Annotated in this window: 49 protein-coding genes (2 of these 49 running past the window's edge); 39 read left to right on the forward strand and 10 right to left on the reverse strand. The window is 75.6% G+C overall.

All coding sequences use genetic code 11. The features are described from left to right. A protein-coding gene (locus WAA21_RS02720) for a PAC2 family protein (protein WP_336921199.1) crosses the window boundary here: on the reverse strand, positions 1-678 show its 5' portion. 159 nt of this gene lie to the left of the window's left edge; 678 of the gene's 837 nt are visible here — the first part of the coding sequence; it begins with the start codon at positions 676-678; its stop codon lies off the left edge, out of view. Between the two features lie 57 nt (positions 679-735). Between WAA21_RS02720 and metH the strand changes: the two genes are divergently transcribed. The 8 genes from metH (at position 736) to WAA21_RS02760 (ending at position 11713) form a co-directional block, all read left to right on the forward strand. Next, a complete protein-coding gene (gene metH / locus WAA21_RS02725) occupies positions 736-4242 on the forward strand; it encodes a methionine synthase (protein WP_336921200.1) in 3507 nt (1168 codons plus the stop codon). A 14-nt stretch (positions 4243-4256) separates the two neighbouring features. Then, complete coding sequence (locus WAA21_RS02730) at positions 4257-4964, forward strand: HAD family hydrolase (protein WP_336921201.1); 708 nt, start codon at positions 4257-4259, stop codon at positions 4962-4964. Between the two features lie 102 nt (positions 4965-5066). Next, the gene (locus WAA21_RS02735; protein ID WP_336921202.1) at positions 5067-6785 is read left to right on the forward strand and encodes an ABC transporter substrate-binding protein; all 1719 of its coding nucleotides are present in this window, start codon (positions 5067-5069) and stop codon (positions 6783-6785) included. Positions 6786-6870: 85 nt separating this feature from the next. After that, positions 6871-7902: an ABC transporter permease gene (locus tag WAA21_RS02740; RefSeq protein WP_336921203.1), complete on the forward strand. Its 1032-nt coding sequence runs from the start codon at positions 6871-6873 to the stop codon at positions 7900-7902. Continuing rightward, positions 7902-8870: an ABC transporter permease gene (locus tag WAA21_RS02745; RefSeq protein WP_336921204.1), complete on the forward strand. Its 969-nt coding sequence runs from the start codon at positions 7902-7904 to the stop codon at positions 8868-8870. The genes WAA21_RS02740 and WAA21_RS02745 overlap by 1 nt, the downstream gene beginning before the upstream one ends. A 3-nt stretch (positions 8871-8873) precedes the next feature. Next, the gene (locus WAA21_RS02750) at positions 8874-9932 is read left to right on the forward strand and encodes an ABC transporter ATP-binding protein (protein ID WP_336921205.1); all 1059 of its coding nucleotides are present in this window, start codon (positions 8874-8876) and stop codon (positions 9930-9932) included. Continuing rightward, the gene (locus tag WAA21_RS02755; RefSeq protein WP_336921206.1) at positions 9929-10960 is read left to right on the forward strand and encodes an ABC transporter ATP-binding protein; all 1032 of its coding nucleotides are present in this window, start codon (positions 9929-9931) and stop codon (positions 10958-10960) included. The genes WAA21_RS02750 and WAA21_RS02755 overlap by 4 nt, the downstream gene beginning before the upstream one ends. Before the next feature lie 42 nt (positions 10961-11002). Continuing rightward, positions 11003-11713 carry an LmeA family phospholipid-binding protein gene (locus WAA21_RS02760; RefSeq protein ID WP_336921207.1) on the forward strand — a complete coding sequence of 237 codons (711 nt, stop codon included), beginning with the start codon at positions 11003-11005 and terminating at the stop codon, positions 11711-11713. A 31-nt stretch (positions 11714-11744) separates the two neighbouring features. Here WAA21_RS02760 and WAA21_RS02765 read toward each other — a convergent pair whose 3' ends face one another. Beyond that, positions 11745-12143 carry a YchJ family protein gene (locus WAA21_RS02765; RefSeq protein WP_336921208.1) on the reverse strand — a complete coding sequence of 133 codons (399 nt, stop codon included), beginning with the start codon at positions 12141-12143 and terminating at the stop codon, positions 11745-11747. Further along, positions 12140-12682, reverse strand: coding sequence for a DinB family protein (locus WAA21_RS02770; RefSeq protein WP_336921209.1), 543 nt, complete (start codon positions 12680-12682; stop codon positions 12140-12142). Before WAA21_RS02770 ends, WAA21_RS02765 begins: the two co-directional genes overlap by 4 nt. A gap of 140 nt (positions 12683-12822) precedes the next feature. Between WAA21_RS02770 and ppc the strand changes: the two genes are divergently transcribed. Further along, entirely contained in the window at positions 12823-15663 is a 2841-nt protein-coding gene (gene ppc, locus WAA21_RS02775) for a phosphoenolpyruvate carboxylase (protein ID WP_336921210.1), read from the forward strand. A 61-nt stretch (positions 15664-15724) separates the two neighbouring features. Here the strand turns inward: ppc and WAA21_RS02780 are convergent, their stop codons facing one another. The 3 genes from WAA21_RS02780 to WAA21_RS02790 form a co-directional block, all read right to left on the reverse strand. Further along, the gene (locus WAA21_RS02780) at positions 15725-18313 is read right to left on the reverse strand and encodes an ABC transporter permease (RefSeq protein WP_336921211.1); all 2589 of its coding nucleotides are present in this window, start codon (positions 18311-18313) and stop codon (positions 15725-15727) included. An 8-nt stretch (positions 18314-18321) separates the two neighbouring features. Continuing rightward, positions 18322-19215: an ABC transporter ATP-binding protein gene (locus tag WAA21_RS02785; RefSeq protein ID WP_336921212.1), complete on the reverse strand. Its 894-nt coding sequence runs from the start codon at positions 19213-19215 to the stop codon at positions 18322-18324. A 61-nt stretch (positions 19216-19276) separates the two neighbouring features. Next, on the reverse strand, positions 19277-20263 hold the full coding sequence (locus tag WAA21_RS02790) for a RecB family exonuclease (RefSeq protein ID WP_336921213.1): 987 nt from the start codon (positions 20261-20263) through the stop codon (positions 19277-19279). Between the two features lie 64 nt (positions 20264-20327). Between WAA21_RS02790 and WAA21_RS02795 the strand changes: the two genes are divergently transcribed. The 19 genes from WAA21_RS02795 (at position 20328) to WAA21_RS02885 (ending at position 40219) form a co-directional block, all read left to right on the forward strand. Next, positions 20328-21476: a site-2 protease family protein gene (locus tag WAA21_RS02795; RefSeq protein WP_336921214.1), complete on the forward strand. Its 1149-nt coding sequence runs from the start codon at positions 20328-20330 to the stop codon at positions 21474-21476. Continuing rightward, positions 21473-22375: a tRNA (adenine-N1)-methyltransferase gene (locus WAA21_RS02800; protein ID WP_336921215.1), complete on the forward strand. Its 903-nt coding sequence runs from the start codon at positions 21473-21475 to the stop codon at positions 22373-22375. Before WAA21_RS02795 ends, WAA21_RS02800 begins: the two co-directional genes overlap by 4 nt. A 5-nt stretch (positions 22376-22380) precedes the next feature. Next, positions 22381-24183: a proteasome ATPase gene (gene arc, locus WAA21_RS02805; protein WP_442893216.1), complete on the forward strand. Its 1803-nt coding sequence runs from the start codon at positions 22381-22383 to the stop codon at positions 24181-24183. A 168-nt stretch (positions 24184-24351) separates the two neighbouring features. Then, positions 24352-24534: a hypothetical protein gene (locus WAA21_RS02810; protein WP_336921216.1), complete on the forward strand. Its 183-nt coding sequence runs from the start codon at positions 24352-24354 to the stop codon at positions 24532-24534. A 16-nt stretch (positions 24535-24550) separates the two neighbouring features. Next, the gene (locus WAA21_RS02815; RefSeq protein WP_336921217.1) at positions 24551-25141 is read left to right on the forward strand and encodes a DUF6226 family protein; all 591 of its coding nucleotides are present in this window, start codon (positions 24551-24553) and stop codon (positions 25139-25141) included. Beyond that, positions 25138-26703, forward strand: coding sequence for a depupylase/deamidase Dop (dop, locus tag WAA21_RS02820; RefSeq protein WP_336921218.1), 1566 nt, complete (start codon positions 25138-25140; stop codon positions 26701-26703). Before WAA21_RS02815 ends, dop begins: the two co-directional genes overlap by 4 nt. Positions 26704-27066: 363 nt before the next feature. Further along, positions 27067-27261, forward strand: a complete 195-nt coding sequence (locus WAA21_RS02825; protein WP_336921219.1) for a ubiquitin-like protein Pup — start codon at positions 27067-27069, stop codon at positions 27259-27261. After that, positions 27258-28130 (forward strand): proteasome subunit beta, encoded by an 873-nt coding sequence (prcB, locus tag WAA21_RS02830; RefSeq protein WP_336921220.1) that lies wholly within the window; start codon positions 27258-27260, stop codon positions 28128-28130. The genes WAA21_RS02825 and prcB overlap by 4 nt, the downstream gene beginning before the upstream one ends. Then, positions 28127-28828: a proteasome subunit alpha gene (prcA, locus tag WAA21_RS02835; protein WP_336921221.1), complete on the forward strand. Its 702-nt coding sequence runs from the start codon at positions 28127-28129 to the stop codon at positions 28826-28828. Before prcB ends, prcA begins: the two co-directional genes overlap by 4 nt. Positions 28829-28849: 21 nt before the next feature. Continuing rightward, entirely contained in the window at positions 28850-30229 is a 1380-nt protein-coding gene (pafA, locus tag WAA21_RS02840) for a Pup--protein ligase (RefSeq protein WP_336921222.1), read from the forward strand. A gap of 50 nt (positions 30230-30279) precedes the next feature. After that, positions 30280-31290, forward strand: a complete 1011-nt coding sequence (locus WAA21_RS02845) for an FKBP-type peptidyl-prolyl cis-trans isomerase (protein WP_336921223.1) — start codon at positions 30280-30282, stop codon at positions 31288-31290. Between the two features lie 87 nt (positions 31291-31377). Further along, on the forward strand, positions 31378-33600 hold the full coding sequence (locus WAA21_RS02850) for a WYL domain-containing protein (RefSeq protein ID WP_336921224.1): 2223 nt from the start codon (positions 31378-31380) through the stop codon (positions 33598-33600). Between the two features lie 134 nt (positions 33601-33734). Beyond that, positions 33735-34091 (forward strand): hypothetical protein, encoded by a 357-nt coding sequence (locus tag WAA21_RS02855; protein ID WP_336921225.1) that lies wholly within the window; start codon positions 33735-33737, stop codon positions 34089-34091. A 27-nt stretch (positions 34092-34118) separates the two neighbouring features. Beyond that, on the forward strand, positions 34119-34295 hold the full coding sequence (locus tag WAA21_RS02860) for a hypothetical protein (RefSeq protein ID WP_336921226.1): 177 nt from the start codon (positions 34119-34121) through the stop codon (positions 34293-34295). Positions 34296-34325: 30 nt separating this feature from the next. Beyond that, entirely contained in the window at positions 34326-34616 is a 291-nt protein-coding gene (tatA, locus tag WAA21_RS02865) for a Sec-independent protein translocase subunit TatA (protein ID WP_336921227.1), read from the forward strand. A gap of 38 nt (positions 34617-34654) precedes the next feature. Continuing rightward, on the forward strand, positions 34655-35548 hold the full coding sequence (tatC, locus tag WAA21_RS02870) for a twin-arginine translocase subunit TatC (protein ID WP_336921228.1): 894 nt from the start codon (positions 34655-34657) through the stop codon (positions 35546-35548). Positions 35549-35562: 14 nt separating this feature from the next. After that, entirely contained in the window at positions 35563-36546 is a 984-nt protein-coding gene (locus WAA21_RS02875) for a diacylglycerol kinase family protein (protein WP_336921229.1), read from the forward strand. 9 nt (positions 36547-36555) lie between these two features. Continuing rightward, on the forward strand, positions 36556-39372 hold the full coding sequence (locus WAA21_RS02880) for a DEAD/DEAH box helicase (protein WP_336921230.1): 2817 nt from the start codon (positions 36556-36558) through the stop codon (positions 39370-39372). A gap of 148 nt (positions 39373-39520) precedes the next feature. Further along, entirely contained in the window at positions 39521-40219 is a 699-nt protein-coding gene (locus WAA21_RS02885; protein ID WP_336921231.1) for a hypothetical protein, read from the forward strand. A gap of 9 nt (positions 40220-40228) precedes the next feature. Here the strand turns inward: WAA21_RS02885 and WAA21_RS02890 are convergent, their stop codons facing one another. Beyond that, complete coding sequence (locus tag WAA21_RS02890; protein ID WP_336921232.1) at positions 40229-41176, reverse strand: 5'-3' exonuclease; 948 nt, start codon at positions 41174-41176, stop codon at positions 40229-40231. Between the two features lie 124 nt (positions 41177-41300). On the opposite strand from WAA21_RS02890, the gene WAA21_RS02895 reads away from it, so the two are divergent. From WAA21_RS02895 to WAA21_RS02905, 3 genes are all read left to right on the forward strand, one after another. Beyond that, positions 41301-42512, forward strand: a complete 1212-nt coding sequence (locus tag WAA21_RS02895; RefSeq protein ID WP_336921233.1) for an acyl-CoA dehydrogenase family protein — start codon at positions 41301-41303, stop codon at positions 42510-42512. A 123-nt stretch (positions 42513-42635) separates the two neighbouring features. Further along, positions 42636-44816: a peptidoglycan recognition protein family protein gene (locus WAA21_RS02900; RefSeq protein WP_336921234.1), complete on the forward strand. Its 2181-nt coding sequence runs from the start codon at positions 42636-42638 to the stop codon at positions 44814-44816. Between the two features lie 67 nt (positions 44817-44883). Then, positions 44884-45351, forward strand: a complete 468-nt coding sequence (locus tag WAA21_RS02905) for an Lrp/AsnC family transcriptional regulator (RefSeq protein ID WP_336921235.1) — start codon at positions 44884-44886, stop codon at positions 45349-45351. Here WAA21_RS02905 and WAA21_RS02910 read toward each other — a convergent pair. Both WAA21_RS02910 and WAA21_RS02915 read right to left on the reverse strand, forming a co-directional pair. Next, positions 45314-46921, reverse strand: coding sequence for a phenylacetate--CoA ligase family protein (locus WAA21_RS02910; protein WP_336921236.1), 1608 nt, complete (start codon positions 46919-46921; stop codon positions 45314-45316). The genes WAA21_RS02905 and WAA21_RS02910 overlap by 38 nt on opposite strands. Next, positions 46918-47964 (reverse strand): hypothetical protein, encoded by a 1047-nt coding sequence (locus WAA21_RS02915; protein WP_336921237.1) that lies wholly within the window; start codon positions 47962-47964, stop codon positions 46918-46920. The genes WAA21_RS02910 and WAA21_RS02915 overlap by 4 nt, the downstream gene beginning before the upstream one ends. 124 nt (positions 47965-48088) lie before the next feature. Here WAA21_RS02915 and WAA21_RS02920 point away from each other — a divergent pair, with 124 nt between their 5' ends. Both WAA21_RS02920 and WAA21_RS02925 read left to right on the forward strand, forming a co-directional pair. Beyond that, the gene (locus WAA21_RS02920; RefSeq protein ID WP_336921238.1) at positions 48089-49300 is read left to right on the forward strand and encodes a sensor histidine kinase; all 1212 of its coding nucleotides are present in this window, start codon (positions 48089-48091) and stop codon (positions 49298-49300) included. After that, entirely contained in the window at positions 49293-49979 is a 687-nt protein-coding gene (locus WAA21_RS02925; protein WP_336921239.1) for a response regulator transcription factor, read from the forward strand. The genes WAA21_RS02920 and WAA21_RS02925 overlap by 8 nt, the downstream gene beginning before the upstream one ends. 11 nt (positions 49980-49990) lie before the next feature. Here the strand turns inward: WAA21_RS02925 and WAA21_RS02930 are convergent, their stop codons facing one another. Further along, on the reverse strand, positions 49991-51394 hold the full coding sequence (locus tag WAA21_RS02930; protein ID WP_442893218.1) for a KamA family radical SAM protein: 1404 nt from the start codon (positions 51392-51394) through the stop codon (positions 49991-49993). An 82-nt stretch (positions 51395-51476) separates the two neighbouring features. On the opposite strand from WAA21_RS02930, the gene WAA21_RS02935 reads away from it, so the two are divergent. The 6 genes in view from WAA21_RS02935 to WAA21_RS02960 are tightly spaced (at most 10 nt apart) and all read left to right on the forward strand, a layout consistent with a single transcriptional unit that may run on beyond the window. Continuing rightward, positions 51477-52523, forward strand: a complete 1047-nt coding sequence (locus tag WAA21_RS02935; RefSeq protein WP_336921280.1) for an L-erythro-3,5-diaminohexanoate dehydrogenase — start codon at positions 51477-51479, stop codon at positions 52521-52523. 10 nt (positions 52524-52533) lie between these two features. Then, complete coding sequence (locus tag WAA21_RS02940) at positions 52534-54210, forward strand: amidohydrolase (protein WP_336921240.1); 1677 nt, start codon at positions 52534-52536, stop codon at positions 54208-54210. Beyond that, positions 54207-55823, forward strand: a complete 1617-nt coding sequence (locus WAA21_RS02945) for a lysine 5,6-aminomutase subunit alpha TIM-barrel domain-containing protein (RefSeq protein ID WP_336921241.1) — start codon at positions 54207-54209, stop codon at positions 55821-55823. The genes WAA21_RS02940 and WAA21_RS02945 overlap by 4 nt, the downstream gene beginning before the upstream one ends. Next, positions 55820-56599 carry an OAM dimerization domain-containing protein gene (locus WAA21_RS02950; protein ID WP_336921242.1) on the forward strand — a complete coding sequence of 260 codons (780 nt, stop codon included), beginning with the start codon at positions 55820-55822 and terminating at the stop codon, positions 56597-56599. Before WAA21_RS02945 ends, WAA21_RS02950 begins: the two co-directional genes overlap by 4 nt. Beyond that, a complete protein-coding gene (locus WAA21_RS02955; RefSeq protein ID WP_336921243.1) occupies positions 56596-56985 on the forward strand; it encodes a hotdog domain-containing protein in 390 nt (129 codons plus the stop codon). The genes WAA21_RS02950 and WAA21_RS02955 overlap by 4 nt, the downstream gene beginning before the upstream one ends. Next, on the forward strand, positions 56982-57671 hold the 5' portion of the coding sequence (locus WAA21_RS02960) for an ATP-grasp domain-containing protein (RefSeq protein ID WP_336921244.1). It continues 207 nt past the right edge of the window; the window shows 690 of its 897 coding nt (coding positions 1-690); its start codon is at positions 56982-56984; the stop codon falls past the right edge of the window. The genes WAA21_RS02955 and WAA21_RS02960 overlap by 4 nt, the downstream gene beginning before the upstream one ends.

Raw genomic sequence — 57671 nt, forward strand, 5'->3', positions numbered from 1 at the left:
CGCCTCCGCCTCCTCGCGCAGCTCGGCGACGGGGCTCGACAGCCCGGTGAGGTCCTCCAGGCGCCCGAGGAGCGCGAGCGTCGACTTCGGGTTCGGCGGTTGGGCGACGTAGTGCGGGACCGCCGCCCACAGCGACACGCCGAGCAGCCCCGACGCCGACGCCTCGTGCTGCAGCACCCCGACGATGCCCGTCGGCCCCTCGTACGTCGACAGGTCCAGCCCCCACGCCTCGGCCCGCGCCGGGTCCTGCACGGTCGCCGAGACCGGGATCGGCCGGGTGTGCGGCACGTCGGTGAGGAGGGCGGCGAGCGTGAACAGCCGTCCCACGTGGTGGGCGCGCGCGACGTCGAGCAGCTCGGCGCAGAACGCGCGCCAGCGGGTCGACGGCTCCGTCCCGTCGACCAGCAGCACGCTGCGGCCGTGGACCCGGGCGCGCAGCACGCGCGTGCCGGGCCACTCCAGGCCGCGCGAGCCGTCCTCGTTGACGACCGCCTCGGGACGATTCACCTGGAAGTCGTAGTACGGCTCCGGGTCGATCTCGGCGACGACCTCGGCGTCCCACGCCTCGACGAGGTGCGAGACGGCGTCGCTCGCGCTGTCCGCGGCGTCGTTCCAGCCGCGGAACGCTGCCACCAGCAGCGGCGTGTCGTCGGCGCCGCCCGGGCCGTCGTCCGTCATGGCACCTCCAGCTCGCGGGGACGGGCGGCCAAGCGTACGCACCTACACTCGGCAGGCATGACGCCCGGCGCGACGAGCCTCCTGGCCGCGCTCGCGCAGCGGGTCGTGGTCGCCGACGGCGCCATGGGCACGATGCTGCAGGCGGCCGGGCCCTCCCTGGAGGACATGCAGGGCCACGACGGGTGCAACGAGGTCCTCAACGCCACCCGCCCCGACATCGTCCGCGCGGTGCACGACGCCTACCTCGAGGCCGGCGCGGACTGCGTGGAGACGAACACCTTCGGGGCCAACCTCGGCAACCTCGGCGAGTACGGCATCGAGGACCGGGTGCACGAGCTGTCGCTCGCGGGGGCGAGGGTCGCCCGCGAGGCCGCCGACGCGTGGTCGGCGCCGGACCGCCCGCGCTGGGTGATCGGCTCCGTCGGGCCGGGCACCCGGCTGCCGAGCCTCGGGCACACGACCTTCGCGGCGCTGCGCGACGGCTACGAGCAGCAGGTGCGCGGGCTGCTCGCGGGCGGGGTCGACCTCGTGCTCGTCGAGACCGTCCAGGACCTGCTGCAGGCCAAGGCCGCGGTCGTCGCCGCCCGGCGCGCCATGGCCGCCACCGGCCTGCACGTGCCGGTGTTCGTGCAGGTGACGGTCGAGACGACCGGCACGATGCTGCTCGGCAGCGAGACGCCCGCCGCGCTCACCGTGCTGCGCGGCCTGCGCGTGGACGGCGTCGGCCTCAACTGCGCGACCGGCCCGGCGGAGATGGGTGAGCACGTGCGCCACCTGTCCCGCCACGCCGACGTGCCGCTGTCGGTCATGCCGAACGCGGGGCTGCCCGTCCTCACCTCCGACGGGGCGCACTACCCGCTGCAGCCCGCGGAGCTCGCCGACGCCCACGAGCTGTTCACCGCCGAGCTCGGCGTCGGCCTGGTCGGCGGCTGCTGCGGCACCACGCCGGAGCACGTCGCGGCGGTCGTCGACCGGGTGGGCGGGCGCCGCCCGGCGCGTCGCCGGCCCCGCCCGGAGCCCGGCGTCGCGAGCCTGTACGCGCACGTGCCGTTCCGGCAGGACGTGTCGTACCTGTCCGTGGGGGAGCGGACCAACGCCAACGGCTCGAAGGCGTTCCGCGAGGCGATGCTCGCGGGACGCTGGGACGACGTCGTCGACATCGCGCGCGGGCAGACCCGCGACGGCGCGCACCTGCTCGACGTGTGCGTCGACTACGTCGGCCGCGACGGTGTCGCCGACGCGACCGAGGTCGTCGGCCGGCTCGCCACGGCGAGCACGCTGCCGCTCGTCGTGGACTCCACCGAGCCCGCCGTGCTGGAGCGCGCGCTGGAGCTGACCGGCGGGCGCAGCATCGTCAACAGCGTCAACTACGAGGACGGCGCCGGCGAGGGCAGCCGCTTCGAGCGCACCATGCGCGTGGTGCTGGAGCACGGAGCCGCCGTCGTCGCCCTCACGATCGACGAGACCGGCCAGGCGCGCACCGCCGAGCACAAGGTCGCGATCGCCGAGCGCCTGCTCGCCGACCTCACCGGCACGTGGGGGATGCGCGAGGAGGACGTCGTCGTCGACACCCTCACCTTCCCCATCGCCACGGGGCAGGAGGAGACCCGCCGGGACGCGGTCGAGACCCTCGAGGCGATCCGGACCCTCACGCAGCGCCACCCGTCGGTGCAGACGACGCTCGGGGTGTCGAACGTGTCGTTCGGCCTCAACCCCGCCGCGCGCGCGGTGCTCAACTCGGTGTTCCTCCACGAGGCGGTCAAGGCCGGGCTGACCTCGGCGATCGTCCACCCGTCGCGCATCCTGCCGCTCAGCCGGATCCCGGCCGAGCAGCTCGACGTCGCCCTCGACCTCGTCCACGACCGGCGCCGGCCGGGCTACGACCCGCTCGAGCGCTTCCTCGAGCTGTTCGAGGGCGTGAGCGCCGCCGACCAGCGCGCCGAGCGCGCCGCGGCCCTGCTGCAGCTGCCGCTGGGGGAGCGGCTGGCCGCCCGCATCGTCGAGGGCGAGCGCAACGGGCTGGAGGCCGACCTCGACGAGGCCGTCGCGAACGGGCGGCCCGCCCTCGACATCATCAACGACCACCTGCTCGCCGGCATGAAGGTCGTCGGCGAGCTGTTCGGCAGGGGCGAGATGCAGCTGCCGTTCGTGCTCACGAGCGCCGAGGTCATGAAGGCGGCGGTCGCGCACCTCGAGCCCCACATCGAGCGCACCGACGACTCCGGGCGCGGCACGATCGTGCTCGCCACGGTCAAGGGCGACGTCCACGACATCGGCAAGAACCTCGTCGACATCATCCTCACGAACAACGGCTACACGGTCGTCAACCTCGGCATCAAGCAGCCCGTGTCGGAGATGATCCGCGCCGCGCAGGACCACCGCGCCGACGTGCTCGGCATGTCGGGGCTGCTCGTCAAGAGCACCGTCGTCATGAAGGAGAACCTCGAGGAGATCAACTCCCGCGGGCTGGCGGCGGACCTGCCGGTGCTGCTCGGTGGTGCCGCCCTCACCCGCGCCTACGTCGAGCAGGACCTCGCCGACGTGTACGAGGGCGAGGTCCGCTACGCCCGCGACGCGTTCGAGGGGCTGCGGCTCATGGACGCCGTCATGCAGGTGAAGCGCGGGGAGCGCGAGCAGCTGCCCGCGCCCCGCCCGCGCCGCGTGCGGCCCCGGCCCGCGCCGGTCGAGCAGGCGCCCGACGCGACCGGTCCGGTCCGCTCCGACGTCTCCCGCGACGTCGACGTGCCCGTACCCCCGTTCTGGGGCACCCGCGTGGTCAAGGGCGTCCCGCTCGCGGACTACGTCGGCTACCTCGACGAGCGCGCGACCTTCCTCGGCCAGTGGGGCCTGCGCGGCACGCGGGGCGAGGACGGTCCCACGTACGCCGACCTCGTGGAGTCCGAGGGCCGGCCGCGCCTGCGGGCCTGGCTCGACCGCATCCACACCGAGGGCCTGCTCGAGGCGGGCGTCGTGTACGGCTACCTGCCGGTCGCCGCCGACGGCGACGACCTGTGCGTGCTCGCCGCCCCGGAGGGCGACGGGCTGGAGGAGGTCGTCGTCCGCTGGCGCTTCCCGCGGCAGCGGCGTGACCGCCGGCTGTGCCTCGCCGACTTCCACAAGGACCGCGACTGGGTGCGCGAGCACGGCCGGGCCGACGTGCTCGGGGTGCAGCTGGTGACGATGGGCGGGCGCGTCGCGACCGCGACCGCCGAGCTGTTCGCGAAGGACGCCTACCGCGACTACCTCGAGCTGCACGGGCTGTCGGTGCAGCTCGCGGAGGCCCTCGCCGAGCGCTGGCACGCCCGCGTCCGCGAGGAGCTCGGCCTCGCCGGCGACGACGCGCCCGACCTCGCCGGTATCCTCGACCAGGGCTACCGGGGCTCGCGCTACTCCTTCGGCTACCCGGCGTGCCCGGACCTCGAGCACCGCCGCGACCTCGTGCGCCTGCTGCGCCCCGAGCGCATCGGGGTGGAGCTGTCGGAGGAGCTGCAGCTGCACCCGGAGCAGTCGACGGACGCGATCGTCGTGCACCACCCCGAGGCCTCCTACTTCAACGCGACCTGACAGGCTCGACGCCCGTGACCCCGCCCCCCGCGCTGCCGGCCGCCGTCCTGTGGGACATGGACGGCACCCTCGTCGACAGCGAGCCGTACTGGATCGAGGCGGAGACCGACCTCGTCCGCGACCACGGCGGGCGCTGGACCCACGAGGACGGCCTCGCGCTCGTCGGCAACCCGCTGCTCGTGAGCGGGCGCATGCTCGTGGAGCGCAGCGGCATCGACCTCGCCCCCGAGCAGGTGGTCGAGGCGCTCGTCGCGCGGATGGCCGAGCGCCTGCGCACCGACGCGCCGTTCCGGCCCGGGGCGCGGGAGCTGCTGCTCGCGTGCGCCGCGGCGGGCGTCCCCAACGCGCTCGTCACCATGTCGTACGCGGTCCTCGCCGACGCGGTCGTCGAGACGCTGCCCGCGGGCACCTTCGCGACCGTCGTGACCGGAGACGCCGTCACCCACGGCAAGCCGCACCCGGAGCCGTACCTGCTCGCCGCGCGACGGCTGGGGGTGGAGCCCGCCGCGTGCGTGGCCGTCGAGGACTCGGTGCCCGGCGTCGCGTCCGCGACGGCGGCCGGGTGCCGCGTGGTCGCGGTGCCCGTGCACGTGCCGGTGCCGGCCGCGCCCGGCCTCAGCCGGGTGACCGACCTGCGGACGCTGAGCGTCGATGCTCTCGCCGACGTGCTCGCCGGCCGCACGATCGACGACGTGGACGACGCGGTACCCACGCATTCGTGACGCAACTGTGACGCCGCGGTGACGAGGTCCGCCCGCGCGCGGGGCTAGGTTCACCTGGTCCGAGTCCCGGGGCGCCCGTCCCGGTCGAACCAGGGGAGTCCTATGCGGTCCACATCTCCGGGCGTCGCGCGCGCCCTGCGTCTCGGGGCCGTCGGCCTCGCGTCCGTGCTCGCCCTCGCCGCGTGCGGCGGCGACGACGCCGACGAGGGCGGCAGCGGCGACGCGGCCACCGGTGCGGCCGGCGGCGAGGACGCCGGCAGCAGCGACGCGACCCTCGTCTTCGGTGCCTCCGCCGACCCCGTCGTCATCGACGGCGCGTACGTGAGCGACGGCGAGTCGCTGCGCGTCGTGCGGTCCATCTTCGAGGGCCTCGTCACCACCGAGGCCGGCGGCACCGAGATCGAGCCGGCGCTCGCCACCGAGTGGGAGCCGAGCGAGGACGGCCTCGAGTGGACGTTCCAGCTCCGCGAGGGCGTCACGTTCCACGACGGCGAGCCGTTCGACGCCGAGGCGGTGTGCGCCAACTTCGACCGCTGGTACAACTTCTCCGGCATCCAGCAGTCCGGCAACGTGTCGTACTACTGGCAGACGGTCATGGGCGGCTACGCCGAGAACGAGGACGAGTCGCTGCCGGAGAGCCTGTACGCCTCCTGCGAGGCGACGGACGACCTCGAGGCGACCATCACGCTGACCCGGCCGTCGTCGACGTTCCTGTCGGCGCTGTCGCTGCCGGCGTTCAGCATCGCCAGCCCCGCGGCGCTCGAGGAGTACGGCGCCGACGAGATCGGCGGCTCCGCGGAGGAGCCGCAGTTCACCGGCACGTACGGCACCGAGCACCCGACCGGCACCGGCCCGTTCCGGTTCGTGTCGTGGGAGCGCGGCAACCAGCTCGTCCTCGAGCGCAACGAGGACTACTGGGGTGACGTCGCGCAGATCCAGACCCTCGTCTTCCGTCCGATCGCCGACGGCCCCGCCCGGCGCCAGGCGCTGGAGTCCGGCGGCATCGACGGCTACGACCTCGTCGACCCTGCCGACGTCGACGCCCTCGAGGAGGCCGGTTACCAGATCCTGCGCCGCCCGGCCTTCAACGTCGGCTACATCGGCCTGCAGCAGACGACCCCGCCGCTGGACAACCTGCAGATCCGGCAGGCCATCGCCCACGCGATCGACCGCGAGAACATCATCACGACCAACTACCCCGAGGGCTCGACGGTCGCGACGCAGTTCATGCCGGAGTCGGTGTTCGGCTACGCCGAGGACGTCACCACCTACGACTACGACCCCGACCGGGCCCGCGAGCTCATCGAGGAGTCCGGCGTCACCGACCTCACGATCGACTTCTGGTACCCGACCGAGGTGTCCCGGCCGTACATGCCGGACCCCACGGCCAACTTCCAGCTGATCGCCGAGGACCTCGAGGCCGTCGGCTTCACCGTCAACCCGATCGGCGCGCCGTGGAACCCCGACTTCCTCGACGCGGCCCTGTCCGGCGGTGCGCCCATGTACCTGCTCGGCTGGACCGGCGACTTCGGCGACCCCGACAACTTCGTCGGCACCTTCTTCCAGGCGGAGAGCCCGGAGTGGGGCTACGACAACCCGGAGCTGCGGGACCTGCTCGACCAGGCCGAGGCGGAGACCGACGAGGACGTGCGGACCGAGCTGTACCAGGAGGCCAACCGAATCATCATGGACGACCTCCCCGGTCTGCCGTACGCGAGCACGGAGCCCGCGCTCGCGTTCCGGCCCGGCGTCGAGGGCTTCGTGCCCAGCCCGGTGCAGAACGAGGACTTCAACGTCGTGACGGTGGAGCCGCCGGAGTGACGCACCCGTCCTGACCCGTGCGCCCGTGCGGGCGGTCGACCCCGGTCGCCGCCCGCACGGGCACGTCCACCACCGGAGGGGACGCGTGCTCCGATTCGTCGTCCGGCGCCTGCTGCTGCTCGTGCCGATCCTGCTCGGCCTCAGCCTGCTGCTGTTCGCGTGGCTGCGGGCCCTGCCGGGCGGGCCCGCCCAGGCGCTGCTCGGCGAGCGCGCCACCCCCGAGGCCGTCGCCCAGCTGGAGAGCCTGTACGGCTTCGACCGGCCGCTGCTCGAGCAGTACCTCGCGTGGCTCGGCCGCTCGGTGACGGGCGACTTCGGCGTCTCCACGACCACGCGCCGCCCCGTCACCGAGGAGCTGGCGCGGCTGTTCCCCGCCACGATCGAGCTGAGCCTCTTCGCCCTGCTCATCGCGGTGGTGCTCGGCGTCGGCCTCGGCTACCTCGCGGCCCGCCGCCACCTCACGTGGGTGGACAGCAGCGCGGTGCTCGCCTCGCTCGTCGGGGTCACCATCCCGGTGTTCGTGCTCGGCTACGTGCTCAAGTACGTGTTCAGCGTCCGGCTCGGCTGGTTCCCGGACTCCGGGCGGCAGGACCCGCGGCTGTTCACCGAGCACCCCACCGGCTTCTACGTGCTCGACGGGTTCCTCGTCGGCCGCCCCGACGTCGCGTGGGACGCGTTCCTCCACCTCGTGCTGCCGGCGGTCGCCCTCGCGACCATCCCGCTCGCGATCATCGCCCGCATCACGCGGGCGAGCGTGCTCGACGTCGTCAACGAGGACTACGTGCGCACCGCCGACGCCAAGGGCCTCGCCCGCTCGACGATCAACCGCCGCCACGTGCTGCGCAACGCGCTGCTGCCGGTCGTCACCGTCATCGGCCTGCAGGTCGGTCTGCTGCTGGCGGGCGCGGTGCTCACCGAGACGGTGTTCGCCTTCCCGGGCGTCGGCTCGTTCCTCGTCGACGCCATCACCAACCGCGACTACGCGGTCGTGCAGGGCTTCATCCTCGTCATCGCCGTCGTCATCGTCGTCGTCAACCTGCTCGTCGACATCGCGTACGGCCTCATCGACCCGCGCATCCGCGCCGCCACCATGGCCTCGGCCGGGGGAGGTTCCTGATGTCCGACAGCCCCGGGTACCCGGAGGGCAGCGGCCGCGTCGACGCGACGGTCGCCGAGCGCCGCGAGGCGAGCAGCGCCCAGTCCGCCGCGGTCCTGTCCGGCGCGGACCAGGGCACGTCGCTCGGCCGGGAGGCGCTGCGCCGCGTGCTGCGCGACCCCCTCGCGATGGTCGGCGCGCTCCTCGTGCTCGGCTTCGTGACCGTCGCCGTGCTCGCGCCGTGGCTCGCGCCGTACGACCCGGGCGAGCGCGTCGGCGCCGTCACGCCCACGAGCATCCCCGGGCCCTCGGCCGAGCACTGGATGGGCCTGGACAGCCTCGGGCGCGACGAGCTGAGCCGCGTCATCTACGGCGCCCGGCAGTCCCTGCTCGTCGGCGTCGTCGCGACGCTGCTCGGCGCCGCGGTCGGCATCGCCGTCGGCATGCTCGCGGGCGCCTTCGGCGGCTGGGTGGACACCGTCGTCATGCGGGTCGTCGACATCATGCTGTCGCTGCCGTCCCTGTTCCTCGCCATCGCGATCGCCGCGGTCCTCGGCCGCTCGCTCACGTCGGTGATGATCGCCATCGCGGTCGTCAACGTGCCGATCTTCATCCGGCTGCTGCGGGGGGCGATGCTCGCGCAGCGCAACGCCGACTACGTGGTGGCGGTCCGCAGCCTCGGGGTGCGCGACCGCCACGTCGTGGTGCGGCACGTGCTGCCGAACTCACTGTCGCCCGTCATCGTCCAGGGCACGCTCACCCTCGCCACGGCCATCATCGACGCCGCGGCGCTGGCCTTCCTCGGCCTGTCGGGGGAGGACCCACGCCTGCCGGAGTGGGGCCGCATGCTCGCCGAGACGCAGCGCTTCCTCGCCTCCGCGCCCCACCTCGCGTTCTTCCCCGGCCTCGCCATCGTGCTCGCCGCGCTCGGCTTCACGCTGCTCGGCGAGTCGATGCGCGAGGCCCTCGACCCCAAGTACCGGAGGTAGCCCGTGAGCACGACGACCGCCGGGTCCGTCGACCGCCGCGGCACCCGCCCCGACGGGCCGCTGCTGCAGGTGCGCGACCTCGAGGTGCACTTCACCCGCCGCGGCCGGGCACCGGTGGTGGCCGTGGACCAGGTGGGCTTCGACGTGCCCGCCGGGCGCAGCGTCGGCCTCGTGGGGGAGTCCGGGTCCGGCAAGTCCGTCACGAGCCTGGCCATCATGGGCCTGCTGCCGCGGCGCGGCGTGGAGGTGCGCGGCAGCGTGCGCTTCGACGGCGAGGAGCTCCTCGACATGCCCGACGACCGGCGCCGGTCGCTGCGCGGCGCGGACATGGCGATGGTCTTCCAGGACCCGATGTCCTCCCTCAACCCGGTCGTGCCCGTCGGCGTGCAGGTGACGGAGGTGCTGCGCCGCCACCGCGACATGACGCGCTCCGAGGCCCGCGACGAGGCCGTCGACCTGCTGCGTCGCGTGGGCATCCCGGAGGCGCAGCGCCGGCTGCGGGACTACCCGCACCAGCTGTCCGGTGGCATGCGGCAGCGCGCCCTCATCGCGATCGCGCTCGCGTGCGAGCCCCGGCTGCTCGTGGCCGACGAGCCCACGACGGCGCTCGACGTCACAATCCAGGCGCAGATCCTCGACCTGCTGCGCGGCCTCGTCGCCGAGAGCGGCACGGCGCTGGTCCTCATCACCCACGACCTCGGGGTCGTCGCCGGCATGTGCGACGACGTCCACGTCATGTACGCGGGCCGGCTCGTGGAGTCCGCGGCCCGGCGGGAGCTGTTCGCGCGCCCCGAGCACCCCTACACCGACGGGCTGCTGCGCTCGGTGCCTCGGCTGGACGCGCCGCGCGGGGAGCCGCTGCAGCCGATCCCCGGCTCACCGACCCTCACCCGCGCGTGGTCGACCGGCTGCGCGTTCGAGCCGCGCTGCACCCGCTCGGACTCCGCGTGCCTCGGCGAGCCGCCCGCCATGGAGACGGTGCGCGGGCACGGCGTGCGCTGCGTGCACCCCGTCGGTGCCGCCGGCGCCTCCGGCACCGCCGGGAACGAGGCCCGCCCGTGAGCGACGACGTCCTGCTGCAGGTGCGCGACGTGGCCGTGCACTTCCCCATCACGCGCGGCATCGTCCGCGACACGGTCGTCGGCCACGTCAAGGCCGTCGACGGGGTCAGCCTCGACGTGCGCCGGGGCAGCACGTACGGGCTCGTGGGGGAGTCCGGCTGCGGCAAGAGCACCCTCGGCCGCGCCGTCCTGCGCCTGGTCCGCCCGACGCGCGGCTCGGTCGTGTTCGACGGCGAGGACGTCGCCGCCCTCGGCGGCGAGCGGCTGCGCCGCGCGCGCCGCCGCATGCAGATGGTCTTCCAGGACCCGATGTCGAGCCTCGACCCCCGCCAGTCCGTCGAGGCCGCCCTCAGCGAGCCGCTGCGCGCCCACGGGGCCCCGGCGGGTCCCGGCGGCTACGCGGCGCGTGTGCGGGAGCTGCTGGACCAGGTGGGGCTGCCCGCCTCGGCCGCCGGCCGCTTCCCGCACGAGTTCTCCGGCGGGCAGCGGCAGCGCATCGGCATCGCCCGGGCCGTCGCGCTGCGCCCGGAGCTCGTCGTGGCCGACGAGCCCGTCTCGGCCCTCGACGTGTCCGTGCAGGCGCAGGTGGTCAACCTGCTCGAGGAGCTGCAGGACTCCCTCGGCCTCACCTACCTCGTCATCGCCCACGACCTCGCCGTCGTGCGCCACGTGAGCGACGTCGTGGGAGTCATGTACCTCGGTGCGCTCGTGGAGGAGGCGGACGCGGACACGCTGTACGCCTCACCGCGGCACCCCTACACGCTCGCCCTCATGTCGGCGATCCCCGTGCCCGACCCGGAGGTCGAGGACCGCCGGGAGCGGATCCTCCTCACCGGCGACCTGCCCTCGCCCGCGGACCCGCCGACCGGCTGCCGGTTCTCCACGCGCTGCCCGTTCGTGCAGCCCGGCCGTTGCACGACCGAGCGGCCGGCGCTGCGCGAGGTGGAGCCCGGTCACACGGTCGCGTGCCACTACGCGGAGGACATCGCCGCGGGCCGCCTGCAGCCGCACCCGACGCCCGCGGCCTGAGCCCCTGCGTGGCCGCGCGCCCGAACCGGGTATGCCTGGAGCATGGCCTCCCAGCGGACCCGAGACCGGCTGACCGGGGCGCTCCTCGGCGTCCTCGTCACCCTCCTCGTCCTCGCCGTGGCGGGGGCGGCGCTGTTCCTCGTCGTCACCGAGCCCGCCGACGGGCCCGGCACGGCGGCGCCCTCGCCGACGCCGGGCAGCCCGCCGGACGCCGGTGCGCCCGCGCCGGAGCCGCCGGCGGACCTCGGCCCGGAGGAGAGCTGGCTCGGCGACGTCGACCTCGACAGCGGCGCCCTCGTCCTGCCCGGCTCCCGGTTGCGCGACGTCACCGCCACCGGCAGCGGCGTCCGCTCGGGCCCGGAGACGACGACGGCGCAGTCGCTCGCGGTGGTCGCGACGGTGCCGTTCGAGGTCGTGGCGGAGCAGATCGGGCCCGGGGTCGTCGTCTCGGCCGCCGCGGACGGGCAGGCGCAGGTGGAGACGACCGTCGAGGCGCTCGGGCGCGAGCTCGACGTCGTCGCCACGGGCCGCGTCGCGGCGGTCGACGGGCGGCTCGCGGTCACCCCCACCGAGATAGACGTGGGTGGGCCGTCCTTCCTCGACCCGTTCCTCGGCGACGTGGCCGCCGCCCTCACCACGATCGAGCAGGACATCGAGGGGATCCCCGAGGGACTCGTGCTCCGCGAGGTGACCGTCGTCGACGACGGCTTCCGGGCCGAGCTCGACGGGACCGACGTCGTCCTCGTCCCGTGAGCCCGGCACCGGCGGCGACGACGCGTGGCCGTCAGGCGAGGTGGTCGCCGTCGACGTAGCGCCACGCGCCGCCGCTCCGGCGGAAGCGGCTCCGCTCGTGCAGCCGGCCGCCGGCGCCCGGACGGCCGTCGCGGAAGCGGGCGGTGAACTCCACGACGCCGTCGTCGCCGGAGGCCGTGGCCTCGTGCACGTCGAGGCCCACCCACCGGGTCGCCGGGTCGAGCCCGAGCCGGTCCGGGCGGGTCGCGGGGTCCCACGTGCGGCGCAGGTACGCCTCGTCACCGCGGACGAAGGCCGTGTATCGCGACCGCATGAGCGCCTCCGGCTCCGGTGCCTCCCGCGCCCCGGCCAGGTACGGCCCGCAGCACGCGTCCTCGGCGAGCACCTGGCCGAAGGAGCCGGTCCGACCGCACGGGCACGTGCCGCTCACTCGCCGACCAGCCCGTCGACCTCCTCGCGCAGCAGGTCCGCGTGCCCCACGTGGCGGGCGTACTCCTCCACGAGGTGGACGAGCACCCACCGCACGCTCGGGGTGCGCCCGTCGGCGAAGGTGCGCGAGCCCGACCCGTCGAGCCCGCGCTCGTGGAGCACCTGACGGAGCAGCGCGTCCGAGCGCTCCACCGAGCGGCGCCAGAACGCGAGCGCCTCCTCCGGCGCCATGCTCGCGGCCAAGTGCCAGTCGGCGTCCTCGTCCACCGCCCAGTCGACCGAGGCCCACGGCTCGGGCCGGTCCCGGCCGGCGAGACCGCGAGCGGTCCAGTCGTCCTCGACGTAGGCGAGATGGCACAGCAGGCCGCCGAGCGTCATCTCCGAGCGGCCCCAGCGCAGCGCGAGCCCGGCGGCGTCGACGCCGCCGCACTTCCACGCGATGGTCGCCCGGTGGTAGGCGAGGAAGCCGAGCAGCGTCTCGGCCTCGCCGGCGGCGAACGGCGGCTCCGGGCGGCCCTGCTCGTCCGTCTGCTGGGTCACCCGGTGACCGTAGCCGGGCGCCCCGACACCGCGACAGCATCGGCGGGCGGACGGGCTCCCGGGGGCTAGCGGGCGTCGGCTGCCCGAGTGGTGGACAGCCCGGCGCGTGGTCCGCGGGGTGGCTTGGGAGCATGGGGCCCATGCACTCGGCCGAGGACACCGCGACCACCCGCACGGCACCCGAGGGCGACGAGCGGCAGGACGACGTCGCGCGGTTCGCCGCGGGCGTGGCCTCCGACGCCCAGCACGCCGCGCTGCGCGCGTCGGTGCGCCAGCTCGCCACCCTGCTGGGCGAGGCGCTGACCCGCCACGAGGGTGCGGACCTGCTCGCGCTCGTCGAGCGGGTCCGCGGCCTCGCGCGCGAGCCCGACGACGGGGCGCTGCACGAGCTCCTCGGCGGCGTCGACGACGAGACCGCCGTCGTCCTCGCGCGGGCGTTCACCGGGTACTTCCAGCTGGTCAACGTCACCGAGCAGCTGCACCGCTGGCGCGAGGTGACGACCGACGAGGTCGGCCCGCTGCAGGCGACCGCCGAGCGCATCCGCGAGGCGCTCGAGGCCGGAACGGTCGAGCGCGACTTCGTCCGCGACGTCGTCGGCCGGGTCGAGTACCGGCCCGTCTTCACCGCCCACCCCACCGAGGCGAGCCGCCGCACCGTGCTGCGCCTGCTGCAGCGGATCGCCGCGGTCGTCGACGAGGCCGAGGACCCCCGCCGCACGTCCGCCGAGGCCGACCGGCAGGACCGGCGCCTCGCCGAGCTCGTCGACCTGCTGTGGCAGACCGACGAGCTGCGCATCGCGCGGCCCGTGCCGGTCGACGAGGCGCGCACCGCCATGTACTACCTGCAGTCGCTCGCCTCCGACGTGCTGCCGCAGCTGCTGGAGGAGCTCGACCGCCGCCTCGGCGCTCTCGACGTCGTGCTGCCCGCCGACGCGCGCCCCCTGCGCTTCGGCACGTGGGCCGGCGGTGACCGCGACGGCAACCCGAACGTCACCCCCGCGGTCACCCTCGAGGTGCTCGCGCTGCAGCACGAGGCCGGCCTGCGCGAGCTCACCCGCCAGGTGGAGGACGCGCTCACCGAGATGTCGTCGTCGACGCGAGTCGTGCAGGCGAGCCCCGAGCTGCTCGCCTCGCTCGAGGCCGACGGCGAGGCCCTGCCCATCACGTTCTCCCAGCTGCGCCGGCTCAACGCCGAGGAGCCGTACCGGCTCAAGCTCAGCTTCGTGCGGGTGCGCCTGCAGCGGACCCGGGAGCGGCTGGAGACCGGTGCCCCGCACGAGCCGGGACGCGACTACCAGTCCTTCGGCGAGCTGCTGCGCGACCTCGTCCTGGTCCGCGACTCCATGCTGGCCGGCGGGGACCTGCTCACCGGTGACGGCGCCATCCTGCGGCTCGTGCGCACCGCCACCGCGATGGGCATGGGGCTCGCGACCCTCGACGTGCGCGAGCACAGCGGCAAGCACCACGCCGCGCTGGCGGAGCTGTACGGCCGCCTCGACGAGCTCGACACGCCCTACTCCGACCTCGAGCGGCCCGAGCGCATCGCGCTGCTGTCGCGCGAGATGGCCGGGCGGCGCCCGCTCACCGGGCGAAGCAGCATCCCCGCCGACGGGCCCGCCGCGGCCTCCCTCGACCTCATGCTCACGCTGCGGACGGCGCTGGACACCTACGGCCCGGACGTCGTCGAGACGTACATCGTGTCGATGACCCACGACATCGACGACCTCTTCGCGGTCGTCGTGCTCGCGCGCGAGGCGGGCCTCGTCGACCTCGGCGGGCCCGACCGCCCCGCGGTCGCGCGGATAGGGTTCGCGCCGCTGTTCGAGACCGTTGCGGAGCTGGAGATCGCCGGCCCGCTGCTCGACAACCTGCTGTCGGACCCGTCGTACCGGCGCCTCGTCGCCGCGCGCGGCGACCTGCAGGAGATCATGCTCGGCTACTCCGACTCCTCCAAGGACGCCGGCATCGCCGCCTCGCAGTGGCAGATCCAGCGCGCGCAGCGCTCGCTGCGTGACGTGGCCGCGCGCCACGGCGTGCGGCTGCGGCTGTTCCACGGCCGCGGCGGGTCGGTGGGGCGCGGCGGCGGCCCCACGGCCGAGGCGATCCTCGCCCAGCCGTCCGGCAGCCTCGACGGCCCCATCAAGATCACCGAGCAGGGCGAGGTGATCTCCGACAAGTACATCCTCCCCGGCCTGGGGCGCTGGAACCTCGAGAGCGCCCTCGCGGCGGTCGTCGAGGCCTCGGTGCTCCACCGGCGCAGCCGGCAGCCGGCCGAGGTGCTGCAGGCGTGGGACGCGACCATGGACGTCGTCGCCGCGGCCGGCCAGCAGACCTACCGCGGGCTCGTGCGCGACGACGCGCTCGTCGACTTCTTCGTCACCGCCACGCCGGTCGACGAGCTCGGCAAGATGAACATCGGCTCCCGCCCCGCCAAGCGCCCGGGCGGCGCGGGCGGCCTCGACGACCTGCGCGCCATCCCGTGGGTGTTTGGCTGGACCCAGTCACGCATCATCCTGCCCGGCTGGTTCGGCGTCGGCAGCGGCCTGGCCGCCGCCCGCGAGGCGGGCCGCGAGGACGCCCTGCGCGAGATGTACGGCTCGTGGAGCTTCTTCCGCACGTTCCTGTCGAACGTGCAGATGACGCTGGCGAAGACCGACCTCGACATCGCCGCCCGCTACGTGCGGACCCTCGTGCCCGAGGAGGCGGCCGGGCTGTTCGAGCGGATCCGCGCCGAGCACGCCCGCACCGTCGAGCAGGTGCTGTGGGTGACGGGGCAGAGCGAGCTGCTGGAGTCCTCGCCCCTGCTGCGGCAGACGCTGCAGCTGCGCGACGCCTACCTCGCGCCGCTGCACGCCCTGCAGGTGTCGCTGCTCGCCCGGCTGCGCGCGATCCCGGAGGGCCAGGAGGCGCCGCCGGAGCTGCAGCGGGCCCTCCTGCTCACCATCAACGGCATCGCGGCGGGTCTGCGCAACACCGGCTGACCCTGCCGGCGCCTGCCCGCACCTGCCGGCCCGACGGGCCGGCAGGCGTCGGCAGGCGCGCTCAGTCGGTCGTGATCGCCCGCAGGACGTCGATGCGGGTCGCGCGCCACGCGGGCAGCACGGCGGCGACGACCCCGACGACCGCGGAGCCGACGAGCACGACGACGACCGTCAGCCACGGGACGGCGAGCACCTCGAGGCCGTCGTCGGCGATCGCCCGCTGCAGCGCGACCCCGAACGCGAGGCCGAGCACGATGCCGAGCAGGGCGCCGAAGACGGTCGTGGCGACCGACTCGATCGTCACCGTCCGCCGCAGCTGGACGCGGGTCAGGCCGATCGCCCGGAGCAGCCCGATCTCGCGGGTCCGCTCCACGACCGACAGGGCGAGGGTGTTGACGACCCCGAGCGTCGCGATGACGAGGGACAGCCCGAGCAGCGCGTACAGCAGGCCGAGGACCGTGTTGATCTGCGCCGTCTGCTGCGAGGTGAACTCCTCCGCGTCCAGCACCGACAGGGTGAGGAAGCCGGCCGCCACCTCGGTGACGGCGTCGTCGACCGCGGCGGGGTCCGCGTCGTCGGCGACGTCGACGAGGACGTACTGCACGCCGCCCGCCCCGCCGCCCGCGCTCTGCAGGCCCTCCGTGCCGGCGTCGTAGACCTCCTGCGACACGATCGCGCCGGTCGCGACGAGCTGGGAGTCCTCGTAGACGGCGAGCACCTCGCGGTCCACGGCCTCGCCGTTGGCGACCTGCACGGCGACGGTGTCGCCCGCCCCCGCGCCGAGGTCCTCGGCCTCGGACTCGCTGAGCCACACGCCGTCCCCGAGCACCCCGAGGTCGCCCTCGACGGCCGTGAGCTCCACGAGCCCCGGCAGCGTGCCGGGGTCGACGGCCATGACCGTGCCGTCGTCGCCGTCGAGCGTCGCGGGCGTGAAGGGCAGCTCGAGGACCGCCTCGACCCCGTCGACGGCGCGGACCTCGTCGGCGACGGTGAGCGGGATCGAGGGCTGGCCGCCGTCGCTGACGACGAGGTCGCCCGTGAACTCGTCGTCGACGATGTCGGCGACGCTCGCCGACGCGGAGGTCGCGAGCACGGACACCGCCCCGACGAGCGCGAGGCCGATCATGAGCGCGCTGGCGGTCGCGGCGGTGCGACGCGGGTTGCGCAGGCCGTTGCGCTGCGCGAGCCGGCCGACAGCGCCGCCGGCCACCGGGGCCGTGACGAGCCACACGACGGGCTTGGACACGGCCGGGCTGGCGATCGCGACCCCGAGGAAGACCGCGGCGACCCCGGCGCCGAGCACGGCGAGCGGCTGCTCGGTGACGACGTCGCCGAGGACGAGACCGACCGCGACGGCGCCGAGCGCGGCGAGGCCGAGCCCGAGAGCCGCACGCAGCCGCACCTGCGACTTCGGCAGCGCCTGCTCGTCGCGCATGGCGGCCACGGGGGCCGTGCGCGAGGCCCGCCGCGCGGGCAGCACGGCCGCGAGCGCGGTCACGACCACCCCGACGACGAGCGTGGCGACCACGGTGCGCACGCCGACGGGCAGGCCGGCGAGCTCCAGGCCGAACAGCGCCCCGATGAGCCGCTGCAGCGCGGCCGCGAGCCCGATGCCGATGCCGAGGCCGGCGAGGGAGCCGACGAGGCCGACCACGACGGACTCGCCGAGCACCGAGCGGACGACCTGCCCCCGGGAGGCGCCGATGGCGCGCAGCAGCGCGAGCTCGCGCGTCCGCTGCGCGACGAGCATCGAGAAGGTGTTGAAGATGATGAAGGCGCCGACGAACAGTGCGACCCCCGCGAAGACGAGCAGGAAGGTCGTGACGAAGCCGAGCGCGGTGGCGAGGGCCTCCTGCGTCTCGTCGGCGGACTGCTGACCGGTGACGACCTCCGCCCCCTCGGGCACGAGCGGCGCGACGCGGTCCACCACCTCCTCCTGCGTGAGGCCGTCGGTGGCCGTCACGGTGATGCTGGGGACCAGGCCGGTCGGCGCGAACTGCTCGCGCGCGAGCTCCTCCTCCAGCAGCACGATCGTGGCGCCCGCGGTCGGGGTGTCGTTCGTGGCCTCGCCGACGACCGTGACGTCGAGCGGCGTGCCGTTCACCACGACGACCGTCTCGTCGCCGACCGCGAGCCCGGACTGCGCGAGCGTCGCCGTCTCGACGACGACCTCGTCGGGCGCCTGCGCGCCCCGGCCGTCGAGCAGGCGCACCGAGGGGTCGTCGGGGTCGTAGGCGAAGCCGAGCGAGGGGGCGCCCCCGCTGCGCACGGCGGTCCCGTCGGCGCCCTGCAGCACGGCGGTGCCGGTGAGGGACGGGATGGCGCGCTCGACGCCGTCGAGGGCCTCGATGTCGTCGACGAGGGCGACGTCGAGGCCGAGCAGCCCACCGTCGGAGGCCTCCGGGTCGGCCTGCGCCCCGGCGCTGCCGCCCGCGCCCTCCGCGGTGGCCGCGGCGGGCCCGCTCGGGCCCGCGTCGGCCAGGCGGACGACCGCGTCGGTGCTGTCGGACGTGGCGAAGATCGCGGAGAACGTCTCGTCGATGGAGTCGGTGAGCACGAAGGAGCCCGCGACGAACGCCGTGCCGAGGGTGACGGCGAGGCAGGTGAGGAGCAGTCGGACGACGTGCCCGCGCACGTTGGCGAGGGTCACCCGCAGCATCAGAGGTCCCCGAGCGTCTTCATGCGGTCGAGGACCCGCTCGGCGGTCGGACGGCGCATCTCGTCGACGACCTCGCCGTCGGCGAGGAACACGACGCGGTCGGCGTAGCCGGCCGCCGACGGGTCGTGCGTGACCATGACGATCGACTGCCCGAAGTCGTCGACGCTGCGCCGCAGGAAGCCGAGGACCTCCGCGGAGCTGCGGGAGTCGAGGTTGCCGGTCGGCTCGTCGGCGAAGACGATCGCCGGCCGGCCCACGAGGGCGCGGGCCGCCGCCACCCGCTGCTGCTGCCCGCCGGACAGCTCGTTGGGGCGGTGGCGCAGGCGCGGACCGAGCCCGAGGATGCCGACGACCGTGTCGTGCCACTCGCGGTCGACCTTCCGCCCCGCGATGTCGAGCGGGAGGGTGATGTTCTCCGCCGCGGTGAGGGTCGGCACGAGGTTGAACGACTGGAAGACGAAGCCGATCCGGTCGCGCCGCAGCCGCGTGAGGGCCTTGTCCTTGAGGGTCGAGACGTCGACGCCGTCGACCACGACCTGCCCGGACGTGGGGGTGTCGAGCGCGGCCATGCAGTGCATGAGCGTCGACTTGCCGGACCCCGACGGGCCCATGATCGCCGTGAACTCGCCGCGGGTGAAGTCGATGTCTACGCCGTCGAGGGCACGCACCGCCGCCTCCCCGGTGCCGTAGACCTTGGTGAGGGCCCGCGCGGAGGCGACCGGCGTGGCCGCGTGACGGCCGTGCCCCTCCGCCGCGGGGTCGGTGTCGCCGGCGTCGGCGGGCCCGTCGGCAGCGTGGGCGGGCGCGTCGCCGGACGCGCTGCCGGTGGCGTCGGTGGGGGCGTCGCTGTCGGTGGGGGCGGGGGAGGTGCTCGTGCGGGTGCTGTCGCTCACGGCTCGTCCGTCTCGTCAGGGGTGGGCACGGCAGGGGCCTGCGTGCGACCAGCGAAGCACCTCACCCCGGGTGCGGGTCCATCGGGTTCGCCCCCGGATCTGCCCCCGGTGCACCCCAGGGAGCACCCTGAGGTCCGCCCGTGCCGGCGTCGGGGTCGCGCTCGACCGGCACCAGTCGCAGGACCCGGTCCGCCGCGTCGGCCGGCAGCGGGGGAGGGGTGCCACCCCACGCCGGGCAGAGGTCGCGGTGGTCGCACCAGCTGCACACGCGGCCGGGCCTCGCCTGCCAGTCGCCGGTCTCCGCGGCCGTCCGGATCGCCCGCCACAGCACGAGCAGCGTCCGCTCGAACGCCTCCAGCATGTGCTCGTCCACGTCCAGCGGCAGCGTCTCGCCCTGCCCGCCCACGTACACCAGCTGCACCCGGGTGGGCACCCGGCCGCGGGTCCGCCACAGCAGCAGCGCGTAGAACTTCATCTGGAACAGGGCCCGCTGCTCGAACGCCTCGCCGGGCGCACGCCCCGTCTTGTAGTCGACGACGCGCACCCGGCCGTCCGGCGCGACGTCGACCCGGTCGACGACGCCCCGCAGCACGAGGTCGTCGGCGACCCGGTGCTCGACGTACAGCTCGCGCGCCGCGGGCTCCAGGCGGCGGGGGTCCTCCAGCTCGAACCAGCGGTCGACGAGGCGGCCGGCCTCCGCGAGCCACGCCGTGCGGGCGTCGCCCTCGCCGACGAGCGCCGCGACCGCCGGGTCCTCGGCCGCCAGCTCGTCGAGCGCGGGCGCGAGCAGCGACCGGGCGTGGTCGGGGGTCCGGCGCGGGGCCGGCACCTCGAAGAGCAGCTCGAGGGCGCGGTGCACGACCGTGCCACGCAGCGCGGGCCCGGACGGCTGCTGCGGCAGGCGGTCGACCGTGCGGAAGCGGAACAGCAGCGGGCACTGCTTGAAGTCGCCCGCCCGCGACGGCGACAGCGCCCCGAGGCGGTCCGCCGGTGCCCCCGGCGACGGCGCGGCGCCTGCCGGGGGGCTGTCGTGCTCGCTGACCGTCACGCGCCACACGCTAGGTCGGGGGACGGACACAACCGCCGCAGCGACGCACCCGTACGCTTCGACGGTGAGCGACGCGCCCGCGAGGACGTCCCGCCGGCGCCGCCTGAGGATCGCGACCGTCGCGGGCGTCCCGGTGCTGCTGTCCCCGTCGTGGCTCGTCGTGGCCGCGCTCGTCACCTTCTTCTTCGGTCCGCTCGCGTCCCGCTCGACCGGGCTCGGCAGCACGGGCGGGTTCGGCGTCGCGGCGGTGCTCGCGGTGCTCCTCGCCGTGTCCGTCCTCCTGCACGAGGCGGCGCACGCGGTCGCGGCGCGCGCCCGTGGTCTGCACGTGGCGGAGGTCGTCGTCGACCTGTGGGGCGGGCACACCTCGCTCGGCCGCCCGCGCACCCCCGGCGAGAGCGCGCTGGTGTCCGTCGTCGGCCCGCTGGTCAACGTCGTGCTCGGGGGGCTCGCCCTCGCCGCAGGCGCCCTGGTGGACGGTCCGACGGCGGGGAGCCCGGAGGCCGTCGTCGGCTTCCTCCTCGCCGCCTCCGCGGTCGTCAACCTCGTGCTCGGTGTGCTCAACCTCGTGCCGGGCCTCCCGCTGGACGGGGGCCGCGTGCTCGAGGCGCTCGTGTGGCGGCTGACCGGCCAGCAGGACACGGGCACGGTCGTCGCGGCGTGGGTCGGCCGGCTCGCCGCCGTCGGGCTCGTCGTGTGGCTGCTCGGGCGGCCCCTGCTCGCCGGGCGCCTGCCCGGCACCGTCGACGTCGTGTGGGTCCTGCTCGTCGGGCTGTTCCTCTGGCAGGGCGCGAGCGGCTCGCTGCGCGTGGCGCGCTTCCGGCGCCGGGCGGCGCGCGTGGACCTCGCGGCCGTGTCGCGGCCGGCCGTCGCGGTGCCCGCGCGCGCGAGCGTCGCCCGGCTCGAGAGCCTCCTCGCCGCCTCGCCCGCGACCGCGGTCGTGCTGGTCGACGACGAGGGCCGTCCGGTGGCCCTGCTCGACGGCGGTAGCGTCGCCGACGTGCCGACCGACCAGCGGGACACCACGCCCGCCAGCGCCCTCGGGGTCCGGCTGCCGCCGACCGCCGTCGTCCCCGCGCGACTCGGCCCGGTCGCGGCCGTCGAGGCGCTCGCCCGTTCCGGCGGGGCCGGCGTGGTCCTCGTCGACGACACCGGCCGGCCCACCGCGCGCGTGCTCCCGGACGACTTCGCCGACGCGATGGGCCTGGCGTGAGGGAGGGCGGGCGGCGCGGACCGCTGCGCGAGGGCGACCGCGTCCAGCTCACCGACCCCAAGGGCAAGCTGCACACCATCACCCTCGCCCCCGGGAAGGTCTTCCACACGCACCGTGGCGCCATCGCGCACGACGACCTGCTCGGCCGGCCGGAGGGGACGGTCGTGCGGAGCACGGCGGACCTGGAGTACCTCGCGCAGCGGCCGCTGCTCAGCGACTACGTGCTGTCGATGCCGCGCGGTGCCGCGGTCGTCTACCCGAAGGACGCCGGGCAGATCGTCCACATGGGCGACGTGCACCCCGGCGCGCGCGTGCTCGAGGCGGGGGTCGGCTCCGGCGCCCTCACCATGAGCCTGCTGCGCGCCGTCGGTGACGACGGGCTCGTGCACTCCGTCGAGCGGCGGCAGGACTTCGCCGACATCGCCCGCGGCAACGTCGAGCAGTTCTTCGGCGGCCCGCACCCCGCCTGGCGGCTGCAGGTGGGCGACCTCGTCGAGACGCTCGAGGCAGCCGAGCAGGCCGGGGAGCCCGTCCGGGTCGACCGCTGCGTCCTCGACATGCTCGCGCCGTGGGAGTGCCTGCCCGCGGTCGCCCGGGCGCTGGAGCCCGGCGGCGTCCTCGTCGTCTACGTCGCGACCGCGACGCAGCTGTCCCGGACCGCCGAGGCGGCCAAGGAGGCGGGCTGCTGGACGGAGCCGGGCGCGTGGGAGTCGATGGTGCGCGGTTGGCACCTCGAGGGGCTCGCGGTCCGGCCGCAGCACCGCATGGTCGGGCACACCGGATTCCTGCTCACCACGCGGCGGATGGCCGACGGCGTGCAGGCGCCGCGCCGCCGCCGCCGGCCCGCCCCGTCGCAGTTCACCGAGGACGACCCGGGCTGGGGCCGCGGGAGCGGCTGACGGCCATGCGCGTCGGCGCCGTCGCTCGCGTGAGCGACGACACGGCGCGCAGGACCCCCCGTGCCGGGACGCGCGCACCGGCGGAGGGTTACCGTGAGGAGGCACCTCAGGAGATCGGAGGGCCGACGGTGGACCAGCACGACGGACAGGCGGAGCGCCCCGGGCGCAGCCGCGCGGAGCACCTGCAGGACGAGGTCGTCCGGGCGCGGGCCGAGCTCTCCCGGGTCTCGATGCAGAACGAGCGGCTCGCCGAGACCCTGCGGGACGCCCGGGACCAGATCGTCTCGCTGCGCGCGGAGGTCGACCGGCTCGCGCAGCCGCCCGCCTCCTACGGCACGCTCGTGGGCCTGAGCGAGGACGGCAGCGCGGACATCACCGCGGGCGGGCGCAAGCTCCGCGTGGCCGTCACCCCGGCGGTGGCCGCGGAGGAGCTGCTGCCCGGGCGCGAGGTCGTGCTCAACGAGGCGATGAACATCGTCGGTGTCACCGGCTTCGAGCGGGTCGGCGAGCTCGTCACCGTCAAGGAGCTGCTGCCGCCGGACCGCGCGCTCGTCACCGCGCACGCCGACGAGGAGCGCGTCGTGCGCCTCGCCGGCCCGCTGCTGGACGCGCCGCTGCGCATCGGCGACTCCCTCACCGTCGACACCCGGACCGGCTTCGCCTACGAGCGCGTGCCGAAGGCCGAGGTCGAGGACCTCGTGCTGGAGGAGGTGCCGGACATCGACTACTCGGACATCGGCGGCCTCGGATCCCAGATCGAGACCATCCGCGACGCCGTCGAGCTGCCCTTCCTGCACCCGGACCTCTTCGCCGAGCACGGTCTCAAGGCGCCCAAGGGCGTGCTGCTGTACGGCCCGCCCGGCTGCGGCAAGACGCTCATCGCCAAGGCCGTCGCCAACGGCCTCGCCAAGCAGGTCGCGCGCACGCGCGGCGAGGACGGCAACGCCGCCCGCAGCTACTTCCTCAACATCAAGGGCCCGGAGCTGCTCAACAAGTACGTCGGCGAGACCGAGCGCCACATCCGGCTCGTGTTCCAGCGCGCGCGGGAGAAGGCGAGCGAGGGCACGCCGGTCGTCGTGTTCTTCGACGAGATGGACTCGCTGTTCCGCACCCGCGGCTCCGGGGTCTCCAGCGACGTCGAGAACACGATCGTGCCGCAGCTGCTCAGCGAGATCGACGGCGTGGAGCTGCTGGAGAACGTCATCGTGATCGGCGCGTCCAACCGCGAGGACATGATCGACCCGGCGATCCTGCGGCCGGGCCGCCTCGACGTGAAGATCAAGATTGAGCGCCCGGACGCCGAGGGCGCGAAGGACGTCTTCAGCAAGTACCTGCTCGCCGGCCTGCCCCTGCACGCCGACGACCTGGGCGCGCACGGCGGCAACGCCGAGGCGTGCGTCGACGACATGATCCAGCGCATCGTCGAGCGGATGTACGCCGAGACCGAGGAGAACCAGTTCCTCGAGGTGACGTACGCCAACGGCGACAAGGAGGTCCTGTACTTCAAGGACTTCAACTCCGGCGCCATGATCCAGAACATCGTCGACCGGGCGAAGAAGATGGCCATCAAGGACCTGCTGACCACCGGTCAGAAGGGCATCCGGATGGACCACCTGCTCGCGGCCGTCGTCGACGAGTTCAAGGAGAACGAGGACCTGCCCAACACGACCAACCCCGACGACTGGGCGCGCATCTCGGGCAAGAAGGGCGAGCGGATCGTGTTCATCCGCACGCTCATCCAGTCCAAGCAGGGCACCGAGCCGGGGCGGTCGATCGACACGGTGCAGAACACGGGGCAGTACCTGTAGGTGTCACGCGCCGCCGGCGGACGTGTCCGCGACGACACGCCCGCGTGTCGCGCGCAGAGGTGTCCACGGGCGGCCCTTGACCCGATCCCGCGCCCCGGAGGGCGATCGAGGGGCTCGGCTGCGCCCACGACGGGGTGCGGCGCAGCGGCGCGTTCGAAGGAGCCTGCCGTGGCCGCTCGTCGAGGTCTGTGCTGGGTCGGTCTGCACCGCTGGAAGGTCGTGAGGAAGCCGGGTGTGGCGCCGTACACCGCCTGCGCCCGGTGCGAGCGGGAGCAGATGCTCGACCCGCGCCCCGACCGCCTGGGGGGCGCCGCCGCGGGCGGCATGTTCGGGGGCGGCGACCGGCGCTGACGGTTAGCGTGCGGTCGTGGGGGACCGGTGGGGCGCCGACGGGCCACCGCCCGAGGCGTACAGCCGGGTCACACGCGACCTCGACGCCGTGTACGACGGGCTGCACGATGTCGCGCGGCGGCTCGTGGCCGAGGTCTGCCGCACCCACGACGTGCTCCGGGTGCCCCTGCGCGCGTACTGGGTGCGCGGGACGGACGGCCGCGCCCGCCCCGCCGACGACCTCGTCGCCGCGTGGTGGCTGTTGCCGGCCGACCCTCGGTGCCTGCCCGCCACCGTCGCGCTGCTGGGGCAGTGGGACGTGCAGGTCCGCCACGGGTGGTTCGGGGACCGGGCTGCCAGCCCCGTGGTGTGCACGTGCGACGCGTGCGACGAGGACCTCGCGGAGGTTGGCGACGCCCTGGAGGGGATGCTGCAGGACGCCGTTGGGGCGTACGCGGAGGATGTCCGGCCCCACGGCGTCCTGGGACGGTCGCGGTGGTTCTCCAGCGGAGCGGCGACGGGCTCGAGCGGCGGCCTGGTCGAGCCGGGCGAGGCGCTGCACTCGCGGCTGCCGCGGCGGGCCTCGCTGGGGTGGCCCGCCTGGCCGGCACGTAGCCTGCCCACGTGACGACGCGCCGGGTGATGGGGATCGAGACCGAGTACGGCGTCCTCGCACCGGGTCGGCCCGACCAGAACCCGATGATCCTGTCGAGCCAGGTCGTCAACGCCTTCGCCCAGCGGCCCGGCAGCCGCGTCGGACGCGCGCGCTGGGACTACGAGGACGAGGCCCCGCTGCGCGACGCCCGCGGTCACGACGTGCCGCGCGCGGCCGCGCACCCCAGCCAGCTCACCGACGTGAGCGCGGCCGAGGGCGGGGCCGCCCCCGACCTCGAGGACCCGGCGACGGCCAACGTCGTCCTCACCAACGGTGCACGGCTGTACGTCGACCACGCGCACCCGGAGTACTCCTCGCCGGAGGTGACGGGCCCGCGGGCGGCGGTCGTGTGGGACAAGGCGGGGGAACGGGTCATGGCGGAGGCAGCCGAGCGCGTCGGTGCGACGCCCGGGCTCGGTGAGGTGCGCCTGTACAAGAACAACACCGACTCCAAGGGTGCGTCGTACGGCTGCCACGAGAACTACCTCGTCGCGCGGGCCACGCCGTTCGCCGACCTCGTCGCCGGCCTCACGCCCTTCTTCGTCACCCGTCAGGTCGTGACCGGTGCGGGACGGGTGAGCATCGGGCCCGACGGCAGCGTGCCGGGGTTCCAGGTGTCGCAGCGGGCGGACTTCATCGAGGTGGAGGTGGGCCTGGAGACGACGCTCAAGCGGCCCATCGTCAACACGCGCGACGAGCCCCACGCGAGCGCCGACCGGTACCGCCGCCTCCACGTCATCCTCGGCGACGCCAACCTGCTCGAGACCGCGACGTACCTCAAGCTCGGCAGCACCGCCCTCGTGCTCGACATGGTCGAGGCCGGGACGCTGCCGGCCGGGCTCGCGCTGGCCGCGCCGGTGCGGGCGCTGCACGACATCAGCCACGACCCGACGCTGCGCACGACGGTCCGGCTCCAGACGGGGGAGAGCGTGACGGCCCTCGAGGTCCAGTGGCGTTACCTCGAGGCCGCGCGACGTCACGTCGCCGAGCGCGGCGGCGGCCCCGACCCGGTCGCGGTCGCCGAGACCGAGGACGTGCTGCGGCGGTGGGAGGACGTGCTCACCCGTCTCGGCCGCGACGTCGCGTCCTGTCACCGCGACGTGGAGTGGGTCGCCAAGCTCCGCCTGCTCGACGGCTTCGCCGCCCGCGAGGGCCTGGACTGGGGCGCGCCTCGGCTCGCGGCGATCGACCTGCAGTGGTCCGACGTCCGGCCGGAGCGGGGGCTGTACCACCGCCTCGTCGCGCGCGGCGCCGTCGACCGTCTCGTCGGCGACGACGAGGTGGCCGCCGCCGTCGACGGCGCGCCGGAGGACACGCGGGCGTGGTTCCGCGGGCAGTGCCTGGCCCGTTACGGCTCGGCCGTGGCCGCCGCGAGCTGGGACTCCGTCATCTTCGACGTGCCCGGTCGGGGCGCGCTGCAGCGCGTGCCCACGCCGGAGCCGCTGCGCGGCACGCGCGAGCACGTCGGCGCGCTGCTCGACGCGAGCCCCACCGCGCGCGACCTCGTCGAGGCCCTCACCCGCGTCGGCACCTGAGGCGAGGGAGGCCGTACCGGCGCGCCGCGCAGCCACGCACGCGGCGAGGATCATGACGGGACGCCGCGGGCAGGACGCCGTCACCCGCGCACGCCGCAGGGATCATGACGGGAATCGCGACGAGGACCCCTGAACCCGCACGCCCGGCAAGGATCATGGCGGGAGCTGCGTGCGTGCGGCGGGAGTTGCGTGCGTGCGGCGGGAGTTGCGTGCGTGCGGCGGGAGTTGCGTGCGTGTGGCGGGCGGTGCGCACCGGCGCGCGCGTCGCCCGTCACCGCGACCCGTGTCGGGGCCGCACCGTAGGCTGGGCCCGCACCGGCGTGACGGCGCCCGGGGCACCGACGGATGTGGGAGGTGACGCACGTGGCCGGTCAGGAGCAGCAGCGCCAGCAGCGACGCAGCGGCGAGCAGGAGGTCGACGAGGTCGAGGTCCCGACGAGCACCACCGAGGCGCCCGCCACCTCCGACGTCGACTCCCTGCTCGACGAGATCGACGACGTGCTCGAGACCAACTCCGAGGAGTTCGTCCGCGGCTTCGTGCAGAAGGGTGGTCAGTGACCGCCCACCCCGGAGCGGACGTGCCCGGCCGGCTCCCGGCCGCCTTCCTCGCGTCCGACACGTCGTCGTTCACCGAGTTCCTCGGCCGCCACGCGCCCGACGCGCTGCGCTCGCTGGCCCCGCCGCCGGGCACGCCCGTGACGCCCGCGCCGACCGCGCACGCGACGACCATCGTCGCGCTGTCGTGCGCCGACGGCGTCGTCATGGCCGGGGACCGCCGCGCGACGGCCGGCAACGTCATCGCCAGCCGCGACATCGTCAAGGTCCACGCCGCGGACTCCCACTCCGCGATCGGCATCGCCGGGGCGGCCGGCATCGGGCTGGAGCTCATCCGGCTGTTCCAGGTGGAGCTCGAGCACTTCGAGAAGCTCGAGGGCACGAGCCTGAGCCTCGAGGGGAAGGCCACCCGGCTCGCGTCCATGGTGCGCGGCAACCTCGGCATGGCGCTGCAGGGCCTCGCGGCCGTGCCGCTCTTCGCCGGCTGGGACCTCGCCACCGCCCGCGGGCGCATCTTCAGCTTCGACGCGACGGGCGGGCGCTACACGGAGTCCGAGCACCACTCGATCGGCTCGGGGTCGTACTTCGCCCGCGGCTCGCTGAAGAAGCTGTGGCGTCCCGGCATCACGACCGAGGACGCGGCGGGCGTCGCCGTGGAGGCTCTCTTCGACGCGGCCGACGACGACTCGGCGACGGGTGGGCCGGACGTCGTCCGCCGGATCTGGCCGGTCGTCGCCGTCGTGGACGCCGAGGGCTACCGCGAGCTCGACGAGGCGACGCTCGAGCAGCTCGTGGAGCGTCTCGTCGGCAGCCGCCGGCTGGGTGCCACCGCAGGCGGCGCCGAGCCCGAGGTCGGGGGGTCCCCGCTGTGAGCCAGCCGTTCTACGTCTCGCCCGAGCAGCTCATGAAGGACCGGGCGGACTTCGCGCGCAAGGGCGTCGCCCGCGGGCGCGCGGTCGTCGCGGTCGCCCACGCCGACGGCATCAGCTTCGCGGGGGAGAACCCGTCGCGGGCGCTGCACAAGGTGAGCGAGATCTACGACCGCATCGCCTTCGCGGCCGTCGGCAAGTACAACGAGTTCGAGAACCTCCGGGTCGCGGGCGTGCGCTACGCGGACCTGCGCGGGTACTCCTACGACCGCGCCGACGTGACCGCGCGCGGCCTGGCCAACGCGTACGCGCAGACCCTCGGGGCCGTGTTCACGCAGGAGTCGAAGCCGTACGAGGTGGAGATCACCGTGGCCGAGGTCGGCGCGGAGCCCGCCACGGACCAGCTGTACCGGCTCACCTACGACGGCTCGGTGTCGGAGGAGCACGGCTTCGTCGCGATGGGCGCGGGCGCGGAGCAGGTGACCGCCCACCTGCAGGAGCACTGGTCGGCGGACCTCGACACGGCCGGCGCCCTGCGGCTCGCCGTAGCGGCGCTGCAGCAGGCCACCGGACCGGACGGTGCCGCCCGCGAGGTGCCGGCCGACTCCCTCGAGGTCGCCGTCCTGCAGCGGGGCCGGGTCCGGCGGGCGTTCCGCCGCCCGTCGGTGGACGAGGTGCGCGTCGCCCTGTCCGGCGCCTGAGGCGGGGCGTACCGTCGGGTCATGGACCGGCGCATCCTCGGGCTCGAGACGGAGTTCGGGGTCACGTGCGCCTTCGAGGGCACGCGGCGCCTGAGCCCGGACGAGGTCGCCCGCTACCTGTTCCGCAAGGTGGTGTCGTGGGGGCGCTCGAGCAACGTGTTCCTGCGCAACGGCTCGCGGCTGTACCTCGACGTCGGCTCGCACCCGGAGTACGCCACCGCGGAGTGCGACGACGTCCGACAGCTCGTCGTCCACGACCGGGCCGGGGAGCGAATCCTCGAGGGGCTGGCCTCCGACGCCGAGCAGCGCCTGCGCGAGGAGGGCGTCAGCGGCGAGGTCTACCTCTTCAAGAACAACACCGACTCCGCGGGCAACTCCTACGGCTGCCACGAGAACTACCTCGTGAGCCGGCACGGGGAGTTCTCGCGCCTGTCGGACACGCTCATCCCGTTCCTAGTGTCCCGGCAGCTGGTCGCGGGCGCCGGCAAGGTGACGCAGACCCCGCGCGGCGCCGTGTACTCGCTGTCGCAGCGCGCCGACCACATCTGGGAGGGCGTCTCCAGCGCCACCACCCGGAGCCGCCCGATCATCAACACGCGCGACGAGCCGCACGCCGACGCCGAGCACTACCGCCGCCTGCACGTCATCGTCGGGGACTCCTCGATGTCGGAGACGACGACGCTGCTCAAGGTGGGCGCCGCCGACCTCGTCCTGCGCATGGTCGAGGCGGGCCACCCCGTGCGGGACCTCACCCTGGAGAACCCGATCCGGGCCATCCGCGAGATCAGCCACGACCTCACCGGCCGCCGGCCCGTCCGGCTCGCGAGCGGGCGCACGGCCTCCGCGCTCGACATCCAGACCGAGTACCTGCAGCGGGCGAAGGCCTTCGTCGAGGCCGGCGGGACGGCGTCGAGCACCGGTACGTCCGAGGGGACGTTCAAGCAGGTGCTCGGGCTGTGGGAGCGCGCGCTGCGCGCGGTGGAGACCGACGACCTGTCGCTGGTGGAGCGGGAGATCGACTGGGTCGTCAAGTGGCGGCTGCTGCAGCGGTACATGGACAAGCACGACCTGCCGCTGGACTCCCCTCGCGTGGCCCGGCTCGACCTCGCGTACCACGACATCAACCGCTCGCGCGGGCTGTACTACCTGCTCGCGCGCCGTGGCCTCGTCGAGCGCGTGACCCGCGACCTCGAGGTGTTCGAGGCCACCGTGGTGCCGCCGCAGACCACGCGGGCACGGCTGCGCGGCGACTTCGTGCGTGCCGCGCAGGACCGGCACCGCGACTTCACCGTCGACTGGGTCCACCTCAAGCTCAACGACCAGGCGCAGCGCACCGTGCTGTGCAAGGACCCCTTCCGCAGCGTCGACGAGCGCGTCGACCGTCTCATCGCCGGGATGTGACAGGGCCCCGTCCAGGGAGCACCCAGGAACAGGACATAGGCTCACCCGCGATGACTGCGACCCGGCACCCGGTGCCCTCTCCCACGCCCCGCCGGCGCGCCGGCCTCTCGATCGCGGCGGCCGCCGCCAGCCTCGCCCTCGTCGGCACCGCGGCGTGCGGTCAGGGCGACGGCGACGGCGACGGCGCGAGCGCCGAGGTCGGCGGCGTGAACGTCAGCGGCGAGTACGGCGCCGACCCGACCGTCGAGTTCGAGGCGCCCCTGGAGGACGCGGAGGCCGCGAGCGCCGTCGTCGACGAGGGCGACGGCGAGGAGCTCGCCGAGGCCGACGTCGTCAACCTCGACTACTGGGTGTACAGCGGCGAGACCGGTGAGCAGCTGGAGACCAGCCGCGACTCCCAGCCGATCACGCTCGCGCTCTCCGACGGCCAGGCCACCCCCGGCCTGATCGAGGCGCTCGTCGGTGCGCCGCTGGAGTCCCGCGTCGTCGCCGTGGTGCCGCCGCCGCCCGAGGCGGCCGAGGGGGCGCCCGGGGCGCAGACGCTCGTCTTCGTCATGGACCTGCTGGGCACCGTCGCGGCCCGGGCCGAGGGGACCGCGCAGGAGGCGCCCGACGGCGTGCCGGTCGTGCAGACCGACGACGAGGGCGACGTCACCGAGGTCGACGTCTCCGGCGTCGAGCCGCCCGCCGAGCTCGTCACCACCACGCTCATCGAGGGCGACGGCGAGCCCGTGCCCGAGGGCGCGACCGTCACGATCCACTACGAGGGCCTGCTCGCCTCCGACGGCACCGTCTTCGACTCCTCGTGGGACCGTGACGCGCCGGCGACGTTCCCGCTGGCCGGGCTCATCCCCGCGTGGCGTGAGGCGATCCCGGGGCTGCCGGTCGGCAGCCGGGTCGTGCTGCAGGTCCCGCCGGAGCTCGGCTACGGCGCCGACGGCAACCCGCCGACCATCCCGCCGGACGCGGACCTCGTCTTCGTCATCGACGTGCTCGCGGCGACGCCGCCGGCCGAGGAGCCGTCGGCGCCCACGGAGCCGTCCGCCGCGCCGTCGAGCTGACGGCCCGGCCGCGCCGGCCGTCCCGGCCCCGTCGCCGCGCGCTGCGCTAGCCTACGGCGCGCGGCGAGGGCGGGGCAGGAGGCGGCGGTGTCGGCACGACGGACCGAGCGGTTGCTCAACCTCGTCATCGCGCTGCGCGCGACGCGGCGGGGGCTCAGGCGCGAGGAGATCCGCCGCGCCGTCCCGCAGTACGCCGACAGCCCGTCCGACAGCGCCTTCGAGCGCATGTTCGAGCGGGACAAGGAGGACCTCCGCGAGATCGGCGTCCCCGTCGTGACGGTCCGCAGCGACGTGCTCGTCGACGCCGACGACGCGTACCGGATCGACGCGGGCGCCTACGAGCTGCCGCCCGTCACCTTCACCGCCGCCGAGGTGGCGGTGCTCTCGCTCGCGGGCCGGGCGTGGCAGCAGGCCGCGCTCGCCGCGCCCGCGACCCGCGCCCTCACCAAGCTGCGCGCGCTCGGGGCCGAGGACGCCGGCGCCCGCGAGGAGCACGAGGCCGTCCGGGCCGCCGCCGGGGTCGTCGACGCCGGGGTCCGCGCCGTCGACCCGGCCTTCGACCCGCTGCACGCCGCACTGCGCGCGCACCGCACCGTGCGGTTCCGCTACCGCCGCCCCGACGGCGAGAGCGCCGTGCGCACCGTCGACCCGTGGCGGCTGCTGCTGCGCGGCGGCACGTGGTACCTCGTGGCGCACGACCACGACCGCGACGCGCCGCGCGTGTTCCGGCTCGGACGCGTCGAGGGGGAGGTGCGGACGGCCCGGGCGCCGCGGCCGCGTCCCGCGCCCCGTCCCGAGGAGGTCGCGGCCGCGGTCGCCGAGGCGCAGCGCGTGCTCGCACCCGAGCGGGCGCCGGGGGACCAGGTCCGCCACGAGGCGCTGCTGCGGGTCGCCCCCGGGCGCGCCGGTCTGCTGCGGGCGATCGCGGAGCGCGCGGCCGCCCGCCGCGGGCACCCCCGGCCGCCGGGGGCCACCGCGGGCCCCGGGACCGGCCAGGGCGACGAGGACGGCCTGCTCTGCGTGCCGTGGTCCGCCCCGCCGAGCGCCCCTGGCGCCGCACCGCCCGTGCCGGAGTGGCTCGTGGAGGCCGTCGCCGCGTGCGGGGCCGACGTCGAGGTCGTGTCGCCGGGACCGCTGCGCGCGGCCGTCCTCGCGGCGTGGCGGGCCGTGCGCGACCGCCACAGCGGTCCGCCCGGACCCGGCGGGGAGGCCGCGGCGGCGGGGCTCGCAGCGGCGGCGGAGGCGGCCCACGAGCCCGAGGCGGCCGCGACCTTCACCCCCGGCGCGACCGACCGGCTGTCACGGCTGCTCGCCATGGTGCCGTTCGTGCTGCGCCGCGACGGCGTCGGCCTCGCCGAGCTCGCCGACCACTTCGACGTGTCGGAGGCGCAGGTGGTCCGGGACCTGCAGCTGCTGTTCGTGTGCGGCACGCCCGGGCACCTGCCGGACGACCTCATCGAGGCCGACTGGGAGGGCGGCGTCGTGCGCATCGGCAACGCCGACGCGATCAGCCGCCCCCTCCGCCTGACGGGTGAGGAGGCGGTCGTCCTGCAGCTCGGCCTGCGGCTGCTCGCCCAGGTGCCCGGCGCGCACGACCGCGAGGCGGTGCTGTCGGCCACCCGGACCCTCGAGCGGCTGACGGGCGGTGCCGAGCCGCTGCTGGAGGTGCTCGAGCCGGCGTGGGGCCCGCCCGAGCACGCCGAGACCGTGGCCCGGGCGCTGCGCGAGGGCCGCCGGCTCCGGCTGCGCTACCTGTCGGCCGGGCGCGACGAGCTCGGCGACCGCGAGGTCGACCCGGTCCGCGTCGTCCTCGACTCCGGGCGGGCGTACCTGCAGGCGTGGTGCCACCGCGCGCAGGACGTGCGCACCTTCCGGCTCGACCGCGTCGTCGCCGCCACCGTCCTCGACGTGCCGGTCGCGCCGCACCCCGCCGCCCCGGCCCACCCCGCCCCGACGACGGCCTGGCGCAGCAGCGGGGCCGACGAGGTCGTCGACCTGCGGCTGGACCGCGGCGCCGGCTGGGTGGCCGAGCAGTACCCGGTCGAGGCCGTCGTCCACCACGACGGCGAGGCCGACGCCGCCGTGACCGACGTCCGGCTCCGCGTCGGCGACACCGCCCGCGTCGTGCGGCTCGTGCTCCGCCTCGCCGGCGCCGCCGAGGTGCTCGCCCCCGCCGGGGTGCGCGAGGCGGTCGCCGTCGCCGCAGGGGCCGCGGTCGAGCGGTCCACCGCCGGGCCGGCCGGGGAGCCGGCCACCGGGCGGGCCGGGGAGCCGACCCCCGGACCGGGTGCACCCGTTCGGGCGAGGTGAGGACGGGGCGTGCGCGACACGCCCGGGAGTGTCAAGTCCGGCCACCGCCGTGCCGAACACGTCATCACGCGGAGCCGAGGGGCTCCCGGACACCGGCCGACAGTGCCGGCGTCAACCCGGTGAGGAGGGTGAAGATGACGGTCATCAAGGCGTCGTGCCCGTCGTGCGGTGACGTGGAGCTCACCCCGCGCCAGGTCCGGCTGGTCGTGTGCTCGGTCGAGACCCGGAGCTTCTACAGCTTCTCGTGCTCCGGCTGCGGCGACGAGGTGCGCAAGCACGCGGGGACCGACGTGGTGGCGCTGCTCAGCAGCGGCGGGGTCGTCCCCGAGCGCTGGGTGATCCCCGCGGAGGTGCTCGAGGACCACGACGGCCCCGCGCTGTCCCACGACGACCTCCTCGACTTCTGCCTGTGGCTGGAGGGCGCCGACCTGCTCGCCGCCGTCGCGCAGGGCACGCCCCGCCGGACGACGGGCGACTCCGCCACCTTGTGACGGGCGCCGTCGCGCTACCGTGACGGCATGGTCTGGGTCGTCGTCTGCGCGGTGGTCGCGCTGCTCGGCGGCGGGTACCTCTTCCTGCTCGGCCGCGAGGTCGTCCGCAAGGGCGGACGGCTCCTGCGCGAGGTGGACGAGGCCGTCACGCGCGCGGAGCAGGCCGCCCGCGCGGGTGCCCCGGACCCACCGCCCGGGACGTAGAGTGGGCGGCACCCCACACCGGAGGACGTCATGTTCCGCAACCTGTTCGACAACCCGCTCCTGCTGCTGGTCATCGTCCTGCTGGTCGTCGTGCTCTTCGGGGCCAAGCGCCTGCCGGACGCCGCCCGCTCGCTGGGGCGCTCGATGCGCATCTTCAAGTCCGAGGTCAAGGAGATGAAGCGGGACGACGACGCCCGCCCGGAGGGCTCGGACTCCCGCACCACCGGCACGTCGCCCGAGGCGCTCGAGGGCCGCGTGGTCCACGAGGACCACGCCCCGCGCACCAGCCCCGCCGACGACCCGGCCCGTCGGGACGCCTGAGCCCCACCGGCCCGCACCCGAGCTGACGGAGGTCCCACGTGCTCCGCCGTGCCCGCAACCCCGAGGGCCGCATGCCGTTGCGCGCGCACCTCGTGGAGCTGCGCAACCGGATGCTCGTCTCCGGGGTGGCGGTGCTCGTCATGGGCGTCGTCGGCTGGGTCGTGTACGACCCGGTCATCGACGAGCTCGTGCGTCCCATCGTCGCCGCCGGCGTCGTCAACGACATGGACATCGAGCTCCGGTTCGGCTCACCGACCGAGTCGTTCGACATGCGGGTCAAGCTGTCGCTGTGGATCGGGCTCGTGGGCTCGAGCCCGATCTGGCTGTTCCAGCTGTGGGCCTTCATCACGCCCGGGCTCACGCGCAAGGAGCGGTGGTACTCCATCGGCTTCCTGTCCGCGGCCGTCCCGCTCTTCCTCGCCGGCGTCGCGCTCGCGTGGTTCGTGCTGCCCAACGCCTTCATCTTCCTCACGAGCCTCAACCCCGAGGAGGTCGGCAGCCTCTTCGACTTCAGCCTGTACGTCGGGTTCGTGACGCGGGTCGCGCTCTTCTTCGGGGTCGCGTTCCTGCTGCCCGTCGTCATGGTCGCGCTCAACCTCGCCGGCCTGGTCCGAGGACGCACGATGCTGCGGGCCTGGCGCTACGCCATCGTGCTGTCGTTCGTCTTCGCGGCCATCGCCAGCCCCACGCCCGACATCGTCGTGATGTTCACCCTCGCCGGACCCATGCTCGGGCTCTACCTCGTCGCGGTGGGCGTCGCGCTCGTCGTCGACCGGCGCCGCGACCGGCGCAACGCGCTCGGCGGCCTCGACGACGACGAGGCCTCGGCGCTCGAGGACGACGCCTACGACGTGCGGCCCGCGGCCCCGCTGGAGCCGGCCGACGGGACCCCGGCGGGCGACGAGCCCGCCCGTCGCGCACCGCGCGCCTGACCCGGCACCCGCTCGTGACCCCCTCCGGCGCCCGTCTCGGGCTCGTCGTCAACCCCGGCTCGGGCGCGGGTCGCGGCGCGGCCGTCGGCCGGCGCGCCGCCGAGCGGCTCCGGGCCCTCGGGCACGAGGTCCGGGACCTGTCGGCCGGCGACGCGGCCGGGGCGCGGCGCGAGGCCGTCCGCGCCGTGAGGGAGCGCGGCGCCGCCGGCGCCGTCGACGCGCTCGTCGTCGTCGGCGGCGACGGCATGGTGCACCTCGGGGCGGGCGCCGTCGCCGGCACCGGCGTGCCGCTCGGGGTCGTGCCCGCCGGCACCGGCAACGACGTCGCCGCCGCGTGGGGCCTGCCCGCCGACCCGGTCGCCGCGGTCGACGCGCTCGACCGCTGCGTGCGCGAGGGCCTGACGCGGTCCGTCGACGCGGTCCGGGTGACGGCGCCGGGCGACGCCGCGGCCGACGCCGCGTGGGTCGCCGGGGTGACGGCGGCCGGCTTCGACGCCGTGGTGAACGAGCGGGCCAACGGCTGGCGGTGGCCGCGCGGCGCAGCGCGGTACAACCTCGCGATCGCCCGTGAGCTGCCGCTGTTCCGCCCGGTCCCGTACCGCCTCGTGCTCGACGGCGAGGAGTGGCGCACCGAGGGGCTGCTCGTCGCCGTGGCGAACACGTCGTCGTACGGCGGCGGCATGCGCATCGCCCCGGCCGCGGCCTGCGACGACGGCCTCCTCGACGTCGTCGTCGTCACGCCCGTGCCGCTGCACCGCTTCGTCCGGCTCTTCCCGCAGGTCTACGCGGGCACCCACGTCGAGCTCGACGTGGTCGAGGTGCGCCGCGCCCGCCGCGTCGAGGTGGCCGTCGACCCGGCCGGGCGCCGCCCCCGGCGGATCGTCGCCTACGGCGACGGCGAGCGGCTCGGCGACCTGCCGCGCTGCTTCGACGCCGTGCCGGGCGCCGTCCGCGTGCTCGTGCCGCCTGCCGTCGTGGCGGCCGGCTCCGGGACATAACCTGGGCGCATGCACACCTCGGCCGACCCCAGCCCGGCCGAGAGGTTCGCGGCGGCCCGTCGGCGCCGGGAGGAGGCGGTGTCGCCGCTCGGGCAGTTCGTCGCGACACTCGGCTTCGAGCCCGACCCGTTCCAGGTCGAGGCGATGGAGGCGGTCGCCGCCGGGCACGGCGTCCTCGTCGCCGCGCCGACCGGGGCCGGCAAGACCGCGGTGGGGGAGTTCGCCGTCCACCTCGCGCTGGCGACGGGGCGCAAGGCGTTCTACACGACGCCGATCAAGGCGCTGAGCAACCAGAAGTACAACGACCTCGTCGCCGTCCACGGTGCCGCGGCGGTCGGCCTGCTCACCGGTGACGTGTCGGTCAACGGCGAGGCGCCCGTCGTCGTCATGACGACCGAGGTGCTCCGCAACATGATCTACGCGGGCAGCCGCACCCTCGACGGCCTCGGCTTCGTCGTGATGGACGAGGTGCACTACCTCGCCGACCGCTTCCGCGGCGCGGTGTGGGAGGAGGTCATCATCCACCTCGCCGACGACGTGCAGCTCGTGTCGCTGTCGGCGACGGTGAGCAACGCCGAGGAGTTCGGCGAGTGGCTCGCGACGGTCCGCGGCGACACGCGCGTCGTGGTCTCCGAGCACCGCCCGGTGCCGCTGTGGCAGCACGTCATGGTCGGCACGCGGCTGCACGACCTCTTCGTCGACCCCCACGGCGAGCCGGTGCTCGGCCTGCCCGGCTCCGACACCGACCTGACCGTCAACCCCGAGCTCGTCGTGCTCGCGCGCGAGGACAGCCGCTTCGACCGCCGGCACCGCGGCCGCCCCAGGCGCGGCGGCGCCCGGCCCAGGCGACGCGGGACCGCCTCCCGCGCGGCCGTCGTGGAGGCGCTCGACGCCGACGGCCTGCTGCCGGCGATCCACTTCATCTTCAGCCGCAACGGCTGCGACGCCGCCGTCCAGCAGTGCCTCGCGTGGGGCGTGCGGCTCACGAGCCCCGAGGAGCGGCGCGAGATCCGGGCGCTCGCCGAGGAGCGGACCTCCGCGCTGCCGGACGCCGACCTCGGCGTGCTCGGCTGGGCGGAGTGGGTGGAGGCGCTGGAACGCGGTCTCGCCGCCCACCACGCGGGCATGCTGCCGGTGTTCAAGGAGACCGTCGAGGAGCTGTTCCGCCGCGGCCTCGTCAAGGTCGTCTTCGCGACCGAGACCCTCGCGCTCGGCGTCAACATGCCCGCGCGCTCGGTCGTGCTCGAGAAGCTCGTCAAGTGGAACGGCGAGGCCCACGTCGACGTGACGCCGGGGGAGTACACCCAGCTGACCGGCCGGGCGGGCCGTCGCGGCATCGACGTCGAGGGCCACGCGGTCGTGCTGTGGCACGACGGGCTCGACCCCGACCACGTCGCGGGCCTCGCCTCGACGCGCACGTACCCGCTGCGCTCGAGCTTCGCCCCCACGTACTCGATGGCCGTCAACCTCGTCGAGCAGGTCGGCCGCGAGGACGCCCGCCGCGTGCTGGAGACGTCCTTCGCGCAGTTCCAGGCCGACCGGGGCGTGGTCGGGCTCGCGAAGCAGCTGCGCAAGCAGGAGGAGGCGCTCACCGGCTACACCGAGGCGATGGCGTGCCACCTCGGCGACTTCGAGGCCTACCACCGGCTGCGGCGGCGCGTCTCGGCGCTGGAGAAGGACCTGTCGCGCCGGGCCAGCGCCGACCGCCGCGCCGACGCCCGGGCGACGCTGGAGCGGCTGCGGCGCGGCGACGTGATCTCGGTGCCGGTCGGGCGGCGGCGCGGCTGGGCCGTCGTGCTCGACCCGGGTCTCACCACGCAGGGCCCGCGGCCGACCGTCCTCACCGACGAGCGGCAGGTGCGTCGCCTGGACGCCGTGCAGTTCCCCAGCGCCGTCGACGTCGTGACGACGGTGCGGGTGCCGAAGCACTTCGAGCCGCACGACCCGCAGGCCCGCCGCGACCTCGCGAGCTCGCTGCGCAACGCGCTCGCGCAGGTCGGCGGCGGCGCCGTGCCAGTGCCGTCGCGCGCCCGCGGCCGCGACGGCGCCGGCGGCGCGGACGGCGACGGGGAGGGCGGTGGCGAGCGTCCCGGCGAGCTCGAGCTGCTGCGGCTGCGCCGGGAGCTGCGGGCCCACCCGTGCCACGGCTGCGCGGAGCGGGAGTCCCACGCGCGCTGGGCCGAGCGCCGCGACGAGCTGCAGCAGCGTCATCGCGAGCTTCAGCGCCGCATCGAGGGCCGCACGGCCGTCATCGCGCGCACCTTCGACCGCGTGTGCGACGTGCTGGAGGAGCTGGGCTACCTCGACGGCGACACGGTGACGCCGGCGGGGCAGGCGCTGCAGCGGATCTACACCGCGTCGGACCTGCTCGTGGCCGAGTGCCTGCGCGCGGGGGTGTGGGACGACCTCGACGGTCCGTCGCTCGCCGCGGTCGTCTCGACGCTCGTCTTCGAGGCCCGCCGGGAGGGCGAGGGGGTCGACCCGCGCCTGCCCGGCCGCGGCACGGCGGAGGCGTGGGCGGCGACGGTCCGGCTGTGGTCGGCGCTGAGCGACGTCGAGAGCCGGCACCGCCTCCCGCCCATCCGCGAGCCGGACGCGGGCTTCGCGGCCGCGGTGCACCGGTGGGCGCAGGGCCGCCCGCTGGAGACCGTCCTGCGGGAGAACGACCTGAGCCCCGGTGACTTCGTGCGCTGGTGCCGGCAGACCGTCGACCTGCTCGACCAGGTGCACGAGGCGGCCCCGCGCGGCACCGACCTGCGGGCCGCGGCCGCCGACGCGCTCGGCGCCGTGCGCCGCGGGGTCGTGGAGTACAGCCTCAGCGGCTGAGCCGCGAGGCGCACGGGGGCCGACCTGCTCTGTCGCCCTGCCGTGCCGCCCGTCCACCGCTACGGTGGCGGCGCAGCAGGGGCGGGGCCATCCCGACACGACGGCAGATCGTCTGCCGCGGCGGCTGCACGAGCACCACGGGGGCCACGTGCGCCGTACCGTCGCTGCGGGCCTGCTCCTCGCGGTCCTGCCTCTCGCGCTCGCCGCCTCCGCGGAAGCCGCACCGCAGGTGGCGCCGGGCGACCGGACGACCGTCGGCCAGTCGGCCCGCGGGGAGGTCGGGGCCGCGAGGTCGGTCACGGCCACGTCGAGCCTGCGGCGAGTCACCCGGCCCTCGTCCGTGCGGTCGTTGCGGCGCCCGCCCGTCACGTCGGGTCGGGCGCTGAGCGCGGTCCGCATCGACCCGCTGCACTCGGCCATCAGCCCCCGGGACTGCGAGGCAGGGGCGGCGGACTGCCCTCCGGAGCGACAGCACCCGCAGGGCTGGCCGTCGTCCAGGGTGCAGGTCGCCGTCGCAGCCACCGGGTGCAGCGACTCGCGGGGCACGCCCTACCTCTACGCGCTGGAGGTCGACGTCAGACAGGGCCCTGTCGTCGGGTCCAGCCGCAGCCAGGGGACCTTCACGGGCGGGAGCCACGGGGAGTGCGTCCCGAGCCCGTCCGGCGGGGTCCGGGTCAGTGGTGCCGTCACGGCGGGCTCCTACGACGGCAGCTTCGTGCCGGGGCCGGCGCTGGTGACCGTGAGCGTCTACCGGGTGCCTCGCGCCGTCCCACCGCCGTGGTCGACGGACCAGCGGGTGCTCGTCTCGCGCTCCCTGCCGGCGGCGACGGTCCTGCGCGCCCCCTGAGCGACCCGCTCAGCGGCTGAGGCCCTCCCGGGCGGCGCGCAGCCGACCGACCGCGCTCGCCAGGCCCCACCGCTGCGCGTGGGCGTCGGTGGCGCCCGGGTCCGGCTCCGCGCCCAGCACGAGGCGGCCGAGGTCGTCCGGGTCCAGCGGGGCGTCCCTCACGCAGCGCACGACGCGCAGCGCCCGGTGCAGGTAGTCCGCGGCGTCGGCGAGCTTCGCGCGGCGGCCGCGGCTCAGGCTCGAGTCCGGGTCGCGGACGGCCTCGAGCAGGCCCGTCAGCCCGCCGTGCGTCCGGAGCAGCTCGGCGGCGGTCCGCTCGCCGATCCCGGCGACCCCGGGCAGGCCGTCGGAGGGGTCGCCCCGCAGCAGCGACATCTCGAGGTACCCGTGACCGTCGGGCACGCCGTACCCGTCCGCGAGACCGGCCTCGTCGTACACCGGCGCGTCGCGCACCCCAGCCCCGACGTAGACGACGTCGACGCCGCGCGCGTCGTCGACGAGCTGCAGCAGGTCGCGGTCACCGCTCACCACGTGCACGGGACCGTCGGCCTCGTCCGGCCAGCGGGCGGCGAGGGTCGCGCACACGTCGTCGGCCTCGTGGCCGGGTGCGGCGACGACCTGCAGCCCGAGCAGCGCGAGCGTGTCGGCGAGCAGGGGCACCTGCGGTGCGAGCTCGTCCGGCGCCTCCTCGACGTCGGGGGCGTCGCCGCGCTCGGCGAGCACCCGGTGCGCCTTGTACGACGGCACGAGGTCGGTGCGGAACGCGGGACGCCAGTCCGCGTCCCAGCACGCGGCGTAGGCGTCCGGCCGGTACCGCTCGAGCAGGTGGGCCGTCATGTCGAGGTAGCCGCGGACCGCGTTGACCGGTGTGCCGTCCGGCGCCGCGACCTTCGTCGGGATCGCGTGGAAGGCCCGGAAGTACAGCGTCGCCGCGTCGACGGCCAGCAGTCCGCTCACCGGCCCATGCTGGCAGGCCGTCGCGGCGGGTGGTGGCGCTAACCTGGCCCGCACCACGCACGTCGGCGACGGTGCCCCACCCGCGGTGCCCCGCCGGCTCCCTCCCACCCCGAGGACGCACACCGTGACCGGTCGACGCCGACCCTTCCCCGCCCCCGCCCGCGTGCTGCCGTACGAGGAGGCGGGCGACCTGCTCGACCTCGTCCGCGACATCGGCGAGAACGAGCTCGCGCCGCAGGCGGCCGCGGCCGAGGAGCGCGCCGCCACCTCGCACGAGTACCCGCGCGAGGCGTACCGCCTGCTCGGCAAGGCGGGCCTGCTCGGGCTGCCGTACCCGGAGGAGGTGGGCGGCGGCGGGCAGCCGTACGCCGTCTACCTGCAGGTGCTCGAGGAGCTCGCGCGCTCGTGGGGGAGCGTCGCCATGGGCGTGAGCGTCCACGTGCTCGCCTGCCACGCCCTGGCGACGGCCGGGACCGAAGAGCAGCGGCGGCGCTGGCTGCCCGACCTGCTCGGCGGGGAGCTGCTCGCCGGGTACTGCCTGTCGGAGCACGAGTCCGGCTCGGACGCCGCCGCGATGCGGACCCGCGCGGAGCGGGACGGGGAGGGCTACGCGCTGTGGGGGACCAAGGCGTGGATCACGCACGGCGGCATGGCCGACGCGTACACCGTCTTCGCGCGCACGTCGCCGAGGCCTGCACCGGGGGAGGGCCCGTCCGGCTCCGGGATCTCCGCCTTCCTCGTGCCCGGTGACGCGTCCGGTCTCGGCGCCGCCGAGCCGGAGCGCAAGATGGGCTTCGCCGCCTCCCGCACGTCGCAGGTCCTGCTGGAGGGGGTACGGGTCGACGCCGACCGCCTGCTCGGGTCCGAGGGCGACGGCTTCGCCGTGGCCAAGCGCGCGCTCGACGCGGGACGGCTCGGGATCGCGGCCGTCGCCGTGGGCATCGCGCAGGCCGCGCTCGAGGACGCCGTCGCCTACGCGCGCGAGCGCCGGCAGTTCGGCCGGGCGCTCATCGACAACCAGGGCCTCGGCTGGCTGCTCGCCGACCTCGCCACCGCGGTCACGGCGTCCCGCGCCCTCTACCTCGAGGCCGCGCGCCTGCTCGACGCGGGCGAGGACGAGACCCGGGTGCGCGCGACGGCGAGCATGGCGAAGACCTTCTGCACCGACAGCGCCGTCCGCGTCACGACCGACGCGGTGCAGGTGCTCGGCGGGGCCGGGTACGTGAGCGACCACCGGGTCGAGCGGCTCATGCGCGAGGCCAAGCTCCTGCAGATCGTCGAGGGGACGAACCAGGTGCAGCGGATCGTGGTCGCGGGGGCGCTGGCACGCGGGTGACGCCGCGCGCCTCCGGGTGAGGCGGGGTCAAGGTGGCCGGGTCGGCCGCCGAAGGGGATGCGGGCACGACGGAGCCGCTCGCGGTGGCTCCCGGCAGGCCCGCGACCGCCTGGAGGACCCCCGGTGCGAGGACCCGTCGCCGTCACCGCCGTCGTCGCCGTCACCGGCGCGCTGCTCGTCTTCGACGTCGCCGCGCTGCCGGGCCCGCCCGGCGGCGGGCCCGTCGAGGCCGCGCGGACGGTGGTGCCGCTCAGCGGGGCCGTCGCGGCGACCGGTGAGCCCGGGGTGCTGCAGAGCGACGTCGTGGAGTCCGACGGCTTCTCCGTCGTCGGGGTCACGTGGTCGCCCGAGGACGCGCCGGCCTCCGCGGCCGTCCAGGTCAGGGTGCGCGAGGACGGCGGCTGGTCGGCGTGGGAGCCGCTCGAGCTCGTCGACTCCGCCCCCGACCCCGGCACGGAGGAGGCCCGGCTGGCCGCCGACGTCGTCGCGACCGAGCCGCTCGTCACCGGGTCCGCCGACGCGGTCCAGGTGCGCCTCGCGACCCCGGACGGCGAGACGCCCGAGGACCTCGAGGTCGTCCTCGTCGACCCGGGCGAGGGTCCGACCACCACCGAGACCACGCCGCTGAGCCCCGCCGGGGCCGCGACGGCGCCGAGCGTCGTGACGCGCGCCCAGTGGGGTGCCGACGAGTCGAGGCGGCGCTGCAGCCCGAGCTACTCCAGCACCGTGGTGGCCGGCGTCGTGCACCACACCGCCGGGACCAACGCGTACACGGCGGCCGAGAGCGCGGGCATCGTCCGCGGCATCTACGCCTACCACACGGGCACGCTCGGCTGGTGCGACGTGGGCTACAACTTCCTCGTCGACAAGTACGGCACGGTCTTCGAGGGCCGCTACGGCGGCATCACGAAGGCGGTGCGCGGGGCCCACGCGGGCGGCTTCAACGACCGCACCTTCGGCGTCTCCGCGCTCGGCAACTACCAGACGGCCGCCGCGCCGGCCGTGATGGTCAAGGCCATGGGCGAGGTCGTCGGCTGGAAGATGGGCCTGTTCGGGCGCACCGCGACCGGCACCGTCACCCTCACCAGCGCCGGCGGCACGTCGCGCTACGCGGCCGGTACCTCGGTGCAGCTGCCCGCGGTCTTCGCCCACCGCGACGTCGGGCAGACCAGCTGCCCCGGCGTCAACCTCTACGCCGCCATGGGCACGCTGCGCTCCGTCGCGGCCCAGCGCGCGGCGGCGACGACCACGCCGAGCACCAGCCCGAGCACCAGCCCGACGCCGGCGCCGTCACCGAGCACCACCCCCGCCCCGACCCCCGCCCCGACGCCCGCCCCGACGCCCGCCCCGACCGCCGCCCCGACGACCACCCCGACCCCGACCACCACGCCGACGGCGACGAGCCCGACACCCACGTCGGCGAGCCCGCTCGACCTGCGCCGGGCGACGGTCGTGCCCGTCGACTCCCCCCGGGCGGGCGCGCAGCTGCTCACCTACCTGCCGGTGAGCCCGGGCACCCGCCACGTCACGGACGTGACCGCGCGCGGCGCCGTGACCACGGTGCAGTCCGGTCGCTGGACCGCCGGCTGGTCGCAGGTCGTCCCCGTCGAGCTCGACGGCACCGCCGGCGAGGAGCTGCTCCTGTACAACCGGGGCAGCGGGCGCGTGGTCGTGGTCGACACCACCGGCAGCGGGTCCACCCCGATGCTGCTGGACCGCACCTGGTCCGGTGGCTGGACGCACGTGGTCCCGGTCGAGGTGGACGGCAGGACCGGCTCGGAGCTGCTGCTCTACAGCTCGGTCACCGGCGCCCAGCGGGTCGTGCGGCTGAGCCGGACCGGCACGACGACCACGATCAGCCGCACGACGTGGTCCACGGGCTGGACGCACCTGTCGGCCGCCGAGGTCGACCGCACCGCCCGCTCCGAGCTCAGCGTCTACAACGCGGCCACGGGTCGGCACCTGCTCCTCGAGCTCGGCAGCGGGACCCTCTCCACGCGCATCGCCCAGCACACGCTGGCCAAGGGCCTGTCCGCCGTGGTCCCGCTGGAGGTCGACCGCACCGCGGGTACGGAGCTGCTCACGTACCACCCGGTGACCGGCGCGACGTCGGTGTCCGACGTGTCCGCCACGGGCGGGCTGACCCCGCTCCGCACGCACACGTGGACGGCGGGCTGGACGCGCATGGCGCCGCTGGAGGCCGACGGGACGAGCGGGTCCGAGCTCGTCGTCCACAACGCCGCGACCGGGCGCCTGCTCGTGCTCGACCTCGACAGCGGCGGCGGGGCGAGCCGGCTGGGGTGAGGGCCGGCACCGCATCCGACACCAGATCGTTGCCTGCGGCGGCGTCCCGGCTGGCTACTCTGCGGCGGTGACCGCCCCTGACGGCAGAGCCTTCGTCGACGACACCGACCGCGCCATCGTGCGCGCCCTCGCCTCCGACGGGCGCATGTCCTACACCGACCTCGGTCGTCTCACCGGGCTCTCCACGTCGGCGGTGCACCACCGCGTGCGCCGCCTGGAGCAGCGCGGCGTCATGCGGGGCTACCGCGCCGTCGTCGACCCGGCGGCGCTGGGCCTGCAGCTGACGGCGTTCATCGCGCTCACCCCGCTCGACCAGTCCGCCCCGGACGACGTGCCCGAGCGGCTGCGGGACCTCGTGGAGGTGGAGGCCATCCACGCCGTCGCGGGGGAGGCGAACTACCTCATCAAGGTGCGCGTCGACACCCCGCCCCACCTGGAGGACCTGCTGACGGTCATCCGGCAGAAGGCGGGTGTGTCGACGCACACGACGATCGTGCTCAGCACGCCGTACGAGGACCGGCCGCCGCGGGTGTGAGGGTCCGCGCCGCCGGCGCCCGCTCGACGTAGCGCTGCTTGAGGCGCGCGTCGTCGCCGTCGTCGAACGGTGCCTCGCCCGGTCCCACGACGCGCACGGTCGGCAGCACGCGCGCCGGGGCGATGCGGCACGCGTTGTGCAGGTCGCCGTTGCCGGCGCGCAGCCGCGCGAGCACGCGCGCCGACAGCGCCCCGTCGGCCGGGCACTCCGCGCCCGGGGCGTGCTCGACGACGACGTCGAGCCGCGGGGTGGCGTCCGCCTCCTCCCAGCGCAGCAGGCGGAACCGACGGACGGCGGCCGCGAGCGCGGGCTCGGCGTACAGCGCCTCGCGCACCTCGTCGACGGTGACCACCGCGCCGTAGAAGTCGACGGAGGCGTCGGAGCGGCCGCCGTGCAGCAGCAGCGGCAGGTCGGTGGTCGCCAGCGCCAGCAGGTCCTCGCAGCCGTGGGCCCGGAGCACCCGCCGCAGCCGCGGGAGCCGGACCACCGTCCCGAGGTCGTGGATGTCGTAGCGCACCCGCGGCGACAGGGTGCCGCGCCGTGCCACCGTGACGAGCAGCTCGCCGTCGGCCGAGGTCTCGAGCACGTAGTCGAGCGGGTTGTACTGGAACACCATCGGCAGCGGGCCGTCCTCGCGGCCGGTGAGCGCGCGGCGCAGCGCGGGGTCGGCGGCCATCCGGCGCCGCACGGCGACACCGAGGTCGGTCTCGGCCGCGATGTTGATCTCGAGGTCGGACGCGCCGTAGGAGCCGAGCACACGCGTGTAGTGCTGCAGCAGGTGGCTGCGCATGCTCTCGCTGATCGCCTCGCCGCCGAAGCCCGCCGCGACCTCGTAGCGGGTGAGGTCGATGCGGGGGTCGTCGGCGACGTCCTTGAGGAACGGCGGGTAGCCGAGCAGCACGTAGCGGTAGCCGGGGCCGAGCGCGCGCATCGTCTCGACGACCTTGCCGACGTCGGGTCCGGTCGACTTCAGCCTGGTGACGGGACCGAGCGCGGTGGACACGCTCATGCCGGTCGCCCACGCGCCGAGCGAGAAGGCGTTGAGGACGACGGGCACGTCGTCGACCAGGGGCACGCGGGCTGGCCCGCCGCCGCCCCCGAGGGAGCGGGCGAAGGTGGCCTGCAGCAGCACCGAGGTCGCCCGGCGCTCCGCGGCGCCGCGCGCCCAGCTGGTCGGGTGGCCCGTCGAGCCCGACGACTCGTCGAGGCCGAGCCCGCGGGCGGGCAGCCGCCCGCCGCGGCACAGGTCCTCGATGCGGTGCGGGACGACGTAGGACGCCTTGTCGGTGACCGGCAGGCCCGCGAGGTCCCGCGGGGTCCGGGGCGGCCGGGTCCCGGTGGCGGCGAGCAGGTCGCGGTACGCCGGCACCGTGCGGGCCGCGACGGTCGCGGTGCGCCAGGCCCGCAGCCGCCCGCCGTGCCAGCGGAGCCGCTCCGCACCCGGCAGGCGCAGCAGCGGCAGGACGACGGTCCGCGGCGAGCGGCCGAGGAGGGCGAGGGCGGCCTCGAGGCCGTCGGCGAGGACGCGGAACCACAGGGAGCCGAGCCGGCGGGTCGTCGACATGCTCACCGCACCGCCTCGAGCGCGCTGCTGACGACGGTGTCCTCCAGCGGGCGCCGGGGGCTGCGGTGCGGCTCGGCGCTGTGCCCGAGCCGCACGACGAGCCAGGTGGCGAGCCCGTCGGCGGCGGGCTCGCCGACCACCTCGTGGAAGCGGGTGAGGGACCAGGGGCTCGTGACGACGGAGCCGTACGGCTGCAGCTCGACGCCGTGCTCGGTGAGGACGAGCCACACGCGCAGCAGCAGCCGGCCGGCGGCGACCGCGTCCGCCGGGCCGTCGAGCCGGCCGCGCACCCACGCGACGCGCGGGGTGCCCGCGGACGTCGCCCGGCGCACCCGGCGCGCGAGCGCCGCCACCGGACCGCGCCGGAGCAGGCCGGGGTGCGCGAGCACGAGCCGCAGCAGGAGCCCGGGCGTGCCGAGGGCACGCGGACCGAAGCCGTCCCGCGTCGCCCGGGCCGCCCGCTCGCTCGTGCGTACCCACGCCGCGAGCTCGGCGCGCACGGCCGGGGTCGTGAGGTCGGCGACGAGCGCCTCGGTGTCGAGTGCGACCACGCCCGCGACGACGTCGGGCACGGCGGACGTGGCGAGCCGGTGGCCGGCTCCGGCGCACTCCGCCGCGACCAGGCGCAGCACGTGCGCGTCGACGTCGCGGCCGTCGTACGGCAGCCGCGAGGTGCGGCGGCGGTGCAGCAGCGCCGGGTCGAGGTCGGGCACGCGCGACCCGAGCGGCACGAGCCGCAGCCGGGCGACCGGCTGCAGCCCCTCGCCGGCGGCGACGGGTGTCGCGTCCGGACCGCCCTCGAGCTCGACGTCGAGACCGTGGCCGACCGCGTGCGCGGCCACCGACAGGCACTCGAGGTAGACCCCGACCGTCACGTGGCCGAACAGGACCCCCAGCGGGTGCGCGTCGAGGACGGCTGCGCGGTCGAACAGCAGCGTCGCGCGCTCGGGGGAGTCGACGTGCAGGCGCATCGGCTGGGTGTTGTGGGGGGAGGGGTAGCGGGCGGCGACACGCGCGAGGTGCCGCCACAGGGCGTCGGGCTGGTCCATCGTGTGCTCCTGGGTCCGGGGCGGCACCGTGCCGCCCCACGAGCCTCGGCGCCGGCGGCCCCCGCCCGGCAGCGTCGTCGTACCCGACCCGGCTGCGGCTGCTACCCGTCGGAGAGGGGGACGCGTGAGCACTCCTACCTACCCGGGCCTGCGCCTGCCCGACCTCGCCGGGGCCGCGGCGCGGCCCGGCGCCCTGCTGGCCGGCATCCTCGTCGTGCGGTGGTGCGTGTGCGCGTGGCTCGTGCTGCTGCTCGTGCTGGGCGAGGGACGGCTCCACGTCCCCCTCGGGGTGGCCGCGGTGGTGGTGACGGCGGGGTGGACGCTGCTGCTCACGCTGCGCCGGCCGGCGTGGGGCCCGGCGTGGCTCGCGGCGGACCTCGCGCTGTGCGCCGGGCTCCTCGTGGTCGCGGCGGTCGCCCCGTCGCTCGCGACGGTGTACCCCGTCGCCGCCGCGGTGACGTGGGGTGCGGTCCGCGGCGCCCGCGGCGGCGCGCTCGCCGGCGCGGTGCTCGGGGTCGTCTACGTGCTCGCCCACGTCGTCGAGGGGCTCACGCTCGCCGCGGTCGACGAGAGCGTCCTCGACGTCGCCGGCGACGCGTTCAGCCTCGTGCTCGCCGGCACGGGGGTCGGCCTCGTGTCCACCCTCGTCCAGCGCAGCGCGGCCCGGCTGCGGGCGGCCGAGGTCGCGCGGCTGCGGGCGACGGAGGAGGCGGCCCGGCTGGCGGAGCGCGAGGGGCTGGCCCGGGCCGTCCACGACTCCGTGCTGCAGTCCCTCGCGCTCGTGCACAAGCGCGGCCGGGAGCTCGCGGCCGAGCCCGCGCCCGCCCCCGCGGCGGTGCAGGACCTCGCCGACCTCGCCGCCCGCCAGGAGCGGCACCTGCGCGAGCTGCTGCTGCGCAGCCGGCAGGCGCCCGGCGCGGAGGTGCCCCTGCGGGAGGCGCTGCTCGACGTCGCCGCGGGCGTGCCGGGCCTCGACGTGCAGGTGACGACCCTCCTCGGGCGCCCGCTCCCGCCGACCGTGGTGGACGCGGTGGCGGCGGCGGTCGCGCAGTGCCTCGCGAACACCGAGCGGCACGCGGGCACACCGAGGGCGTGGGTCTACGCCGAGGACGAGGGCGAGGAGCTCGTCGTGTCCGTGCGCGACGACGGCGCCGGCTTCGTCCACGACCCGGCCCGGCTGGACCGCGAGGGGCGGATGGGGCTGCGGCACAGCGTCGCCGGCAGGGTCGCCGACCTCGGCGGGCGCACGACCGTCACGAGCACGCCCGGCCGCGGCACCGAGGTGGAGCTGCGTGTCCCCCTGCCGCCCGCGGGCCCGGCCGGGGAGGATGCGTGAGGTGAGCGGACCCGTGCGCGTCGTCGTCGTCGACGACCACCCGATGTGGCGCGAGGGGGTACGCGCCGACCTGGAGCGCGAGGCGGACTTTCTCGTCGTCGCGCAGGCCGGCGACGGTGCGGCCGCCCTCGAGGTGGCCCGTCGCCACCGTCCCGACCTCGTCCTGCTCGACCTGTCGATGCCGGGCATGGGCGGCGGTGAGGTGATCGGCCGCCTGCTCGCGGACGTGCCGGGCGCGCGCGTCCTCGTGCTGAGCGCCTCCGGCGAGGCGCCGGACGTGCTCGCCGCGGTCAAGGCCGGTGCGAGCGGCTACCTGCTCAAGAGCGCGACGGCCGACGAGCTGCGCGCCGCGGCCCGGCAGGTGGTGGCGGGGGAGCCGGTGTTCTCCCCGACCCTCGCCGCGCTCGTGCTCGGGGAGTTCCGTCGCGTCGCCGCGGGCGGCGCGCCCGGGCCGACGGGCCCTGGGCCTGACGACGACGTCGCCCGGCTCACCGAGCGCGAGACGGAGATCCTCCGCTACGTGGCCAAGGGCTACGCCTACCGCGACATCGCCGAGCGGCTCGTGATCAGTGTCCGCACCGTGCAGAACCACGTGCAGAGCATCTTCCGCAAGCTGCAGGTGAGCAGCCGCTACGAGCTCATGCGCCTGGCCGTGGACCGCGGCCTCGACGAGGGCTGAGTCCGAGCCGGTCAGCCGGCGACGAGCTGCCCGAGGCCCGCGTCGAGACGCTGCCGCTCGGCCCACCACCGCTGCCCCTCCTCGGGCAGGGTGTCGATCGGGTCGTAGTACGGGTAGGTGCGCTCCAGCGCGTCCGGGTCCTCGGCCTCCACGGACGTCCGGTAGTTCTTCGTCCACTCGCTGATGCCGCGCACCCGGTCGTAGGAGTGCACCTGGTGCACCCAGCGCTTGCCGACGAACGGCACGTCGCACACGATCCGCGGCGTCGCGAAGCCCGGCAGGTAGCCCATGATCGCGTGCTGCAGCTCCTGGGCCGAGGCGAGCGAGGTCCGCCAGTGCTCGGCGGCCGGGATCATGTCGCACATGTAGAAGTAGTACGGCGTGATCGAGGCCTCGTCCTGCAGCCCGAAGCAGAGGTCGAGCAGCGCCTCCGCGGTGTCGTTGACCCCGCGCATGAGCACGCCCTGGTTGCGGACGTCCCGCACACCCGCCTCGAGCATCGTGCGCGCGGCCTCGGCCACGAGCGGGGTGAGGCTGCTCGCGGCGTTGACGTGCGTGTGGATCGCGAGCGACACGCCGCGCTCGCGCGCGGTCCGCGCGACCCGCGTCATGCCCTCGACGACCGCGGGGGACAGCCAGTGCTGCGGCAGCCCCATGAGCGCCTTGCTCGCGAGGCGCACGTCACGGATGTTGTCGATGCGCAGCACGTCGTCGAGGAACGCCTCCAGGCGCGGCCACGGCATGTTCGCGACGTCGCCGCCGGACACTACGACGTCGCGCACCTGGGGGCTGCGGCGGAGGTAGTCGAGCATGTCCTGCAGCCGGTTCGCCGGCTTGAGCGCGAACTTCAGCTTCTCCACCTGCGGCGTGGAGTTGCCGACGAGGTCCATGCGCGTGCAGTGACCGCAGTACTGCGGGCACGTGGGCAGGATCTCCGCGAGCACCTTCGTGGGGTAGCGGTGCGTGAGGCCCTCGACGGCCCACATGTCGTGCTCGTGCAGGGAGTCGCGGCTCGAGAACGGGTGCGAGGCCCACTCGGTGAAGCGGTCGGACAGCAGCGGCAGCATGTAGCGGCGCACGGGGTCGGCGCGGAACGCCGCCGACCAGTCGGCGCCCGCGGCGGGCAGCCCGTCGGGGCCGGTGCCGGGCACGATCGTGTTGAGCATCTGCGGCGGCAGCAGCATCGACATGGTCGCGCGCTGCTCCTGGTCGGCGACGAGGTCGTCGTAGACGTCGTCGGTGAGCAGGTCGCCCATGACGGCCCGCAGCTGGGCGGCGTTCTTCACGCAGCTCGTGCGCTGCCACTGCACGTCCCGCCACTGCGCCTCGGTGACGTCCCGCCAGCCCGGCATGCGACGCCAGTCGGGCTCGACGAGGGGACGACGGGCGTAGCTGTACGGCTGGGCTGCGGTCACACGCCGAGGATATGGACGATCCTTCCGTCTGTCACGTCACCCACGCACGATGTTTGCGTCTACGCTTCGTCGCGTGGTGGAGATGACGGCGGAGTCCCCTGTCGGGGCGCACCGCGTGCTCGAGCCCGCCGGGGTGCTGCCGCAGGCCGCCGCCCGCCTGGACACACGCCCTGCGCTGTGGCCGGGGGAGGTGCGGGTCCGCGTCGACCGGCTCAACCTCGACGCCGCCAGCGCGCGTCAGCTCCGCGAGGCCGCCGGCGGCGACCCCGACGCGGTGCGCCGGGAGGTGCTCGGGATCGTGCGCAGCCGCGGCAAGATGCACAACCCCGTGACCGGCTCCGGCGGCATGCTGCTCGGCACCGTCGAGGAGGTCGGTCCCGCGAGCCCGCTCGGTCTCGAGGCAGGGCAGCGCGTCGCGACCCTCGTGAGCCTCACCCTCACCCCGCTGCACCTCGACGACGACCTCGAGCGCTGGGACGGCCGCGGCGAGCAGGTGCCGACGAGCGGCCACGCGGTCCTCTTCGCGCGCAGCATCGCCGCCGTCGTGCCCGACGACCTGCCCGAGGAGACCGTGCTCGCCGTCATGGACGTGTGCGGCGCGCCCGCGCTCGTCGACCGGGTCGTGCGCGACCGCGTCGCGCGCGGGCTGCGGTCCGACGTCGTCGTGCTCGGCGCCGCGGGCAAGTCCGGCGCCCTGTCCCTCGCGGCCGCGCGCGCCGCCGGTGCCGGCCGGCTCGTCGGGCTCGTCCCCGTCGAGCACGAGGCGGCCGCCCTGGCGGACGCCGACCTCGCCGACGCCGTCGTCCTCGCCGACGCCCGCGACCCCCTCGCCGCCTCCGCCGCCGTGCAGGAGGCCCTCGGCGGGCACGGCGCCGACGTCACCGTCGTGTGCGTCGACGTGCCGGGCTGCGAGCACGGCGCGGTCCTCGTCACCGACGACGGCGGGACCGTCGTCTTCTTCTCCATGGCGACGTCGTTCAGCGCCGCCGCGCTCGGCGCCGAGGGGCTCGCGGCGGACGTCACCATGCTCGTGGGCAACGGCTACACGCCCGGCCACGCGGCGCTCGCGCTCGACCTGTTCCGGGCCACCCCGGGGGTGCAGCGGCTCTTCCGGGGCCGGACGGCGTGAGGATGGGCGCATGACGAGGACGCTCTACCGCCACGGTGCGGTGTACAGCCCCGCCGACCCCTACGCCCAGGCGCTGCTCGTGGAGGACGGGACCGTCGCGTGGGTCGGCGGCGACGAGGCGGCCGACGCCCTCGCCCGCGACCTGCGCGGGGACGACCGCGTCGTCGACCTCGCCGGGGCGCTCGTGACGCCCGCCTTCGTCGACGGGCACGTGCACACCTTCGACACCGGGCTGCTCGTCACCGGGGTCGACCTCACCGGCGTGCGCAGCGTCACGGAGCTGCTCGACGCCGTCGCCGCCTGGGCGAGGGCCCACCCCGGCCGCCGCGTGCTCGGCCACGGCTGGGACGAGACGCTGCTCGCCGAGCAGCGGGTGCCGACCCCGGAGGAGCTCGAGCGCGCCGCGCCGGACGCGCTCGTCTACCTGAGCCGCGTCGACGTGCACTCCGCGCTCGTGTCCCGACGGCTCGTCGCGGAGTCCGGCGTCGAGGGCCTCCCCGGTCACGACGGCACCGCCCGCGTCGAGCGCGACGCGCACCACCACGCCCGCGCGCACGCGCGAGACGTCGCCGAGCCCGAGCGCACGGCCGCGCACGAGGCGGGTCTCGCGGCCGCGGCCGCCGCCGGCATCGGCACGCTGCACGAGATGTCCGGGCCGTTCATCGGCGGCCCGGACGACCTGCGGGTCCTCGTCGGCGTGGCCGAGCGGGTCGGGGTCCGGCTGCGGCCGTACTGGGGCGAGGCGGCCGAGGACGCCGGGCACGCCCGCGCGCTGCTGGCCGGGCTCGGCCTGCCGGAGCACGTCCGCCCCGGCGGGCTCGCGGGCGACCTGTCCGCCGACGGGTCGATCGGCTCGCGCACGGCCGCTTTCCGCGAGCCGTACGCCGACAACCCGCCCGAGCACGCCGCCCACGCCGGGCACGCGTACCTGTCCGCCGAGGTCATGGCCACCCACGTCGTCGCGTGCGTCGAGGCGGGCGTGCAGCCGGGCTTCCACGTCATCGGCGACGCCGCCCTCGACACCGTGCTCGAGGCCCTCACCCGGGCGCGTGAGGTGCTCGGCGGGCCCCGGCTCGCCGCGGCGCGCCTGCGGCTGGAGCACGTCGAGGCCGCCGACGACGCTCAGGTCGCGGCGCTGGCGGACCTCGGCGTGGTCGCGAGCATGCAGCCGCTGTTCGACGCGCTCTGGGGGGGCGACGCGAGCCTGTACGCGCGCCGCCTCGGGGCCCACCGCCGGCTCAACCGGGTCGGGGCGCTCGCGGGTGCGGGCGTGCCGCTCGCCTTCGGCTCCGACAGCCCCGTCACCCCCCTCGACCCGTGGGGGACCGTGGCGGCGGCGGCGTTCCACCACGACGACGCCGAGCGCGTCAGCGCCCGCGCCGCCTTCGCAGCGAGCACCCGCGGCGCCCACCGGGCCGCCTTCGACGACCGGCACGTGCACGACTCCCTCGGCGTCCTCGTGCCGGGCGCCCCGGCGGACCTCGCCGTGTGGGAGGCGGGGGAGCTCGTCGTGCAGGCGCCCGACGACCGCATCCAGGCGTGGAGCACCGACCCGCGCTCCCGCGTGCCCGCGCTGCCGGACCTCGGCCCGGGCGCCCCCCGCCCCCGCTGCCTCGCGACCGTCGTCGCCGGGCGCACCGTCCACGACACCGGCGACGTGGCCGCCCTGCCAGGAGGAGTCCCGTGACCGACAGCCCGCCCGGGCGGCACCGCCCCCGCCTCGACCTCGACGCCGGCACCGTCGCGCGCGCCCGCGAGCTCGCCCACGCCGCCGCCGCTCCGGTCGTCGACCTCGCCCGCACCCGCACGACCGTCAGCGTCGAGCGGGCGGTGCTGCGCATGGCGGGCCTGGCGGGCGCCGACGCCGACGGCATCCCGTGGGTCAACCACCTCGTCGACGCCGTCCGGGCCGGCACGGGCCTCGAGCACGGCGTCGCCCTGCCGGTGTGGGACGCGCTCGCCCGCGGCGAGGCGCCGGACCTCACGCGGCTCGCGCAGCGCGCCGCGGCCGGGGCCGCGCGCTTCCGGCTGCCCGGGGGCGGCGAGCACCGGGACGCCCTCGCGGGCGCGCGGGCCGCCGCCGCGGCCGGGGTCGCCCGCGTGGACACCGCCCGCGCCGACCGGGAGGCGCTGGTCGGGCGGATCGGCGACCCGCCGCAGCGGCCGTGGATCTACCTCATCGTCGCGACCGGCGACATCTACGAGGACGTCCCGCAGGCGCAGGCGGCCGCCCGCGCGGGCGCCGACGTCATCGCCGTCATCCGCTCCACCGGGCAGTCGCTGCTCGACTACGTGCCCGAGGGCGCGACCCGTGAGGGGTACGCCGGCACGTACGCGACGGCGGAGAACTTCCGCATCATGCGCGCGGCCCTCGACGAGGTCTCGCACGAGGTGGGCCGCTACGTGCGCCTCACCAACTACGCGAGCGGGCTGTGCATGCCGGAGATCGCGACGCTCGCGGGCCTCGCGCGGCTCGACATGATGCTCAACGACTCGATGTACGGGATCCTCTTCCGCGACATCAACCCGGTCCGCACCTTCGTCGACCAGCGCTTCAGCCGCCAGGTCCACGCCCGCGCCGGCATCATCATCAACACCGGCGAGGACAACTACCTCACCACCGCCGACGCCGTGGACGCCGCCCACACCGTCACGGTGTCGCAGCTGCTCAACGAGACCTTCGCGCACGAGGCGGGCCTGCCCGACCCCCTGCTCGGCCTCGGCCACGCGTTCGAGATCGACCCCGAGGTGCCGGAGTCGTTCCGCCTCGAGCTCGCCCACGCCCTGCTCGCGCGCACGCTGTTCCCCGACGCGCCCCTGAAGTGGATGCCGCCGACCCGGCACATGACCGGCGACGTGTTCCGCGGCTACCTGCTCGACGGGTTCTTCAACCTCGTCGGGTCCATGACCGACCAGGACATCCTCCTCGTCGGGATGATGACGGAGGCCGTGGTGACCCCGTGGCTCTCGGACCGCGACCTGGCGCTGCGCAACGTCCGCTACGTCCAGCGCGCGGCCGGGCGGCTGGGTGAGGACTTCGTGCCCGCCCCCGACGGGCTCGTCGCCACGCGCGCCCGGCACGTGCTCTCCGAGGCCGTCGACCTGCTCGAGCGGATCGTCGGCAGCCCCGGCGGGCTGCTCGGCGCCATCGCCGAGGGCACCTTCGGCGGCATGCGCCGCCCCGCCGACGCCGGCCGCGGCCTCGACGGCGTCGTCGAGCGCGCCGACGGCTACGTCAACCCCGTCAGCGAGCTGCTCGAGGCCCGCACGGTGCGCGAGCCCGAGGAGGTGCCCGCGTGAGCGCGCTGCCCGACGGCGTCCCGCCCGTCGTCCGCCCGTACGGGGACACCACCGGCGACGGCATGGTCCAGGTGTCCTTCACCCTGCCGCTGGCGCCCGGCAAGCGCGCCGAGGGGGCCGCCCAGCAGCTCGCGCGGCGCATGGGCATCGACGCGCCGATGGTCGTGCACGCCACCGGCATCGGCGACCGGTACACGTTCTTCGTCGTGTACGGCCCGGTCAGCCACGTCGTCGACGTCGCCGCGGTCGAGGTCGTCGAGCGCGAGTACCCGCTGCTGAGCCCGAAGGAGACCAACGCCGCCGTCCGCGAGCACCTGCAGCGCAAGCTCGTGGTGGTCGGCGCGTGCATCGGCACCGACGCCCACACCGTCGGCATCGACGCGATCCTCAACGTCAAGGGCTGGGCGGGGGAGAAGGGCCTGGAGTACTACCGGGAGATGAAGGTCGTGAACCTCGGCGCGCAGGTGTCGGTGCCGGACCTCGTCGAGCGAGCCCGTGCCGAGCGCGCCGACGCCGTCCTCGTGAGCCAGGTCGTCACCCAGCGCGACGCCCACGTCCACAACACGACGACGATGTCGGCGGCCTTCCGCGAGGCCTTCCCCGCCGAGCGGCGGCCGCTGCTCGTCGTCGGCGGCCCCCGCTTCGACGAGGCCGGGGCCGCGGCCCTCGGTGTCGACCGGGTGTTCGGCCGGGGCACCACGCCGGGGGAGGTCGCGAGCTACCTCGTGCACGCCGTCGCGGCCCGGGCCGCCGCCCGCCGTGAGGTCCCCGCGTGAGCGAGCGGGACCCGCGGCTCGGGACCGTCGTCGTGCACCGCCGCTACGTCCACCACGGCGACGCGCACTACGGCGGGCAGCTCGTCGACGGCGCGTACTCGCTGAAGCTCTTCGGCGACGTCGCCACCGAGCTGTGCGTCCGGACCGACGGCGACGAGGGCCTCTTCGCCGGCTACGACGAGGTCCGGTTCCTCGACGCGGTCCGCGCGGGCGACGTCCTCGAGGTGGTCGCCGAGCTCACCCGGGTCGGACGGCGCAGCCGCGGCGTGCGCTTCGAGGCGCGCGTCGTGTGCCGGGCCGCACCGGAGGTGTCGCCGTCCGCCTCGCGCGTGCTCGAGCCACCCCTCGTCGTCACGACGGCCACCGGTACCGTCGTCGTCCCGTGAGCACCCTCGAGGTCGTGTGGGCGACCTGCGCGGAGGTCCCGGACGGGGACCCCGACGACCGCCTCGCGCTCGACGCCCTGGCCGAGGCCGGCGTCGACGTCCGCTTCCAGGTGTGGGACGACCCCGCCGCCGGCTGGTCGGCACCGACCGTCGTGCGCAGCACGTGGGACTACGCGACCCGGCGGGAGGAGTTCCTCGCGTGGGCGCGCAGGGTGCCCGTGCTGTGGAACCCGGCCCACGTCCTGGAGTGGAACACCGACAAGACGTACCTCGACGAGCTCGCGGCGGCCGGGGTGCCCGTCGTGCCGTCGGCCACCCTCGGCCCGCAGCAGCGCGCGCGCGTCGACGCCGAGGTCGCCGCCGCCCTGGAGGGGGCCGGCAGCGTCGTGGTGAAGCCCACCGTGAGCGCCGGGTCCCGGGACACCCGGCGCCACTCCGCGGCCGACGGCGCCGTCGCGCACGTGCACGCGCTGCTGGACGCGGGCCGCACGGTGCTCGTGCAGCCGTACCTCGACGCGGTCGACACGGCCGGGGAGACCGGCCTCGTCGTGCTGGACGGGCAGGTGTCGCACGCCTTCCGCAAGGGCCAGATCCTCCACGCCGACGCGGCGGCCACCGACGGCCTGTACGCGGTCGAGGACATCCGCGCGAGCGGCGCGACCCCGGAGCAGGCCGCGCTCGCGGAC

The sequence above is a fragment of the Aquipuribacter sp. SD81 genome (assembly GCF_037153975.1).
Lineage (GTDB): Bacteria > Actinomycetota > Actinomycetes > Actinomycetales > JBBAYJ01 > Aquipuribacter.

What these genes read in the sequence shown, in the direction of transcription:
- metH (WP_336921200.1), top strand. Translation starts at nt 736, where the DNA reads ATGACGCCCGGCGCGACGAGCCTCCTGGCCGCGCTCGCGCAGCGGGTC.
- WAA21_RS02735 (WP_336921202.1), top strand. Translation starts at nt 5,067, where the DNA reads ATGCGGTCCACATCTCCGGGCGTCGCGCGCGCCCTGCGTCTCGGGGCC.
- WAA21_RS02745 (WP_336921204.1), top strand. Translation starts at nt 7,902, where the DNA reads ATGTCCGACAGCCCCGGGTACCCGGAGGGCAGCGGCCGCGTCGACGCG.
- WAA21_RS02760 (WP_336921207.1), top strand. Translation starts at nt 11,003, where the DNA reads ATGGCCTCCCAGCGGACCCGAGACCGGCTGACCGGGGCGCTCCTCGGC.
- ppc (WP_336921210.1), top strand. Translation starts at nt 12,823, where the DNA reads ATGCACTCGGCCGAGGACACCGCGACCACCCGCACGGCACCCGAGGGC.
- arc (WP_442893216.1), top strand. Translation starts at nt 22,381, where the DNA reads ATGCGCGTCGGCGCCGTCGCTCGCGTGAGCGACGACACGGCGCGCAGG.
- pafA (WP_336921222.1), top strand. Translation starts at nt 28,850, where the DNA reads ATGGACCGGCGCATCCTCGGGCTCGAGACGGAGTTCGGGGTCACGTGC.
- WAA21_RS02845 (WP_336921223.1), top strand. Translation starts at nt 30,280, where the DNA reads ATGACTGCGACCCGGCACCCGGTGCCCTCTCCCACGCCCCGCCGGCGC.
- WAA21_RS02855 (WP_336921225.1), top strand. Translation starts at nt 33,735, where the DNA reads ATGACGGTCATCAAGGCGTCGTGCCCGTCGTGCGGTGACGTGGAGCTC.
- WAA21_RS02860 (WP_336921226.1), top strand. Translation starts at nt 34,119, where the DNA reads ATGGTCTGGGTCGTCGTCTGCGCGGTGGTCGCGCTGCTCGGCGGCGGG.
- tatA (WP_336921227.1), top strand. Translation starts at nt 34,326, where the DNA reads ATGTTCCGCAACCTGTTCGACAACCCGCTCCTGCTGCTGGTCATCGTC.
- WAA21_RS02880 (WP_336921230.1), top strand. Translation starts at nt 36,556, where the DNA reads ATGCACACCTCGGCCGACCCCAGCCCGGCCGAGAGGTTCGCGGCGGCC.
- WAA21_RS02915 (WP_336921237.1), bottom strand. Translation starts at nt 47,964, where the DNA reads ATGGACCAGCCCGACGCCCTGTGGCGGCACCTCGCGCGTGTCGCCGCC.
- WAA21_RS02925 (WP_336921239.1), top strand. Translation starts at nt 49,293, where the DNA reads ATGCGTGAGGTGAGCGGACCCGTGCGCGTCGTCGTCGTCGACGACCAC.
- WAA21_RS02935 (WP_336921280.1), top strand. Translation starts at nt 51,477, where the DNA reads ATGACGGCGGAGTCCCCTGTCGGGGCGCACCGCGTGCTCGAGCCCGCC.
- WAA21_RS02940 (WP_336921240.1), top strand. Translation starts at nt 52,534, where the DNA reads ATGACGAGGACGCTCTACCGCCACGGTGCGGTGTACAGCCCCGCCGAC.